The organism is Pirellulales bacterium (genome assembly GCA_036490175.1).
Taxonomy (GTDB): Bacteria; Planctomycetota; Planctomycetia; order Pirellulales; family JACPPG01; genus JACPPG01.
On the sequence record DASXEJ010000283.1, the window covers coordinates 1 to 55,795 of the forward strand.

40 protein-coding genes and 1 pseudogene are annotated in these 55,795 nt (G+C 61.7%); 19 read left to right on the forward strand and 22 right to left on the reverse strand.

Annotated features, from left to right (window positions below; translation table 11 throughout):
- Positions 1-389 (reverse strand): PLDc N-terminal domain-containing protein (locus VGG64_21305; GenBank protein ID HEY1602154.1); only part of this gene is annotated, 389 nt, incomplete at its 3' end.
- A gap of 204 nt (positions 390-593) precedes the next feature.
- Between VGG64_21305 and VGG64_21310 the strand changes: the two genes are divergently transcribed.
- Complete coding sequence (locus VGG64_21310) at positions 594-818, forward strand: DUF1992 domain-containing protein (protein ID HEY1602155.1); 225 nt, start codon at positions 594-596, stop codon at positions 816-818.
- A 69-nt stretch (positions 819-887) separates the two neighbouring features.
- Here the strand turns inward: VGG64_21310 and VGG64_21315 are convergent, their stop codons facing one another.
- The 7 genes from VGG64_21315 to VGG64_21345 form a co-directional block, all read right to left on the reverse strand.
- Positions 888-2,216, reverse strand: coding sequence for an aminotransferase class III-fold pyridoxal phosphate-dependent enzyme (locus VGG64_21315; protein ID HEY1602156.1), 1,329 nt, complete (start codon positions 2,214-2,216; stop codon positions 888-890).
- Between the two features lie 589 nt (positions 2,217-2,805).
- The gene (locus VGG64_21320) at positions 2,806-3,372 is read right to left on the reverse strand and encodes a hypothetical protein (GenBank protein ID HEY1602157.1); all 567 of its coding nucleotides are present in this window, start codon (positions 3,370-3,372) and stop codon (positions 2,806-2,808) included.
- 165 nt (positions 3,373-3,537) lie between these two features.
- Positions 3,538-4,665, reverse strand: coding sequence for an SMP-30/gluconolactonase/LRE family protein (locus VGG64_21325; GenBank protein HEY1602158.1), 1,128 nt, complete (start codon positions 4,663-4,665; stop codon positions 3,538-3,540).
- 269 nt (positions 4,666-4,934) lie between these two features.
- Positions 4,935-5,738: a methyltransferase domain-containing protein gene (locus VGG64_21330; GenBank protein ID HEY1602159.1), complete on the reverse strand. Its 804-nt coding sequence runs from the start codon at positions 5,736-5,738 to the stop codon at positions 4,935-4,937.
- Positions 5,739-5,826: 88 nt separating this feature from the next.
- Entirely contained in the window at positions 5,827-6,975 is a 1,149-nt protein-coding gene (locus VGG64_21335) for a serine hydrolase domain-containing protein (protein ID HEY1602160.1), read from the reverse strand.
- 52 nt (positions 6,976-7,027) lie between these two features.
- Positions 7,028-7,396 carry a hypothetical protein gene (locus tag VGG64_21340; protein ID HEY1602161.1) on the reverse strand — a complete coding sequence of 123 codons (369 nt, stop codon included), beginning with the start codon at positions 7,394-7,396 and terminating at the stop codon, positions 7,028-7,030.
- Positions 7,397-7,512: 116 nt separating this feature from the next.
- The gene (locus VGG64_21345; GenBank protein ID HEY1602162.1) at positions 7,513-8,502 is read right to left on the reverse strand and encodes an NADPH:quinone oxidoreductase family protein; all 990 of its coding nucleotides are present in this window, start codon (positions 8,500-8,502) and stop codon (positions 7,513-7,515) included.
- 338 nt (positions 8,503-8,840) lie between these two features.
- Between VGG64_21345 and VGG64_21350 the strand changes: the two are divergent.
- From VGG64_21350 to VGG64_21360, 3 genes and pseudogenes are all read left to right on the forward strand, one after another.
- A pseudogene (locus tag VGG64_21350) lies at positions 8,841-9,068 on the forward strand (type II secretion system protein).
- A gap of 529 nt (positions 9,069-9,597) precedes the next feature.
- Positions 9,598-10,287: a hypothetical protein gene (locus VGG64_21355; protein ID HEY1602163.1), complete on the forward strand. Its 690-nt coding sequence runs from the start codon at positions 9,598-9,600 to the stop codon at positions 10,285-10,287.
- A gap of 158 nt (positions 10,288-10,445) precedes the next feature.
- Entirely contained in the window at positions 10,446-15,032 is a 4,587-nt protein-coding gene (locus tag VGG64_21360) for a DEAD/DEAH box helicase (GenBank protein HEY1602164.1), read from the forward strand.
- 81 nt (positions 15,033-15,113) lie between these two features.
- Here VGG64_21360 and VGG64_21365 read toward each other — a convergent pair whose 3' ends face one another.
- The gene (locus VGG64_21365) at positions 15,114-16,139 is read right to left on the reverse strand and encodes a class I SAM-dependent methyltransferase (GenBank protein ID HEY1602165.1); all 1,026 of its coding nucleotides are present in this window, start codon (positions 16,137-16,139) and stop codon (positions 15,114-15,116) included.
- Positions 16,140-16,564: 425 nt separating this feature from the next.
- On the opposite strand from VGG64_21365, the gene VGG64_21370 reads away from it, so the two are divergent.
- From VGG64_21370 to VGG64_21380, 3 genes are read left to right on the forward strand one after another with little or no spacing between them, the layout of a single operon-like run.
- Positions 16,565-17,941, forward strand: a complete 1,377-nt coding sequence (locus VGG64_21370; GenBank protein HEY1602166.1) for a DUF1501 domain-containing protein — start codon at positions 16,565-16,567, stop codon at positions 17,939-17,941.
- Entirely contained in the window at positions 17,941-20,550 is a 2,610-nt protein-coding gene (locus tag VGG64_21375; protein HEY1602167.1) for a DUF1549 and DUF1553 domain-containing protein, read from the forward strand. The genes VGG64_21370 and VGG64_21375 overlap by 1 nt, the downstream gene beginning before the upstream one ends.
- A gap of 3 nt (positions 20,551-20,553) precedes the next feature.
- Positions 20,554-24,216 (forward strand): c-type cytochrome domain-containing protein, encoded by a 3,663-nt coding sequence (locus tag VGG64_21380; protein HEY1602168.1) that lies wholly within the window; start codon positions 20,554-20,556, stop codon positions 24,214-24,216.
- A gap of 146 nt (positions 24,217-24,362) precedes the next feature.
- Here VGG64_21380 and VGG64_21385 read toward each other — a convergent pair whose 3' ends face one another.
- Positions 24,363-25,127, reverse strand: coding sequence for a glucose 1-dehydrogenase (locus tag VGG64_21385; protein HEY1602169.1), 765 nt, complete (start codon positions 25,125-25,127; stop codon positions 24,363-24,365).
- Between the two features lie 130 nt (positions 25,128-25,257).
- Positions 25,258-26,205, reverse strand: a complete 948-nt coding sequence (locus VGG64_21390) for a cation diffusion facilitator family transporter (protein ID HEY1602170.1) — start codon at positions 26,203-26,205, stop codon at positions 25,258-25,260.
- A 355-nt stretch (positions 26,206-26,560) separates the two neighbouring features.
- On the opposite strand from VGG64_21390, the gene VGG64_21395 reads away from it, so the two are divergent.
- The gene (locus VGG64_21395) at positions 26,561-28,084 is read left to right on the forward strand and encodes a chloride channel protein (GenBank protein HEY1602171.1); all 1,524 of its coding nucleotides are present in this window, start codon (positions 26,561-26,563) and stop codon (positions 28,082-28,084) included.
- Between the two features lie 136 nt (positions 28,085-28,220).
- On the opposite strand, the gene VGG64_21400 is transcribed toward VGG64_21395, so the two are convergent.
- The 9 genes from VGG64_21400 to VGG64_21440 all read right to left on the reverse strand — a co-directional run bounded on the left by VGG64_21400 (position 28,221) and on the right by VGG64_21440 (position 37,107).
- A complete protein-coding gene (locus VGG64_21400) occupies positions 28,221-29,234 on the reverse strand; it encodes a hydantoinase/oxoprolinase family protein (protein HEY1602172.1) in 1,014 nt (337 codons plus the stop codon).
- Between the two features lie 122 nt (positions 29,235-29,356).
- Positions 29,357-30,535: an ATP-grasp domain-containing protein gene (locus tag VGG64_21405; GenBank protein ID HEY1602173.1), complete on the reverse strand. Its 1,179-nt coding sequence runs from the start codon at positions 30,533-30,535 to the stop codon at positions 29,357-29,359.
- A 120-nt stretch (positions 30,536-30,655) separates the two neighbouring features.
- Positions 30,656-30,973, reverse strand: a complete 318-nt coding sequence (locus VGG64_21410) for a metal-sulfur cluster assembly factor (protein HEY1602174.1) — start codon at positions 30,971-30,973, stop codon at positions 30,656-30,658.
- 135 nt (positions 30,974-31,108) lie between these two features.
- Entirely contained in the window at positions 31,109-31,426 is a 318-nt protein-coding gene (locus VGG64_21415) for a non-heme iron oxygenase ferredoxin subunit (protein ID HEY1602175.1), read from the reverse strand.
- Positions 31,427-31,550: 124 nt separating this feature from the next.
- On the reverse strand, positions 31,551-32,861 hold the full coding sequence (gene sufD / locus VGG64_21420) for a Fe-S cluster assembly protein SufD (GenBank protein ID HEY1602176.1): 1,311 nt from the start codon (positions 32,859-32,861) through the stop codon (positions 31,551-31,553).
- Between the two features lie 203 nt (positions 32,862-33,064).
- Entirely contained in the window at positions 33,065-34,480 is a 1,416-nt protein-coding gene (gene sufB, locus VGG64_21425) for a Fe-S cluster assembly protein SufB (GenBank protein HEY1602177.1), read from the reverse strand.
- A gap of 240 nt (positions 34,481-34,720) precedes the next feature.
- Positions 34,721-35,575, reverse strand: coding sequence for a Fe-S cluster assembly ATPase SufC (sufC, locus tag VGG64_21430; GenBank protein HEY1602178.1), 855 nt, complete (start codon positions 35,573-35,575; stop codon positions 34,721-34,723).
- A 53-nt stretch (positions 35,576-35,628) separates the two neighbouring features.
- Entirely contained in the window at positions 35,629-36,249 is a 621-nt protein-coding gene (locus VGG64_21435) for an NADH-quinone oxidoreductase subunit B family protein (protein HEY1602179.1), read from the reverse strand.
- Positions 36,250-36,366: 117 nt separating this feature from the next.
- The gene (locus VGG64_21440; protein ID HEY1602180.1) at positions 36,367-37,107 is read right to left on the reverse strand and encodes a MarR family transcriptional regulator; all 741 of its coding nucleotides are present in this window, start codon (positions 37,105-37,107) and stop codon (positions 36,367-36,369) included.
- A gap of 386 nt (positions 37,108-37,493) precedes the next feature.
- On the opposite strand from VGG64_21440, the gene VGG64_21445 reads away from it, so the two are divergent.
- The 4 genes from VGG64_21445 to VGG64_21460 all read left to right on the forward strand — a co-directional run bounded on the left by VGG64_21445 (position 37,494) and on the right by VGG64_21460 (position 41,646).
- Positions 37,494-37,922 carry a universal stress protein gene (locus tag VGG64_21445; protein HEY1602181.1) on the forward strand — a complete coding sequence of 143 codons (429 nt, stop codon included), beginning with the start codon at positions 37,494-37,496 and terminating at the stop codon, positions 37,920-37,922.
- Between the two features lie 57 nt (positions 37,923-37,979).
- Positions 37,980-39,155 carry a TlpA disulfide reductase family protein gene (locus VGG64_21450; GenBank protein HEY1602182.1) on the forward strand — a complete coding sequence of 392 codons (1,176 nt, stop codon included), beginning with the start codon at positions 37,980-37,982 and terminating at the stop codon, positions 39,153-39,155.
- A gap of 171 nt (positions 39,156-39,326) precedes the next feature.
- Complete coding sequence (locus tag VGG64_21455) at positions 39,327-40,973, forward strand: M81 family metallopeptidase (GenBank protein HEY1602183.1); 1,647 nt, start codon at positions 39,327-39,329, stop codon at positions 40,971-40,973.
- A gap of 304 nt (positions 40,974-41,277) precedes the next feature.
- A complete protein-coding gene (locus VGG64_21460; protein HEY1602184.1) occupies positions 41,278-41,646 on the forward strand; it encodes a hypothetical protein in 369 nt (122 codons plus the stop codon).
- Positions 41,647-41,802: 156 nt separating this feature from the next.
- Here VGG64_21460 and VGG64_21465 read toward each other — a convergent pair whose 3' ends face one another.
- Positions 41,803-43,674 (reverse strand): redoxin domain-containing protein, encoded by a 1,872-nt coding sequence (locus VGG64_21465; GenBank protein HEY1602185.1) that lies wholly within the window; start codon positions 43,672-43,674, stop codon positions 41,803-41,805.
- Between the two features lie 279 nt (positions 43,675-43,953).
- Between VGG64_21465 and VGG64_21470 the strand changes: the two genes are divergently transcribed.
- From VGG64_21470 to VGG64_21490, 5 genes are all read left to right on the forward strand, one after another.
- Positions 43,954-45,837, forward strand: coding sequence for a CocE/NonD family hydrolase (locus VGG64_21470; GenBank protein ID HEY1602186.1), 1,884 nt, complete (start codon positions 43,954-43,956; stop codon positions 45,835-45,837).
- Positions 45,838-46,005: 168 nt separating this feature from the next.
- Entirely contained in the window at positions 46,006-46,224 is a 219-nt protein-coding gene (locus tag VGG64_21475) for an SEC-C metal-binding domain-containing protein (GenBank protein ID HEY1602187.1), read from the forward strand.
- 238 nt (positions 46,225-46,462) lie between these two features.
- The gene (locus VGG64_21480) at positions 46,463-46,987 is read left to right on the forward strand and encodes a TlpA disulfide reductase family protein (GenBank protein ID HEY1602188.1); all 525 of its coding nucleotides are present in this window, start codon (positions 46,463-46,465) and stop codon (positions 46,985-46,987) included.
- Positions 46,988-47,237: 250 nt separating this feature from the next.
- Positions 47,238-49,505 (forward strand): DUF1549 and DUF1553 domain-containing protein, encoded by a 2,268-nt coding sequence (locus VGG64_21485; GenBank protein ID HEY1602189.1) that lies wholly within the window; start codon positions 47,238-47,240, stop codon positions 49,503-49,505.
- A 92-nt stretch (positions 49,506-49,597) separates the two neighbouring features.
- The gene (locus tag VGG64_21490) at positions 49,598-51,037 is read left to right on the forward strand and encodes a DUF1501 domain-containing protein (GenBank protein HEY1602190.1); all 1,440 of its coding nucleotides are present in this window, start codon (positions 49,598-49,600) and stop codon (positions 51,035-51,037) included.
- A 78-nt stretch (positions 51,038-51,115) separates the two neighbouring features.
- On the opposite strand, the gene VGG64_21495 is transcribed toward VGG64_21490, so the two are convergent.
- Positions 51,116-51,784, reverse strand: coding sequence for a PspA/IM30 family protein (locus VGG64_21495; protein HEY1602191.1), 669 nt, complete (start codon positions 51,782-51,784; stop codon positions 51,116-51,118).
- Positions 51,785-52,152: 368 nt separating this feature from the next.
- Between VGG64_21495 and VGG64_21500 the strand changes: the two genes are divergently transcribed.
- Together VGG64_21500 and VGG64_21505 are read left to right on the forward strand one after the other, a co-directional pair.
- Positions 52,153-52,968 carry a sigma-70 family RNA polymerase sigma factor gene (locus tag VGG64_21500; protein HEY1602192.1) on the forward strand — a complete coding sequence of 272 codons (816 nt, stop codon included), beginning with the start codon at positions 52,153-52,155 and terminating at the stop codon, positions 52,966-52,968.
- Positions 52,969-53,211: 243 nt separating this feature from the next.
- On the forward strand, positions 53,212-55,795 hold a 2,584-nt coding region (locus VGG64_21505), incomplete at its 3' end, for a protein kinase (GenBank protein ID HEY1602193.1).

Sequence of the window (55,795 nt, forward strand, 5' to 3'; positions counted from 1 at the left end):
GCATTGTCGAGCAGGTGCATTTCGTTGCCAGGCAAGGCCGGTATGCCGACGGCGGCCTCGCATAATCGCGACAAGGACTGTGCTTCCTCACCCAGCGAACGCCAATCGACCGCAGCGCGATTGTGTAGATCGGCCAGCCACTGGCGATACGGGCCGTGGATGCGGGCCGCATAGTCGGCGCGGCGGCGCCCCAAACGCAGTTCGCCGAACATCAAATATGCCCCGGCTCCGACCAGTGGAACGCTGAGGACCACGGCGAGCCAGGCCAACGTGAAACCAACCGGCCGCCCCCGCATGATGACGCGCACGGACAAACCCAGGCGGATGACCCAGTCGGCCACTAACAGCGAAGTGGTCCACCAACCAGGGGAGTCGATGTGGATAAACATGCAAGGCGGTTCTCGACAGGGCAAGTCGTGCCAGGACTATAGGCGGGAAGACGGCGGCCGCCAACTAAGAGTAGCTCCCAGCCAGGGCGCAATGCCGTTGCCGCAATAGCCGGCCGGCCTAAAATCCTATCGGCTAGCCATGGGTGCTGCGGAGATTCCTGGCAGCCAATTCTCGCCAAGTTTGCACAACGAAATGGAACCGTTATGGCAAACCTTTCCATCGGCATGACCGGACGGGCGCTCGAGATCGTAGCCGAAGACAAACTGCGTGCGGCCATCGATCAAGGCGACTTCGACAATCTGCCCGGCTTCGGCCAGCCGCACCCAATTTTCGACGAAGAGTACGACCCGCACTGGTGGATTCGCCGTAAGCTGGCTCGCGAAGGATTGAGCGGCGCGGCCAGCCCATTTCCCCGTCTCGGCGGATAGCTTTGCCAGTGGGCTCAAATGTTGGCCGGTTGAATAGGACCGTGCAGCTAAGATCGTGAACCGATATCGCTAGCGATCTTGCTTATTGTCGCTGGCGACCTTGCCCAGGGCACGGTCCAATCGTGCCAGCGCCTCGTCGACGTCGGCCGTCGTCATGGCAGCACAAAAGCCGTGATGGCAGGCGGCGCCGCCGTAATCGTGAAAATACACGCCCTCTTCATTCGCGGCAGCCACGAACCGCAACATCTTCTGCCGATCGTGCGACAGCGTGTCGCGGTAATCGCGAACTTCCTGCGTGGGTCCGAAATAGATGCCAAACCGCGCGCCGAGCCCTTGCACCCGACCGGCGATGCCGTGCCGCGCCAGCAGCGAGACCAGCCCCGTATACAGGCGACCAGCCAAGGCATGAATGTGATCGTAGAATCCCGGCGCTCGATAGGCACGCACCGCGGCCAGGCCGGCTGCGACGGGTACCACGTGGCCGTTATAGGTGCCGCTGTGCTGGCAATCTCCCTCGGGCATCAGGCGGCGCATGATATCGTGACGGCCGCCAAACGCGCTCAGCGGGAAGCCGCCGCCGACGGCCTTGCCGATCGTGCATAGGTCGGGCGTCACGCCCAAATATTCCTGCGCCCCGCCCGGTCCCATGCGAAAGGCGCTCAGCACTTCGTCGAAAACCAATAGCGCTCCGTGCTTGCTCGTCAGGCGGCGCAGAGCTTCCAAGAACTCGGGCGTGGGCAGGATGCAGCCGGCGTTGTAGTAGATCGGCTCACAGATCGCGGCGGCCAACCGGTCGCCATGCTGCGAAAATGCTCTCTCCAATAAGTCCGGCCGATTGTACGGCACCACAACCAGCTGCTCGGCCAAGGCGCTCACCATGCCGGTCGATGCTGGTTCGACCGCGGGATTGGTCTCGGGGCCGGGTCCCGTGGCCGGCGCCGCCAGCGCAAACATCACCTGGTCGTGATAGCCGTGAAAGTTCCCCTCAAGCTTCAACAGCTTCGTCCGGCCCGTGAACGCACGGGCCAGTCGCAGGCAGTGCATCGTGGCTTCGCTCCCCGAACCGGTGAAGCGAACCAGGTCGCAACAAGGAATGGCTTCGCATAATTCACGCGCCAACAGGGCGTGCCACTCGTTTTCGTACGAGCACGCCGCGCCACGTGCGAGTGCCGTCTGTACGGCGGCGAGCACTTGCGGGTCGCCGTGCCCCAGCAGCGTGGCCCCGTGACTGGTACACAGGTCGATGTACTCACGGCCGTCGAGATCCCACACACGGCAGCCCTCGGCCCGCTCGAAATACATCGGCCGTCCCAGCGCGCGATTTACGCGCGTCGAAGCCGATACACCGCCGGCGAGATACTGTCGGGCTACGTCGAACTGATCAGTTGTGCGAGACATAAGATGCGTGTTTTCTTCAAATGTTGGCGGTCGCGTGGGGATCGTTGCACGGCGAAAGCGGACGGTGCGGACCACCATATCACGAAATCTTGCTACGTGCAGCGAGCAGATTTTTGCGCCCGACCGCGGTTGGCCTCGTCCGCATTCTGTCCGCGCTTGGTCAATGCCGTAGGCGGCCGAAAATCGGGCAAAATTAGACGCAAGATATTTCCCCTGACCAGGATCCGCGCCGGGAATTATTCAATTAATGGAATTATTCAACGCTGAAATAATTAACGACTTGACGACAAACCACGACCTGTAAACGCGCGCCTTAGGCCCTCGCGGACAGTGCGACATGCGATGAACGATCGCGCCGAGTCACTCGTGGTGCAAAGCTGATCTGCAAAAGAAACGTAGCGTCCAGGCAAGCCATACAAACGCTCGTGCTCTAATGGAAACAGACGCGCTTTTAAGAACTCTTGAATGCTCTTGTGACGTGCATTCTACAGGCCGCGTTGGCACGATTGCTGGCTGCGATTCCCTTTTTCCCCAGGGCACCTTTCGCCGTTCACCGCGTGAGCAGATCGAAAGCGGCTCGCATCCGTTGTTATGTGCTTTTAGCAGTCGACGACAAATCTGAAGAGGGCAGATTTGCGGACGCGTTATTCTTCGACTGCGCATCGACGGGCTTGGCAACTGACCGCACCGTGAGGCGAAAGCGCCATGCGCTGAATGCCGCCACGAGCATGGCAACAAGGCCCGGTATCAGCATTGTCACACGCACCTGCCACACAAACACCGGGCCTGTGTTAAGAGGGACGCCGCTGTGCCGGTAAGCGAATCCCGGGATGGCTATCGCTAGCGCGTTGGCGGAACTGCCGCGGTCCAGCAATCTCGCGTATTGCAGGGCTGAGTTCCGAATCTCCCTCACGACGAACGGATTTTTAAAGTACGAGACCGGGTTCAAGAGAACGTCGGTCAGTGGGAAATTGCTGCACAATTCCAACGTACCATCGACGAGCGAGACCGTCGGCCGGAAGTTGCCCCCCTTGAAAGTGACGTCCATAACGTCGTCCGGAAAACTCACGAACCATGACGCGCCCCAGTAGCCAAGGCAGGTAATTCCAACCATCGCCGAAAGGATCGCCGTCCACTCGTACAAGGACCGCTTCATTCGTCACCGACCGTTGTAAAAAAATCGGGCAGTTCCGCAGATGGCACAGATTCGATAGAAGGCATCGAAAGGGGACGCTTCTTTGTTTTAATGCGCCTGCGGCGTGAATGCCATCGACGATCGATCGTGGGCCATGTACGCCCGACGTAGGAGCGGTCTCTTTTTTTACGGTAACTTGTATTTGCCGATCCGATCGTTGTGCAGGCTGCCCAGGTAGAGGTGGCCGTTGCGCTCGAATGCCGAAGTAATTTCGCGAAGGTTCTTGCCCGTCGGGTCTTGGATGCTGTCGAGGATTTGCCCCTGCTCGTCGAGCTTGACGACAAAGGCATAGGGCTGCGCCTTGGGCCACAGGAAGGCCGGCATTTTGGCCAGGACTCCTTTCAGGTACGGACGCGGGGCCAGCCAGTCGGCGTCGTCGTTGCGCACCGTGAACAAAGCCAGCCAAAATATCCCCTGTCCGTTAGACGTGATATTGTCAGGATAGCCCGGCAAGTTGTCGACAAACACTTCCGACTGTCCGGCTCGATCACCGCTAAGCCAGTAGCGCATGATACGAAAGCGGTACGTTTCATTGACGAGCACGAAGTCTTCGTTTTGCGAAAGCGCGACGCCATTGGCAAAGTACAAGCCGCGGAGCAGGGTCGTTGTATCGCGCGTTGCCGGATCGTAACTCACCAGCCGCCCGTGCGGGCGCCCTTCGAGCATGTCGTACAGATATTCATCGGGGCCAAATTTGGCGCTGGCGTCGGAGAAATAGATCGTGCCATTGCGGGCGATCGCCACGTCGTCGGCAAAGCCGAGCCGCTCGTTATCGGCGCCGTTCACGAGTACGGTGATATTGCCCGCCGGGTCGATCGATAACACACCGCGGGCCGAATCGGCCACAATCAGATTGCCGTCGGGCGCCATGCAGAGCCCCACGGGCCGGCCGCCGGTTTCGGCCAGGGTGTTGACCGTGCCATCGGGATCGATGCGCAGCACCTTGCCATCGGCGGTGCCGGTAAAAACGCGGCCGGCCGTGTCGACCTCGACGTCCTCAGGGCCATTAACCAGACCGACGGCGATCTGCTCGGCCGAGGCCAGACGATCGTTCGGCGCCAGCACGCCCGTAAGCGGCGGCTTGAGAGGTGGCTCGTATGCCACGGGATCGATCGGCGAGGGCCACGCGAAGACATATATCGCCAATCCGATGACTATGACCGCCGCTAGGACCAGAAAACGCTTCAGCTCGCGGCGCCGCGCCGGTGGCGCGACCGCGCTGTCCGTCGGCTGTTCGGCATGGGCGTCCGTCATGATGAAACTCCTCACAAATTATCTAGCGCCACCGGATTCGCGCGCCTGCATCCATTTTTACAGGAACAATACAACCCGCCGATTCACCATCTGCGTAATTTGCGTCATCTGTGGACATTCTTGATCTTTCAGAAAACGAATTTATCTGCAGAGAACGCAGATTACGCAGAAAAAAATACCGCTTGCCTGCCTATCGGACAGGCTGGGGCGACGGGTCGCACTTGCTCGGGCCATGACGCTCGGACTGAGTTCTGATGGCTGCGATCTCGCTAGCGCGACACGGCCACTATCGCGTAGACGCGGTGCGGAATCGTTAATGGGTCTTGCGGGAATTGTTCGGCCAATAGTTGCGCCAGTTCTTGGTCGAAGCGAATGACGTCGATTTCTGAGAGTGTGGCCGCGACTCCGGCACTGGCCCGAATGCGGCCCCGCCAACCTTCGTGACTATAGGGGACCATATGGTCGAAGGAAAATGTTTCGATCTCGGTGAAGCCAGCCGCAGACACGCCGGGTAGCCACTGCGGATAGCATCCATGGCTGCCTCCAAAGTGCCAATCGGGATTGCAGCGCTCGATAAGCTTTTCGGTCGCTTCCACGGGGCTGCCGGCCAGGGGTAGCCAGTCGAAGTGGGCAATCACCAGGAGACCATCGGCTGTGAGCACGCGGCGGGCTTCGGCGGCGGCCGTCGTGCGATCGAACCAATGCCAGCATTGTCCGGCCGTGATCACATCCTGTGTCGCTGATTCGAGTGGCAAGGCTTCGGACTTGGCAATGACGTAGTCCAGGGCCAAGTGCGTCTCCTCGGCAAGTCGACACCCCTCGCGCAGCATCGGCGCGGCCGGATCGAGAGCCGTCACACGGCAGCCGGCCGCGGCCAATCCACGCGCGAGCGTGCCGGTGCCGGAACCCAGGTCAAGCACGCGCTGGCCGGGTAGGCCAACGTGGAACGTCCGCAATCGTGCGAAGAACTCGTCCGGGAACCCGGCGCGATGCCGGCCGTAGTCATTGGCCGTACGTCCGAAGTCGACGCGACGGTTGAACTCTTCGGTTCTGTCTTGTGCGGGGCGGCTCACGATAACTGGAAATCGCGCGGTGTGCGTTGGTGTTGGCTTGGAGCGTGTCTTCAAAAGCGCATGATTCGCCTAAAGACATGCGCCAGCGTCACTGAAAGACGGTGTCTTTGATGCCATCCAGACAGGCACCCGAAGCATCTTCCGAGCGATTGCTGGCGGCAATGTATACGATGTCTTCATCGACGTATCGGATGAATTCCGCATAGAACACGCCATTGCTGCCGTTATGCGAAGTGACCCTTGTACGGCGTGGCGAGTCGGTCAGTACCCATCCGTAGCTGTACCAAGAGTCTGCATCTGGCCCCATCTCGACCTTCCGCGAAAACATTTTTGCCTTTGCTTCCTTCGAGAGCACCTGGTCGCCCAGCAGCGCCTTGTGCCAGCGATACAGGTCCCCGACGGTCGAAAGTACGCCGCCATTTCCGCGTAGGTTCCAGTAGGGACCGTCCTCAGCCCAGTTCTTATCGAGTGGTGTGCCCCAATCCGTGCTTCTCTTGTAGCCATGAGCAACGGTGTCGGGGTCCCATTTCGGCAGCAGATAGCCCGTATTCTTCATTGCAGCTGGCAACCACAGTTGCTCGCGCAAGTAGGCTTCGTACGTTTGTCCGGTCACCTGCTCGATCACGGCTGCCAACAGGCTGAACCCAGAATTGGCGTAGCGATGCCCCCGACCGGGGGAGAACAGCAGCTTTGACCGTAGCGCCATTTCGACGATCCACTCGCGCGTGGCGGGTTCGTAGTCGCCGCCGAAATCTCCCTCCAAGCCCGCGCTGTGCGTGAGTAGGTGGAAGAGCGTAATTTGCGATTTGTCCTCGGGGACATTCCTGAAATACTTGCCGAGCTTGTCTTCCGCGCTGAGCTTCCCCTGTGATTCCAGTTTGGCGATCGCGGCACCGGTAAATTGCTTGGTGAGGGAGCCGATATCAAAAACCGTCCGAGACGTGAACGGTATCTGCTTCTCTCGATTTGCCAGTCCATAACCCTTGGCAATTACGACATTGCCACCCTTGGCGACTAATAGAGCACCGCTGAATCCTGACTCCGCTCGCTTCTTCATATCCTCGTCAAGCTTCCGTCCGAGCGGCCCTTCAACCTTATCCAAGTCGGCCGGCGCCGTCGCACCTGCAATTCTGCAAAGTCCTAGTACGAAGGCGACAAAAACAGGCAATAACAGCCCGCGGTACAATCTCTCGCTCGGGATCATGATTTGCTCGGAGAGCGCAGGTTCAATTTGCATGATTCGATAAAAACCACGACGACTTCCGCCCGCGTTGTCTCTAAGGCGCAGGTCAGCCCACGGCATCGCGATGGACCGTATCGGGCGAGAATGCTGGCAGACAAACGGCGATGTATTCGGCCCCCTCGCTTTCGGGCGTGCTATAGGCGACCCATTCTCCCCGCGGGATGACAATGGCCTGGCCGGCGCAGGCGTCGATGGTTTCCGTGCGCGTGGTGGCGCGGAGCATGCCGCGCAGCACGACCGAGTATTCGTCGAACTCCGGCGTCTGGCCAGGTTCGACCCAGCCGGCGGGACTTTTCATCCGCGCGATACTGACCGGCGTGGTGTGCGAGTTGACACGGCCGATGAACTCTTCGATCACTTTGGGCTTATTGCCTGCCGCTTGTACCACGGCCGGTCGAGAGATAAGCGTTGCCATGCAATACGGACTCCTGGATAATGCAACTTGATGAATGCAAAACCGACGAAAACGTCACTGTGCGCGGCGCAGATTGAGGCGGTCGTCCGGCGCACGCGCGCCTCGTTCATCGTCCGTCATCCCATGTTTACATCAAGGATGATCTTGCCCACGGCACGTCGCGACGTGAGATGGTCCATGGCGTCGGCCACGCGCGCCAGCGGGTAGCGTGCGGCGATGACTGGTTTGAGATGGCCCGTCTTGTAAAGGTTCATCAAGTCTTGCCAGCCTTGCTCGATCTTGGCCGGGTCCATCTGTCGGTAGTAGCCCCAATGCAGCCCGACCACGCTGTAATTCTTGACCAGCAAGTGGTTTCCCTTGAAGTTGGGAAATTTGCCGCTGGTAAAGCCGATGATCACCAGCCGCCCCTCGAAGGCAATGCAACGCGTGCTCTGTTCAGAGAGGTCGCCGCCGACCGGATCGTAAATCACGTCCGCGCCGTGACCGGCGGTGGCCGCCTTGACAGCCTCGACAAAGTTCTCGGTCTGATAATTCACCACCACGTCTGCTCCGGCTGCGAGCACGGCGGCGCGCTTATCGTCCGAGCCGACGGTGCCGATGATCTTGCCGGCCCCCAGGGCGCGGGCGATTTGCACGGCGGCTAGCCCGACACCTCCGGCCGCCGAGTGGACCAGCACGTTTTCGCCCCGAGCCAGTTGGCCACGATAGACCAGGCCGAAATAGGACGTCTGATAGACCAACGAAAAGGCGGCCGCCTCGGCATCGTCGAGCCCTGGCGGCAAAGATCGAACCGAGTGAACAGGGGCGATGGCGTACTCGGCGAACGCTCCCAGATCGCACTGCGCCAGCACGCGGGTGCCGGGGGGAAATTTCGCGGCGGCCTCGGCCCCTGCCTGTTCGACGGTGCCGGCCAATTCAAAGCCGGGTGTAAAGGGGAGCGGCGGCTTGACCTGATACAGCCCCTGGATGATGAGGACGTCGGGAAAGTTTAGCGAGGCGGCCGCTACGCGGACCAGCACCTCGGCGGGACCAGGCTGCGGTCGGGGCAGATCTTCGATGGTCAGCCCGGACGGCTGGCACCAATTCGTACAGCGAACAGCCTTCATTCTGGCAGCTCCGGGGTGGGATACCGTGGGACACGCCCCTTGGCGACGGGCAGTTTATGATGGAATTGGGATGGACACAAATCGCTGGTGTCGGAAGACTTGCGTGAGCAAGCGCGACACAGCGCAGGCGCGGGATGGCCGGTTCCTGCTCCGCGTGTGTCGGGCCGGGGGCTGACCAAAATTGCAGGGCAATTGTCATGCACGTGGCGATACCCGGCGGTCGCGGCGGTGTTTATCATGTGGGGACCGTAATATTTCCGGCTTCATCCCACTCGTTACGGGGAATTGCCAGTATGAAGCTGCGACAGAACAATCCACGATGGCTGTGTCGTCAGGGGATGCCAGAGGCTGACGCTGCGCCGCGGTGGGTTTTTGCGGCCACGCCACGGTCGGGCTTTACGCTCGTCGAGTTGCTGGTCGTAATTGCCATCATTGGCATATTAATTGGCATGCTGTTGCCGGCGGTGCAATATGCGCGGGCCGCGGCCCGGAGGACCCAGTGCCGCAGCAATCTGCACAACATTGGCCTGGCGCTCGATATGTATGTCGACGCGAACGGCTCCTTTGGCCGGTATCCGGATGCGGCGCAGATGAAATCCGCGCTAACGAAGTATGGGCTGCCGCAATCGCTCAGGCCAACGTTGCGGGCAACGCTCAATCCCTTTATCGAAACGAACACCAACGTATTTCAATGCCCGGACGACGTCTTTCCAGAGTCGAACTGGAATGACGAAACGGTGGCTTTGCAAACCCAAACGAACGACGACCAAACGCAGACGTTCAACGACACGTACAACAACGCTGTGAATCCATCGGATTCGACGTTTTTCGAAGCGGAGGATCTGAGCTACGAGTACAATTCGCCCATCGTCTGGGACCCCAGGCAAAACCTGCCGAAACGCCGTGTCGAGATCGTCAAGACTCGCGATTCCGGCACGATCTGGATCGTGTTCGACTTTGCACCGTTTCATGCCGCGCCCGGGACCGTGGGATCGCGAAACTTTCTGTATATGGACAGCCACGTAGGAAACTAACTATTCACGCGTTTGCTCGCGCATGGTACTGGGGCGTGGGCTTGCACAGGGGAAGGGAATTATGAACAGCAAGAAATGGGGAATGGCCCTGTTGATTTTGCTACTTCTGACCGGCGGCGCCGGAGCGTACTACGCGTTCCGAACCGATCCGGCCCTGGCTGCGGCCCTGGATTTGCAAAAACAGATGCGCAACGAGGACCTGCCTCGTGAGGATCGCCGCAAGTTGTTCGGGCAAATGCGCGAAGCCATGGACAACCTGACCCCCGAGCAACGCCATCAAGTATTTCAGCAAATGGGACGTGGTCCCGAGGGCTGGATGGCACGCGAGAAGAAAAGAATGGACGATTTCCTGGCCCTGTCGAAGAAGGACCAGGTGAAAGCACTCGATAAAGACATCGACGAGATGGTCAAGCGCCGCAAGGATTGGGAAAAACGCCAAAAAGAACGCGAGAAAGAGCGCGCCGCACAGGCAGCGCAAGGGGGCGGCGCGAATGGCGGCAGTGGCAGCGGTGGCGCCAACGGCGGCAATAACAATAACAACAACAATTCTGGCCAAGGCGGCCAGGGCGGCGGACGCGGCGGCAACGGTGGTGGCGGCGGCGATCGTGGGCAACAACGTCGCCTGGCCCTGGACAATTCGTCTGCCCGACAGCAGGCGCAGGGTTCGGAATACCGTCGCATGCTAGGGAACCGCATGCAGCAGCGCGGGATTCCCAATACCGGCGGCGGCGGACGTCGCGGCGGTTTCTAGTCACGCCAGAGTGTCTGGTATTTCATGCGGCGACTAGGCCCGGGCCAATACCCCGCGCCGGGAGCCACACATTTCTCGGCTTGGGACCAGCCCGCTATGATGGAAGGGTGGTGCATTTGTTCACCTACCCCATTGTTTGCTGGTGAGGCGCCCAGAACGTGGCCACGAGCGAGCTTCTTACTGCCGAGCCGCTGGAAGCAGGCATTCCGTTTCATCCGGTCATCGCCGGATGGTTTCGCTCGCGCTTCGGCGCCCCGACCGATCCGCAGCGGCTGGGCTGGCGTTCGATCGCGGCCGGCCAGCACACTCTGATCGCGGCGCCGACAGGCTCCGGTAAAACTCTGGCCGCATTCCTGTGGTGCCTGGACCGCCTGTTCCGCCAAGGAATGTCAGGCGAGTTGCCCAGTGGCACGCAGGTGGTATACGTCTCGCCGCTCAAGGCGCTCTCGAACGACATTCACCGCAATCTGGAAGTGCCGCTGGCCGAGATTCGTGCCGCGGCGATCGAAGCCGGCTTTCGGGCCCCGCCGATTCGCGCCGCAGTGCGGACGGGAGACACGCCCACTGCCGAACGGCAAGCCATGCTGCGCCGTCCGCCACACATTCTAGTGACCACGCCCGAGTCGTTGTATTTGCTGCTCACGAGTGCCAAGAGCCGCGAGATGCTGCGCGGCGTGCACACGGTGATCGTGGACGAAATCCACGCCCTAGCGCGCGACAAGCGCGGCAGCCATTTGGCGCTGTCACTCGAACGGCTGGCCCATCTGACCGACGTTGCGCCGACGCGGATCGGGCTATCGGCCACGCAACGGCCGATCGACCAGATTGCGCAATTCCTGGTTGGCCGGCCGGCAGTCGATGCGCAACAATCCAACTGCGCGATTGTCGACGTCGGGCACCAGCGCGAATTGGACCTGGCCGTGGAAGTTCCGCCCGGAGAGTTGGCGGCCGTCTGCTCGCACGAATGCTGGGCCGAAGTCTACGAGCGTCTGAAGCAACTGATCGCCGCACACCGCAGCACGCTGATTTTCGTCAACACACGGCGCTTGGCAGAGCGCGTCTCGCATCATTTGATCGAACTGTTGGGAGAGTCCGCCGTAGCCGGCCACCACGGCAGCCTATCGCGCTCGTTGCGATTGAATGCCGAAGAACGGCTGAAGAATGGCGAGCTGAAAGCGATCGTCGCTACCGCCTCGCTAGAAATGGGTATCGACGTCGGCTACCTCGACCTGGTCTGCCAGATTGGCTCGCCGCGCTCGATCGCCACGTTTCTGCAACGCGTCGGCCGGTCGGGACACTCGCTGGGGCTGGTGCCCAAGGGGCGGCTGTTTCCACTGTCGCGCGACGAGCTGATGGAATGCCTGGCGGTGGTACGAAGCGTGCGCAGCGGTCGACTGGATGCGATTGAAATCCCCGCGGCGCCGCTCGACATTTTGGCACAGCAAATCGTGGCCGCCGTGGCCGCCGAGGAATGGGACGAGACCGAGCTCTACGAGTTGTGCCGCGGGGCGTGGCCGTATCGCACGCTCAGCCGCGCCGATTTCGACGCCGCCGTAGCGCTCGTCACCCAAGGCGCCGATCCCAAGACAGGCCGCGGCGCGCACTTGCACCGCGACCGCATCAATGGCCGGCTGCGGGCACGGCGTGGAGCGCGGATCGCCGCGATCACCTCGGGCGGAGCGATACCCGAGCTGGCCGACTACCGCGTGGTGACCGAAGAGGAAGGAACATTCGTCGGCACGCTGAACGAAGATTTTGCCATCGAAAGCCAGGCTGGCGACGTGTTTCAGCTGGGAAACATGTCGTGGCGCGTGCGCTACGTCCGCGGGGGCGAGGTAGTGGTGCAAGATGCCCAAGGCGCGCCGGCCACGGTGCCGTTCTGGCTGGGCGAAGCGCCGGGCCGCACCCGCGAGCTATCGGCCGAGGTGGCGACGCTGCGCACCGAATTGGCAACGCGCATTACGATTCCGTCCGGCCGGCCCTACGAGTCAGGCCAGCTGATCGACATCGGGCCGAAGATTACGCAACAAAGCTGGCTGCCTGGCGTCGGCGGTGATCCCACTCCGCCGAAGGCGTCCAAAGAGGAGATACCTGATTCGCTCGAAGCGCAGCCTCCGCAGCGTGAGCGAAACTTCGACTTGCCCGCGCCGCGCGACGACGTCGATTTGACCAGCGCTACGGCGTGGCTGGCGCGCGAGACGGGGGCCGATTATTGGACCGCCGTGCAGGCCGCCCGTTATGTGGCGGCCCAAAAGGCGGCAATTCCCACCGTTCCCACGCAAAAGCAGATCGTCTTCGAGCGTTTCTTCGACGAGTCGGGCGGAAGCCAGTTGGTGATTCACGCACCGCTGGGGGCGCGGATCAATCGCGCCTGGGGCCTCGCCATGCGCAAGCGCTTTTGCCGCAGCTTCGATTTCGAATTGCAGGCCAGCGCCACCGACGACGGTGTGCTGTTGTCGCTCGGGCCGCAGCACAGCTTTCCGATTGACGCGTTGTTCAAAATGCTCAACCCCGGCAATGGCCAGACGCTGTTGGTCCAAGCCTTGTTGGCGGCGCCCATGTTTCAAACCCGCTGGCGCTGGAACGTCACGCGGGCGCTGGCCGTGTTGCGATATCGGGGCGGCAAAAAAGTGCCCCCCTACTTGCAGCGTTATCGATCCGACGATTTGCTGGCCGCGGTGTTTCCGCAAACGGCCGGCTGTCTGGAGAACCACGCTGGCGATATCGAGGTACCCGACCATCCGCTGGTTCAGCAGACCGTATATGACTGCCTGCACGAGGCGATGGATATCGAAGGTTGGACCGACGTCCTCCGAGAGATCGTCAGTGGCGACATCGAGCTGGTTCCTTGCGACACCCGCGAACCTTCGCCGTTCTCGCACCAGATCATCAACGCCAATCCGTACGCCTTTTTGGACGGCGCCCCGCTCGAGGAACGACGCACGCGGGCTGTCTCTGTGCGTCGCACGCTCGACATCGGGGCCGTTCGCGATCTGGGCTGGCTCGATCCAGCGGCCATTGCGCAGGTGCGTGACGAAGCGCAGCCGGTCGTCCGCGATGCCGACGAACTGCACGATGCCCTGATCACTCAAGGGGTGATGCTCGAGCACGAGGGAATCGCCTGGACCGGATGGTTCAATGATCTCGTTTCCACAGGCCGGGCCACGCGGGCGCGGGCGCCGGACCGCGCGCCGTTCTGGATCGCCACCGAGAATTGGCCGTTGGTCGCCGCGGCCTTGCCGGCCGCCACGATCGAGCGTCGCTCCTCCCTGCCGGACAGCGTGCGGCAGAACTGGGAGTCGACCGAGGCACTTGTGCATCTCTTGCGTGGGCGGCTGCAAATCGCCGGACCGGTTACGGCTTCGCAAATGGCCCAAGAGCTGGCATTAAATGCCGGGCTGGTCGAAGCCACGCTTACGGCGCTCGAGGCCGAAGGAACCGCCATGCGCGGTCGCTATACGCCCCCGGGTGCGCGGCACGCAGCCAACGGCGCCGCGCACGGTGCCGGCAACGCTGCGACAAACGGCGCGGCCACGGATTCCCACGAAGTCGAATGGTGTGATCGGCGCTTGCTCGCTCGAATCCACCGCTTGACGCTCGATCGACTGCGTCGTCAGATCGAGCCAGTCGAGCCGACCTCGTTCCTGCGATTCCTCACCGAACATCAGCGCGTAGCGCCCGAACGACGACTGACGGGCGTGGGAGGCGTACGCGAGATCCTGGCGCAATTGCAGGGATTCGAAATGGCCGCTGGCGCCTGGGAGCGGCGCATCCTGCCGGCGCGAGTGAACGAATACGATCCGGTTTGGCTCGATCAACTGGCCTTCTCCGGCGAGCTCACCTGGGGAAGGCTGCGGCCACAGAAACCAGACGACGCCGGGCGCGCCAGCGTCGGCCGTTTGACGCGCGCCGTTCCGTTGGCGCTTATGCTGCGGGCCGATCTTCCCTGGCTATTGCCCATGGAACGCAATGGCAAGCCGATCCCGCTGCGCGGCAATGCGCAAACCGTGTTGGCTGCGATCGAAAGTCGCGGGGCACTGTTCTATCACGACCTGACCACGGCTACAGGCTTGCTGCCTACGCACCTGGACGAGGCACTTTTGGAACTAGCACAGCAAGGCTTGGTGACGTCGGATGGATTCGCACCGCTGCGAGGACTAACGAGCCGCCCCCGCGCAGGACGGCGCCGCACGCGCGAAATGCGATCCAACCCGGCCCATCGGGCGACCGGGCAAATGGCCAGTTCGGGGCGTTGGTCGCTGTTTCCCGGTCTGGTCTCGGCCGCGGACGAGCAAGAATCTCTCAAGCGCTGGGCGCAGCAGCTTCTGCGTCGCTGGGGCATTGTCTTCCGCGATTTGCTAGTGCGCGAATCGGCGGCGCCAAGCTGGGGACAGTTGGTGCCGATCTTTCGCCGTCTCGAGGCGCAGGGAGAGATCCGAGGCGGCCGCTTTGTGTCGGGCGTCGGGGGAGAACAATACGCCACCGGTAGCGCGGTCGAACAAGTGCGCGAAGTGCGCGATCGAGAGCCGACGGGGCAATGCCTGGTCGTCGCCGGCTCCGATCCGGTCAATCTGGCCGGCATCATCACGCGAGGTGATCGCGTGGGGGCCAAGCCCACGAATTCGCTGGCTTTGCGCGACGGCCAGGTCGTAGCGACTTTCGAGTCAGGGGTCGTCCAATACAGCGAAGATTTCCCTCCTGCCGAAGCCGCCGAAGTCAGCCGCCGCCTGCGCCGTACCGGCTAATCGTTCGACCTGCAACTCAAGATGCCGACGACATTAATTTGGAAGTACGGCTTGCACAGAGCGCGTGCGACGGGCGTCCGACTAGGCGGCCAGGCGGCGTGATGGCGTCTCGATGGTGCGCTGCCAGTTGTCGGCGCTCCCATGCTGTTCGCACTGGGCGGTCACGCGGCGGACGTACGCCGGGGCCAGCAGGGCCTCGGTGATCGCGCGGGCCACCATGCCGAGTCGCATTCTTAGATAGCTGCGGCGCAGGTGATACGTCACCATGTTGTAACGTGCTAGCGCCGCGATGGTCTGGTCGTAACTGTCCGAGTCGAGAGTCTCGTCGCGCTCGTCCATCTTCACCAACAGCAGCCGTAGGTTCGGATCTTCGGGCGTGGCGAATTGCGTCACCACTTCGAATCCGCTGCGGCGGGCCAGCATGCGGAGCGTGGCCGGCGTGAAATTGTGCACGTGGCCGAAATGGAACAGCTTGTCCCCCAATGCGAAAGGCGCGCCCAGGTTCGGGCATTCGACGTACAGTCGTCCGCCGGGCCGCAGCATGCGACGGATGCGCTCGAACGCCCGCCGCGGAGTGCCCAGGTGCTCGATCACATGGACCAGCAGCACCACGTCGTACAATGGTTCGGCCGGAATATCCAAAAGGCCGCCAGGGCGCACGCGAGCATGAAAGGTGTTGACGCCATACTCCCGGAATCCATCGTTGGGCTCGATGCCCTGGGCATCATATCCGGCTAGCTGGAACCGCCGCACGGTACAGCCGATGCCAGAGCCAATTTCCAGCACGCGATCCGAGCGCCGCATGAATGGGCTCAGCCGGCGCAAGATGAGCTCTCCTTTTTGCCAGGCCCGCATAACGCGTCTGGCCGACGGGGCGACCTCGCCGTGATACGCGCGACGATATTCGCGCGCGTAGAAGTTCGTTAACTCGTCCTCGGTTGGAATCAACGCGTGCGATACGAGCCCGCAGCGCGTACAGACTACGGTTTCCAAGGGATCGCCCCGACGGTCGCTGTGCGCCACCGCAGCGAAGTCCGCACCGCCACACAGATCGCAATCGTGCGGCGCCGGGGCGCGCAGTTCGATAGTGCTAGCGGTTGTCTCCATAGTCAGAGACCCCTCGAAAGCCAGGTATTACGTTGGGGGGAAAGAGGGGCGGAAGATAGGGAGCCTCGCTAGCCCGGTCAAGGTCAACCGGCCTCGCGTTGTGACGCTAGCACCGAGGATTCACGGACGACCCACGCCGCGGACTAACGAATGCAGGACGGGACCCGGTCGCCGACCGTGACGGATTCATCCGCAGAGGGCGCCGATTTCGCAGAGAACCAGAGAATAAGAACACGGACGTAACCTGCGATGAATTGCCTGCGGGGCGCGCGCGGCGCGGTCATTGCGGGATTATCTCCCGCACGCGGCAGCCCGCCAGCGGGGGTCAACCTCGCGCAACCTCTGCCGATGGTTGATCTTAGATATCGTGCATGATACGATCCAGGGGTTGATTTTGCCCGGCTCGAGAGAGAGAAGGACCTGCCATGCTCGATCTTGTCAGTAGGGGTACCGCGCATACGTGCGACGGGGTGACGCGGCGCGAGTTCTTGCAGGCCGGCACGCTGTCGGCCATCGGGCTGGCCCTGCCCGACCTGCTGGCGGCCAAAGCCCGCGGCAATGTGACCGACGGGCACGACGAGCGGTCGGTGATCATGATTTTCAACCTGGGCGCCCCCAGCCAGATGGACTGCTGGGACATGAAACCTGACGCCCCCAGCGAAATCCGCGGCCCCTTCAAGCCAATCGCAACCAACGCCTCGGGTGTCGAAATCTCAGAGATTTTCCCCCGCATGGCCCAGCACGCCGACAAGTATTCGCTGGTTCGCAGCTGCTATCACACAGCCGCGGCCGTGCACGACACCGGGCATCAGATGATGCAGACCGGCCGGCTGTTCACTGGCGGAATCAATACACCTCATGCCGGTTGTGCGCTAGCCTATTTGCGCGGCCGAAAGACCGACCTGCCGGCCCATGTCGTACTCCCCGAGCCGATGGGGCGCACCGGCGGCAACATGCCGCACGGCCAGGACGCCGGCTTCCTGGGCAAGGCCTACGATCCGTTTGCCCTGATGGCTGATCCCTCGCAGCCGAATTTCCAGGTGCCTGACTTGCTGCCTCCGGCGCAAATTGGCCAGGCCCGGCTTGATCGCCGCCGCCGTATGCGGGCCGTGGTGGACGAGACGGTCAGCAAGTTCGAGGCCAGCGGCAACGAGCAGTTGCTGGATAGCAATTTCGAAGCGGCGTTTCGCCTGATGACCAGCGCCCAAGCCCGCGAGGCGTTTGACCTGTCGAAGGAGCCGACGGCCGTCCGCGAGCGGTATGGCATGACGCGCTTCGGGCAATGCTGCCTGCTGTCGCGCCGCCTGGTCGAAGCCGGCGTGCGATTCGTAACGGTTAACACTTTCCTGACCGTGTTCGACGAAATCACTTGGGACATCCACGGGTCGAAGCCCTTTACTTCGATCGAAGGGATGCGCGACATCGTGGCGCCGATGTACGACCAGGCGTACAGCGCGCTCTTGGAAGACCTATCGCAGCGTGGGCTGCTGGGCAACACGATGGTCTGCAATCTACAAGAATTCGGCCGTACGCCGCGCGTTAATCCTGCCGGCGGTCGCGATCATTGGCCGCAATGCTGGACCGTTCACTACGCAGGGGGTGGCGTGCAAGGGGGCCGGGTCGTGGGGCGCAGCGACGCCATCGGGGGCGTGCCGGCCGAACGCCCCGTGGAACCGGCCGAGATCGTCGCTACGGTTTATCGCAGTTTGGGCCTCGATTTGGAAACGAAGTTGCCGGGCCCGCAGGGAAGACCGTTCCCGCTGGTGGACTTCGGCAAGCACGAGATCAAGGAATTGTTTTAATGATTCCTTTTCGAAATGTTCGCGACCTTCTGATGGCAACGCGGGTGCCATGCTCAGGCTGGCGTGAGCATGCCCGTCAACAAGTTGCTCAAGTCTTTGCCAGCATGCCCACGTCGGCGTACGTCCGTGGGCATGGCACCCGGCCGAACGGCGTCGTTGGCGGTAATTGGGCAGCCTGCTTTGCGGCAGCTTGGCTGGTTGTCGTCGGGCTGGCGTGCGAGCAGGCTCGCGCGGCCGACGGACTAGTGATGTTGCCGACCGAAATATCGCTGTCGGGGCCCGAAGCTCGTCAGCGTGTCATTGTCGAGCGCGGTGGTGAGGGCCTCCTGCACGGACAGGTCACCGATGGTCTTGTGATCACTTCCAGCGATCCGCAGATTGTTGCTGTCGAGGATTTTGTCGCTCGACCGGTTGCCAATGGCGAAGCGACACTCACCGTAACGCAGGGAGATCAGACCGGCACGGCGCGGGTGCGCGTGGCCGACATGGAGAAGCCGTTCGATTGGAGTTTTCGCAATCACGTCGAGTCGGTCTTTTCCAAAACCGGTTGCAACTCGGGTGCCTGCCACGGGGCGCTTGCTGGCAAGAATGGCTTTAAGCTCTCGCTACGCGGCTATGACACGGATGGCGATTTCGTGACGCTCACGCGGCAGGCGCGAGGGCGGCGGATGGTCCCCAGCGATCCAGGCCGTAGCTTGTTGTTAACCAAGCCGTCGGGCGCGGTGCCGCACAAGGGAGGGCTTCGTTTTACGCCCGACTCTTTGGAGTATCGGGTGATCGCCCAGTGGATAGCGGCAGGCGCGCCGGGCCCCCAGGCTACGGATCCGCGTGTGGAGCGGATCGAGATTCTGCCGCCAGGCGTCGTGCTGCGGCCGAGCGAGAAGCAACAGTTTCTGGTTCGCGCCCATTTTACCGACGGCCATCAAGAGGATGTCACGCGGTGGGTGAAATACACCTCGGCCAACGAATCGGTTGTGCAGATCGACGAAGCCGGATTGGCCAGCGTCGTCGGGCATGGCGAAGGCGTTCTCTCAGCCTGGTACGCTAGCCGGGTAGCCGTGGCGGCGGTCAGCGCACCGTTTGAAAAACCGATCGCTCCCGAAGTCTTTGCCGCCGCGCCGCGCCGCAACTTTATCGACGAATTAGTGCTGACCAAGCTGGCCAGCCTGAATATCCCCCCCTCCCCTGCCGCGGGCGATGCGGAATTCTTGCGCCGTGCGTATCTCGACACGATCGGTGTGCTGCCCACGGCCGACGAGACGCGGGCCTTTCTGGCCGATAGTACCACCAACGGCAACGCTGCCAAGCGCGACAAGGTCATCGACCAGTTGCTCGCCCGGCCAGAGTTTGTCGACTACTGGTCGTACAAATGGTCGGATCTGTTATTGGTCAATGGCGACAAGCTGCGCACACCGGCGGTCTGGGCTTATTACTCGTGGATTCGCAATCAGGTCGAAGCCAACACCCCTTGGGATGTCTTCGCTCGCCAGGTGGTAACCGCGCGCGGCAGCACGTTGGAAGATGGCGCGACGAACTATTACGTCCTGCACCAGGACCCGCTCGATCTGGCCGAGACCACCAGCGTGGCCTTTCTGGGAATGTCGATCAATTGCGCCCGCTGCCACAATCATCCGCTGGAAAAATGGACCAACGGACAATATTTCGGTTACGCCAACTTGTTCGCGCGGGTGCGCACTAAGAGCATGCCGGGCGAAGGGAATCTGATCGTCTACAGCGACACGACAGGCGAACTGATTCAACCTTTGACAGGCAAGGCGCAGCCGCCGACACCACTGGATGGGATGCCGATCGCGAACGACGCCACCGAAGATCGCCGTTTGCACTTGGCCGCGTGGCTGACCGCGCCTGAAAATCCTTACTTCAGCCGTTCGATCACGAATCGCGTGTGGGCGAACTTCTTTGGCGCCGGCCTGGTCGAAAAAGTCGACGATATGCGACTGACCAACCCGGCCAGTAACGAGCAGTTGCTCAACGCGGCGGCCCGTTACCTGGTGGCCGAGGGATATGATCTGAAGACTTTGATGCGCGCAATACTGCAATCCAACACCTATCAGCGTGCCAGCCGACCGCTGGCTGAAAACGCGGCCGACGATCGCTTCTATTCGCATTACTATCCCAAGCGACTGATGGCCGAAGTGCTGCTGGATGCCATGTCGCAAGTAACCGGCGCAGCGACGGACTTTGGCGGCTATCCGGCCGGCTGGCGAGCGATGCAACTACCGGATTCGAACGTGGCTTCGTACTTTTTGAAGGCCTTTGGCCGGCCCGAACGAATCATTACCTGCGATTGCGAACGCAACGCCGAGCCGAGCGTGGTGCAAGTGCTGCACATTACCAACGGCACATCCTTGAACGACAAGCTGCAAGCGGGGACGAATCGCATCGGGCGATCAATCTCGGAAAACATGGCCGACGACAAGCTGCTGGAGGAGCTCTACCTGGCGGCGCTCGCGCGCTATCCGACCGACGCAGAGAAAGCAAAAATCCTGCCCGAGCTGGCCGCCAGTGGCGCAGCGGAAAAGCGGCAGGTGCTAGAGGATCTGTACTGGAGTGTGTTGAGCAGCACTGAGTTTTTGTTTAACCACTAAATCGTGACGGTCCTGCGCCAGGAACATGACTGCTACTCGCAACGCCCTGACCCACTGACGGCGCACACGCGTCGACCGACATTGATGAATCATCACCGGCTCGTACTCGTCGCGGCGATTATTTGCATAGCCTTCATGGGTCTGGGGTCGACGCGCGCCGACGAGCCAACAGCGGCGGCTACCACGTCGCAGGCGGCGCCGGAATTCAACGCGCAGATCGCTCCGCTGTTAAAGAAGTACTGCCAAGGGTGCCACAACGCCAACGATGCCGAACATGGCCTGGTGCTAGACAGTTATGAAAGCCTGCTAAAAGGGGGCGATGGCGGCGCCGTGCTCGTCGCCGGCAAGAGCGACGTCAGCCGCCTGGTGCTGATGCTCGACGGGCGTGCCAAGCCGGCGATGCCTCCTGAGGGGAACGAAGGGCCCACGAAGGATGAAATCGCGACCATCTCTAAATGGATTGACGCGGGCGCGAAAGGGCCCACCGGGGCAGCGCCCGATCCCACGCTGCTGATCACGCCTAAAGTGCCGCTACGTGGCAGACCGCGGCGGCCGATCAATGCCGTAACGATTTCGCCCGACGGCAAACTGGCGGCGCTGGCCGGCTATAGCGAAGTGCGACTGATAGCCACCGACAGCCGGGCCACGGTCCGCAAGCTGGCGGGCCATCGCGGCAATGTGACCGACGTCGAGTTCTCCAAAGATGGCGCGCGGCTAGTGACTGCCGCGGGCGAGCCAGGCGTCTTCGGCGAGGTCATCGTTTGGAACGTGGCCGATGGCGCACCACTGCGCAAGATCATAGGTCATCGCGATAGTTTATACGCCGCCGCACTCAGTCCCGACGGCAAACTGCTCGCGACCGGCAGCTACGACCAGCAAATTAAGCTGTGGGATGCCGAGACCGGCGCCGAGGTGCGCACCATCGCCGGCCACAACGGCGCGGTTTTCGATCTGGCGTTCAGTCCCAGCGGGCGATTGCTGGCCAGCGCCAGTGCCGATCGTTCCGTCAAGCTGTGGGAGGTCACTACCGGCGAGCGGCTCGATACGTTCGGCCAACCCCTGAAAGAAGTCTACAGCGTGGCCTTTACGCCCGACGGGCGCTTCGTCGCAGCCGGTGGAGTCGACAATCGGATCCGCGTGTGGCGGATTAGCGAGTCAGCCAAGGAAGGAACCAATCCGCTGGTCTATACGCGTTTCGCCCATGAGGGGGCGGTCGTCAAGCTGGCGTTCTCGCCCGACGGCAATTGGCTGGCGAGCGCCGCCGAAGATCGCACGCTGAAGGTGTGGGACGGCAGGACGTTTGTCGAAAAGCGCGTGCTCGAAGCGCAGCCCGATTGGGCCGGGGCGCTCGCCATCGGTCCGGACAACAAATCGCTGCTCGCTGGCCGGCTGGATGGCAGCCTGGCCTTCTACGACGTAACGACCGGCGAGCATCTGCCCGTGCCGAAGCCCGAGCTGACCGGTGTCTACGAGCGCGGTCTGCAGCGCGGCGTCTTGAACAAAGTGCGCATCACGGGCAAGAACTTGCTCGAAACAAGCGCGATCAAGTTCGATCGTGGAGAATTCACCAGCCGCATCCTGCCGGCCGATGAACCTCGCGCCGACGAGTTGTGGGCCGAAGTCACGCCGGCAGCGAACTTGCCACGCGGCCGCTACAAAATGTCCGTCGTAACGCCAGGCGGCGCGAGCGACGAGTTGCCAATCGAGCTAGACGATCTGGCGCAGCTGGCCGAAGCCGAACCCAACGCCTCGCCTGCCGCGGCCGCGCCGGTGATGCTGCCGAGCTGCGTGTGGGGCACGCTGGCCGCTATGGGGGACATCGACCACATAACGTTCGACGGTCAGGCCGGACAGACGATCGTCTGCGATCTGGCCGCCAAAAGCCTAGGCTCGAAGTTGAACGCCGTGCTGACACTGCTCGGTCCGCAAGGACAGATCGTGGCAACGAGCAACGATTTCAACGACGATGCCGATCCGCTTGTCGCTTACCGCGTGCCGGCCGACGGTCGCTATGCCGTGCGGGTCCGCGACCTGGCGATGGCCGGTTCGGACAAACATTTTTACAAGCTCACGCTGGGGGCCGTGCCATTTGTCACCACGGCCTTTCCGCTGAGCGTGGCCGTAGGGCGCGACAACCAGGTGCAACTGGTCGGCTACAACCTGCCGGCCGAGGCACGCGTGAGAATTCCATCCGACAAGCCGGGCGAAGTCCCCCTGCCGCTCGACGAAGCCAGCTACCGCAGCCGCGGTGGGCTAAAGGTGCTGGTGACCGACGCGGCCGAGATCGTCGAAGTCGAGCCCAATGATCGGCCCGAGCAAGCCACGCCGCTGAGGGTGCCAGGCGTAGCCGGCGGACGGATTGCACCCGCGATCGACGCGGCGACAGATGCCGATCTGTATCGCTTCGAGGCACGCAAGGGAGAAACGTGGACCGTCGAAGTCGAGGCCGCGCGACGCCGCTCACCGCTCGATTCCAAGGTCGAGGTGCTAGATTCCCAGGGCCGTCCCATCGAGCGGGTGCTGCTGCAAGCCGTGCGCGATTCATATGTTGAGTTCCGCCCCATCGATTCGATCCAGCCGGGCGTGCGCCCCAAAAACTGGGAAGAGATGGAACTGAACGAGTATTTGTACCTGCAGGGCGAAGTCTGCAAAACTTTTCGCATGCCGCAGGGACCCGACTCGGAATTGTTGATGTACACCTCGGCCGGCAAGCGGCGCGGCTACTTCGACACCAGTGCCCGGGCTCACCCGCTGGATGAGAACATCTACACGGTCGTGCCGCACCCACCGGGAGCGACGCTCGTATCGACGGGGCTGCCCGTGTTCCCGATCTACTACGACAACGATGACGATGGCGAACGCAAGCTGGGCCGCGATTCGCGTTTGACCTTCACGGCTCCGGCCGACGGTACGTACCTGGTACGCGTCAGCGACGTGCGCGCAATCGGCGGCGATATGTTTGCCTATCGGCTGATCGTGCGGCAGCCACGCCCCGATTTTAAAGTGCGAATCACCGGCGACGCCACGGTGCCGGCAGGCAGCGGCCAGCGAATGGTGCTCACGGCCGAGCGTATCGACGGTTTCGATGGCGACATCTCGGTTGAAGCTACCGGCCTGCCCGCGGGGTTCAGCCTGTCGACGCCCACGGTGATCCAAGCGGGGCATAACGAAGCGCGGGCCGTAGTCAGCGCCACGGCCGACGCCGCCAAACCAGCAGCCGACGCCAAGGCAAGTATCAAAGTCGTCGCCCGCGCCATGATCGACGGCGCACAAGTCGAGCGAGAAGTCTCGGCACCGTCGCTCAGCCTGGCCGAACGACCCAAGTTGATCGTGCATCTGGAGCCGGCCGAGCTAACGATCGGGCCCGGTACGACAATCACGGCGCTCTTGAAGGTCGAACGCAACGGCTTCGATGAGCTGATCAACTTTGACGTCGATAACTTGCCACACGGCGTGATCGTCGACAACATTGGGCTCAATGGAGTCCTGATCCGCGCGGGCGAAACCGAGCGGCAGATATTTCTGACGTCGGCCAAATGGGTGCCCGATACCAGCCGCCGCATCCATGCCGTGGCCAATGCCGCCGGCACGCAAGCCTCACAGCCCATCACGCTGCACGTTCGCCGCCCAGCCGCCGTAGCCGACGCCGCCGCAGGCAAAGACTAGCCGGCAGCAGCATCTTTGAGCTTAACGCTGACCAACGCGAACGAAGGCGAACCGCAGCCTGCGCGCATAACACAAAGGGACTGTGTATCGACCGGCGGGCAGCCGTTCGTCTCAGTCACAGTGGGCGGTACTAGTTCTTGCAGCGATTATCCGTTCACGGAATAGCCGCCGTCGACGGGGATGGCTGTGCCGGTGACGAATTGCGAGGCGGCGCTGGCCAGAAAGATCGTCACGCCGGCAAAGTCGGCCGGATCTCCCCAGCGGGCCGCCGGGGTGCGGGCCTCCACGCGTTCGTGCAAACCGGGCACTTGCTTGCGGCCGCCACGCGTCAGGTCGGTATCGATCCATCCAGGCAGAATCGAGTTGACCTGAATGTTGTCCTTGGCCCAGGCGATGGCCAGCGACTTGGTCAGCTGCACGATGCCCCCTTTGCTAGCCGTGTAGGCCGGGGCATAAGGGATGCCGAAGATCGAGACCATCGACCCGATGTTGATGATCTTGCCGCCGCCGGCACGGCACATCTCCGGGTAGGCGGCCTGCGAGCAGATGAACGCGCCGGTGAGATTGATCGTCATGACCGTGTTCCACTCGTCGAGAGTGTAATCCTGCGGCGGCTTGCGGATGTTGATGCCGGCATTGTTGACCAGAATGTCCATTCGGCCGAACTGTGCAACGGCGCTGCGGACCATGGCGTGGCACGAGTCCTCGCGCGCCACGTCGACTTCGACGGCCGCGGCGCGCGCTCCGGTGGCCTGCAGTTCTGCGACGGCCGCGGCGCTCTTCGCTTGATCGCGTCCGGCCACGACGATCGTCGCACCGGCCGCTGCCAATCCCTGGGCCATGCCCAGGCCGATACCGCCGTTTCCGCCGGTGACCACGGCGACCCGCCCGCTCAGGTCAAACAACTTCATTGATGCAGCTCCCCGGTGATATGTCTGCGGTTCCACGGTAATGGCGCCTTCGCGTTGCCGGATTGAGCCTGACATTGTAGCGTGCCCGATTGCCTGGGGCAGTCGGGGCGGCGTGCGCTATGGAACTCGATCAACAGCGGGTGCGGCAGTCGTCGAAGTTGGGAGGCTCGATTTGGATCGTGATGTGATCGATGCCGAACTTGTCGTGCAGTAACTTGCGAAGCTCGGCCAGTAGCTGTGGGGCTGGCTGACCGTCGCTGGTTACGACATGACCCGAGAGAGCTTCCATGCCGCTGGTTATGGTCCAGATGTGCAGATCGTGAACGTCCTCGATGCCGGGCACCGTGGCGATCGCTTCACGCACCTGGTCGAGATCGACGTGGCTGGGCGTCCCTTCCATGAGCACGCCAATAGCCTCTTTAAGCAGGCCCCACGACGAGTAGATGATCAATAGCGAAATTGCGGCCGAAGCCAGCGGATCTGCCCAATTCCAGCCATACGCCCAGATCAGCGCGGCGCCCGCGATGGCCGCCAGGCTCCCCAGCAAATCGGACAGCACGTGCAGCCACGCGCCGCGTATGTTGATGCTTGCCCCTTGGCCGGGATGCAAAAGCCACAGTCCGATGCAGTTCACCACGAGCCCGCCGACGGCTATTCCCATCATCAGTGGGCCTTGCACGGCGGACTCATCCCACAGCCGGTGATAAGCTTCGACGATCACCCACAAGGAAATGGCGGCCAGCAGCGCACCGTTGGCCAAGGCCGCCAGGATCTCGGCCCGGTAGTAGCCGTAGGAATGCTGCGCCGTGGGCGGGCGGCGGGCGATCGAGGCCGCGAACAGGCTAAGCCCGAGCGCGGCGGCGTCGGATAGCATGTGCCCGGCATCGGCCAACAGTGTAAGCGAATTCGCCAGCCATCCGCCGATCAGCTCGGCCACCATGTACAAGAGCACGAGCGCCAAAGTGGCAGACAGCCGTCCGGTCGAGGCGTCACGGTGAATGTGATGCGCATGCCCGGCATGGCTATGTCCCGCGTGATCGTGTGCGTGCTCGCGCGAATGGCGGTGTTCGGTCGTCACGATGGGCAGAACTCTGAGGGGGGCGACGGTAGTTTCTGGCAGCGCGTCGGTGCTGGAACACGCTGAAGGGTAGGACATTAAACAGCGCCTGGAAGACGGCGCGAAGTTGCCGGCGACCAACCGCGCTACGGTCGCCAGTCTCGCGCCAATCGTCACGGGAGGACAAGCCAACCGTGGCACCAGCGATGGTTGAGCCGGATTAGCGACAGCGCGTGCGCCCGGGTCATGACGAAAATTTTATCAAGATCGCTTTGCCAATGCTCGCCGCCAGATGCCATCAGACGCTCATCCTGTTTCTGCCGGGAGTTGCGATATCCTCTCGACGATTTACAGCGTTTCGCCTACAACCAGAGCCATGCCCGAACCGCTGGTCCCCAGTTCTCCGTTGCGTTGGTTTCCCGAGTTTTTGGCCGCGTCCGGTCGTCGATTACGGCCCCAATCGCGGGTGCTGGCACTGTCGCTTCTCGTGGGCGTGATTGCTGGTTTGGGCGCGGTCGGGTTCTATGCGGCCGGCCAGGCTGTGCTGCACTACACGCTGACCGATTTGGCGGGCTACCGACCCGCCGAGGCCGGGGGCGAGACGCGGCTCTTTCCTGATCGTTCGCCGGCAATTTCCAAAGATGGCTCGGCGCCACAGCAGAGCACTTTGCGCCCCTGGCTGCTGGTGCTGATTCCCGCGCTCGGCGGCCTGGCGTGCGGATGGATCGTGTACACCTGGGCACCCGAAGCCGAAGGGCACGGCACGGATGCCGCTATCAACGCCTTTCATCATCATCAGGGAGAAATCCGGCCGCGCGTGCCGATCGTTAAAATGGTGGCAAGCGCGATCACGCTCGGCACCGGAGGTTCCGGCGGACGCGAGGGGCCTATCGCGCAGATCGGCGCGGGCTTTGGCTCCTACATCGGTGGCGTACTGCGGCTACGGGCCGACGAGCGCCGCCTGCTAATGGCCGCCGGCATGGGCGCGGGCATCGGCGCAATTTTTCACGCGCCGCTGGCGGGCACGCTGTTTGCCGCCGAAGTCCTCTATAGTTCGGCCGACATCGAGTCCGATGTGCTGATGCCCGCCGCACTAGGAAGCGTAACGGCCTATTGCACCTTCGGTGCCGTGTTCGGTTGGCAATCACTATTTGTGATCCCACCGCGTGTAGCGGACATGTTGGTGTTCAATCAGCCACTGGAATTGGCCGCTTACACGCTGTTAGCCGTGGCCATGTCCGTGCTGGCGATGCTTTACACGCGCACGTTCTATGGGCTGACGTATTCCTTGCACCAATTGCCGATCAATCGCAAGCTGCGACCGATGATCGGCGCCGGCCTGTCGGGCGCGCTTGCCGTAGCGTTGTACTACGTATTCGGCCGCGACGAGCGCGTGCTTTCGGTCTTGTCGTTCGGGTATGGCATCCTGCAAGAGGCGCTCGACTATGTGCCTGGGAGCGGCCACGGCGTGCGGCTGGCGGTGATTCTGCTGGTGGTGGCGCTCGGCAAGATACTGACCACGAGCCTGACGATTGGCAGCGGCGGCTCAGCAGGCGTATTTGGCGCTTCGATGGTCATCGGCGGCTGCGCGGGGGGCGCACTGGGATTGGCGCTGCACCACTATGTGCCCCTGCTGGTGCCGCATCCGGCCAGCTTTGTGATCGTGGGGATGGCCGGCTTCTTTGCGGCCGCCGCCAAGACGCCCCTCTCGACGTTGGTGATGGTCAGCGAGATGACCGGCAACTACAACTTGCTGCTGCCGGCACTATGGGTTTGCACGCTGTCGTTCCTGCTGTCTGATCGGCAGTCGCTGTACCGCGAACAAGTCGTCGACCGGTTGGCCTCGCCGGCACATGGAGCGATTGAAAATGACGGCACCACGGAGTCACAGAGGCACTGAGACAGGCAGAATCATCTATGTTTAACCCTGCGTTCACCGTTAATCGACGCGCGCGTTCTCGCACATGTCACTCTTCTTCTCCGTGACTCCGCGCCCCCGTGGTGAATCCCCGCGCGGCAGCGGCGAAAACCACGATTCATTTCAAACTCAGTTCCTGCGCCAGCACAGCCACCGCGTGGGCCGGGGCGCATTGCGAGACCGCGGGCCCGAGTTGGACGGCCAACGATACTAGCTCGACATCCGGCTGAATTTGTTCCATCACGCGGCGGATAAGAAATTCTCCCTGTCCCGAGATGACGACCGTCTGCGGCTTAGCATTTGCCCGCGACATCACGTTTTGCACCGCGATCGCGATCCGCTCGGACTGAGCGTCGCGAATCGTGGCAGCGGCAGCCTGTGCATCGTCGTCGCTGAACATATCGCGATCGGCACAGATGGCGCGGGCCAGCCGGTCGCGGCAGGCAAAGCGTGTTCCCGGGCGACCATCGGCCGTGGCGCGCGAATGCGGATCCTCTGGCAAGTCCCCGAGCAGAACGTAGGCGTCGAGCGTCGTGGCGAACAACTCATGTGCGGTGGCGCACTGTAGTCCTCGCCAGGGCAAGCTGGCCGTCACGGCACAAACCGGGCTGCGCACCACGCCCGTATAGAGCAATTCGTTGGCAACCAATCGATCGGGATCGGTAAAGCCAAGCGTGGCGGGCAGGCGGGCCACGAGCGGAATGATGTCGCAAGTCGTGCTGCCCAGGTCAATCAAAAACCCATTGCCGTCGGGAAGAAACCTAGCGGCGAAGCGGGCCAAGGCGTGCCAATTCGATGCAGCGGTTGCCAGGGGACGAGACATTGCCACTTCCGGCTTAACGAACGAGCCGTCGGTGAGATAAATCCTCAACTCACGACCGGCAGTGGCTACAGCTAAGGCTTCGACAATCGCGGCCACCCCTTGTGCCTTGGTCTCGTAGCAGTCGGCCAACTCGCCGGTCATTGTGGCGACAAAACTGTCGGCTGCCGGAGAGGCGGCGATCAGTTCCGCGAGCGCGCCCGGCAGTCTTTCGGACGTGCGCCATAAAGCAAACTCGTGACTAACGGCAAAGCCCTGGCCGTCGGCGGCCTTCAGGTTCGCACCGCCGACATCAAGGGCGAGCGTTTTCATGGCGGGATCGTTCGCACAAAGGGAGAGGGCGTGCTAAATGCTCTTTAATGCATGACTAACGGCAGAGTTGATGGCCCAGGCTCGGATACCTTTTTCATTCATCATTTTGCCGATTGCGCGCCTCATACTTTCACGTTGCCGTCGCTAGTGAATTCTATGGGATCGTCGCTGAACGACAACGCGGCCGCCTCGCCCGCCGCGACGGCGAGCAACGCGCCGGCCAGATTGTCGTGCGTGGCGACGCGCAGCCCAATGTACGAAGTGGTAAGGCGTGGATTGATTTCGATGACGGTATCCCCACGGCCATCAGGTTCATTGCCCAGTACAAGATCGACGCCCAGATAGCCGAGCGGCTTGTTCAACGTGTTGACGGCGCGCAGTGCCAATCGCGTGGCACGCTCGGCCAACGTCGGCGCTAACGGCAAGCGTCCGCCCAGGTAGTTAAACCGGCCGTCGTCGCTCAGCAACTGTTTGCATGGTGCCAGCGGCACGCAGCCAGCCGGACCGCACAGTAGGGCCACGCTGATGGGGAGGCCGGGACAGAATTCTTCGACGCGCCACGGCGATTGCCCGCGCAAGAAGTCGCTGGGCACCTGATCAGTGGCGAACGACGCGTCGAGGCGGCGGAGGCCCAATGATCCGGCGCCGTCGCACGGTTTGAGCACCAGCGGAAGGCGCAAGCCCGCGGGAATTTCCCATTGATCGCTCAGCACGCTCCCTTGCGGTGCAGGGATACCGGAGTTGCGCAGATGTTCAGCCGTGGCGTGCTTGTCGCCCGCCAGCCCAATGATTTCCGGCGAAGAGCCGAGCAACCGGCCGCCGCATTTTACTACGCGTTGGCAGCGATCTAGCAAAATGCCGTCGCATTCCGGCGCGATCACGATTGTCCAATCGGCTTGTGCCGATTCCTGTTCGAATGCCACACGATAGTCATTCGCGTTGGTGACTTGGCGCACCTGAACGTTGGGAAGGGGCGGGCGCGGATAGCGCTGGTCGGACAAGAGGATGGCCTGCGTGTTCGCGAGCGCCGCAAAATCGGTTGCCAGGGCCGTGACCATGGCGGCCCCTTCTGAGGTGAGGGACATTAGCGAGGTTTGAGTGAGTGAGCCCTGTGTGTGCTGCCCGATGGCATGTGCATGTTCGGCGCGAGGATGCAACTCCGCGGTGCCCTGATTAGCTTGTGCTTTCGGCATGACCACGCTTGCATGGGCATGGTCCCCCGGGATTGGATCGAACGTGGGTGGTGGCGAACTGTTAAACAATCCGCCACCGGTGGTGAATTCAAATAGGAAGATGCGCATCGTCGATGGCTCAACTGCGGCGACGCATGTTACGCAATCGCATCCTCATCACCGTGCCCAATTTCGCCGCGGAGAGAGAGGGTCCCCGCACCGCCCGTCCCTCGGCAGCAAGTGCTCTTGTTAGAAGATCCCCAATTGATCGCGGGCGTCTTCGGTCATGCGATCGGGGGTCCAGGGTGGGACCATCACGAGCTTGATCTCGACTTCGCTGACCCCTTCCAGTCGCCCCAGCACGTCCTTCGATTGCTGGATCAATTGCGGGCCAGCCGGGCAGGCCGGGCTGGTCATTGTCATTTCGACCGAGACTTTTTGCTTGCTCTCTTCCAGGTCAGCCACGTTGACTACGTAGATCAGACCCAGATCGACGATGTTGACGAACAATTCGGGATCGATGACCTGCTTCAGCGCCTCGCGGGCTGTTTCTTCGGTGACCGACATGGGAAATCCTCCTGTCGACGCGATGGAATTCTTGATCGTAACACCGCCCGGTAAACCAGGCGAATTAGAGATTGTTTGTAGTGGCCCCGTAACCAGACCTTCGCAGACGAGCGGCAACTGGCTGCTGAATGATAGTCACTCGTCGCTCAATCGTACCAGAATCTCGCCCGCTTCGACCTTTACTTCGTGGGCGGCCGTCGCCTGGGTGGCTGGCATGGTGAGGGCGCGGCCGTCGCGAATGTCGAACTTGGCGCCGTGGCGAGGGCAGGCGATGCAAAAGCCGTCTAGCTGACCTTCGCCCAGTGGGCCGCCGTCGTGCGTGCAGACGTCGTCCAGAGCATAAAACTTGCCATCGACGTGGAAGATAACCACCAGCCGGTCGTCGACCTCGACAATCTGCTTGCCGGGATCGGGGATGTCAGCGGCTTTGGCAACGCGAACGAATTCGGACATGCAATTAGGCGGCAGAGAAGGAACGGGGCAGCGAATGATCAATGTGAACTGATGAATGATGAATTGAAGTTGGGCGCGGGCAGCAGGTCCGTTCAACATTCATCATTTAGCATTCATCGTTTCTTCAGTCGTACTCTCGGATACGGCGACCGATGGCTTCGCCCAACGCGTCGCGGACGCTTTCGATCGTGATGCGGTCGAAAACCTGCTGAAAGAAGCCGGCGACGATCATGCGGATGGCTTCCTTGCGCGTCAGGCCGCGGCAGCGGGCATAAAAGATCTGCTCGTCGTCGACGCGACCGGCCGTCGAGCCATGCGTGCAGCGCACGTCGTCGGCCTCGATCTCGAGGCCGGGAATCGAATCGGCCCGGGCATGCTCCGAGAGCATTAAATTGTCGTTGCGCTGATAGCCGTCGGTCTTCTGGGCCCCCTTATCGACCTTGATCATGCCGCGCCACACCACGCGCGAGCGATCTTGCAGAGCCCCCTTGTACAACAGGTCGCTGCGGCAATGCTCGGCCTGATGATGCTGCAACGTGTTGTAGGTGAGCTGCTGTTTCCCCTCGGTAAACATGACACCGTTGACCTGCGCTTCGGCGCCGGTGCCGACGAGGGCCACATGCTGGTTGACTTGCGCTAGCCGGCTGCCAAGTGCGCCGATGGTCCACTGCAAACGGGCGTCGCGATCGACCAGTGCCTTTTGATGGGCAAAGTGCCACACGCCGGTGCCCCAGTTTTGCAGATTCACATAACGCAGCCGGGCGCCGGGGCCGACGAAGATCTCGTTTGCGCCGCAGTGCAGACCGGGGTTGTTGTCCAAGCCAGCGGTCTCGGCCAAAAGCGTAGCTTCCGCTCCCTCTTCGAGGATCACGAGCGTCTTGCCGAAATCGACGCCTCCTGCCGAGATTCCGTTAAGCACGTGTAGCGGTCGCTCGACCGTCACTCCGCGCGGCACATACAGCACCGATCCGCCCGACCAGCAGGCGGCATGCAACGCCGCAAAGCGATCAACCGCGGGACTGATGATCTCGCGGTCGAAATAGGGACGCAGAATGTCGGCGCGTTCGCTTAGCAGCCGGTCGAGACTGCCGAAGATCACGCCCCGTGCGGCCAAGGCAGGATCAAGCGCGCTCGCGACCGGGCGGCTATTCAGTGAGACTTCATGGCCGGCCAGGTCGACACCATGGCTCAGCAGTGCCGATGGTGGGAAGGCACCGGCGGGCAAGTCGTTTGGCAATCCGAAACGATCCAGGTGAAACATGCGCAAGTCGGTGCGCATCCATTCTTCTTGATTGCGCGCCGGCAAATCCAGCCGCTCGAACGATTCCCACGCCCGGCGACGGGCGTCAGCCAGCCAGGCCGGCTCGCCGCGCGCAGCCAGGAAAGCCTCGAATGAGTCTTGCGTAAACCCGGTATGTGCGATGGTCGATGTCATGCAATCAGAATACGGACGTTGAATTCCTCTTAAATACAAAGACCGCCCGGTCGACCAACGATGAGACAGAACCGATGGCGGGTTGAGTGGTCGACAAATCGCTTCCGGATCCCCCCGCATCCTACCCGCTCCCGCGAGGAGAGACGGTTCTAAACGGTGGCAGGGCATTAACCCTGGCATGGGGTTGAACAGCGGCGCGGCGGCTACCCGACCGTTCCCTCCATCTGCAGTTCGATGAGACGGTTCATTTCGACGGCGTATTCCATCGGCAGCTCGCGCACCAGCGGCTCGATGAAGCCGCTGACGATCATCGTGCTGGCCTCGGCTTCGGACAGGCCGCGACTGGTGAGATAGAACAATTGCTCTTCGCCAATCTTCGAGACACTGGCCTCGTGGCCGATCGAAACATCCTGCTCGTCGACTTCGATATAAGGATAGGTATCGCTGCGACTCTTCGAATCGAGGATCAATGCGTCGCAGACGACGTTCGACTTCGCCTTGCGAGCGCCGGACTCGATCTTGACCAGTCCGCGATAGCTGGCGCGGCCGCCATTTTTTGAGATGCTCTTGGAGATGATGCGGCTTGACGTGTTCGGCGCACAATGCACGACCTTGGCGCCAGCATCCTGATGCTGGCCGGCCGAGGAAAAGGCGATCGACAGAATCTCGCCGCGGGCACCCGGCTCGAGCATGTACACGGCCGGATACTTCATCGTCAAACGGCTACCGAGATTGCCGTCGATCCACTCCATCAACGCATCTTCGTAGGCGACGGCGCGCTTGGTGACCAGGTTATAGATGTTATTGGCCCAGTTCTGAATTGTGGTGTAGCGGCAACGGGCGTGCTTCTTGACGACGATCTCGACCACGGCCGAATGGAGGCTCTCGGTCGTGTACATCGGCGCCGTGCAACCTTCGACGTAATGGATCTGGGCCCCCTCGTCGACGATGATCAGCGTCCGCTCGAACTGGCCCATGCTTTCGGCATTGATGCGGAAGTAGGCCTGCAGCGGGAACTCGATCTTCACGCCCTTGGGAACGTAGATGAACGAGCCGCCGGACCAGACCGCCGAATTAAGAGCGGCGAACTTGTTGTCGGTTGGCGGAATGATGGTGCTGAAGTATTGCCGTACTAAGTCGGGGTATTCGCGAATCGCCGAATCGGTATCGGTAAAGATCACGCCCTGGCGGCTGAGGTCCTCGCGCAGCGAGCCATAGACCACTTCGCTTTCGTATTGGGCCTTCACGCCGGCCAGGAATTTCTTCTCGGCCTCGGGGATGCCCAGCTTGTCGAAGGTGCGCTTGATGTCTTCAGGGACCTCGTCCCAACTACGCCCCTGCTGATCCGAGGGTTTGATGTAGTAGAAGATATCCTGGAAATCGATGTCGATACTGCCGCCCCAACGCGGCATCGGCTTCGAGTTGAAAATCTCCAGACTCTTCAGCCGGAAATCTCGCATCCACTGGGGCTCGTTCTTCATGTCCGAGATCTGATGCACGATCTCGGCATCGAGTCCCTTGCGGCTCTTGAAGACGTACTTCTCGGCGTTACGGAAGTCGTATTTGTTGATCTCGCCGAGACCGACGCCGTGCGTGTCAGCTTTGAGGTCGGTGGCCATGATCTTGTTTATCCTGACGTAAAGGAACGTTTTCTGCTCATCACCCCCTCCCTGTAAGGGAGGGGGCAGCGGAGGGTTGCGTGCCGCAGCACACATCCCCCTCACCCAATCCGCCTGCGGCGGACCACCCTCTGCCGCAAGGGAAGAGGAGTTTTTTACATCTATTTGCGTCTTTGTATTTTTGTATTTTGTCGGTCGCGTTTGCCGGTCATGTCTGCCGATTGCGGCAACGGCGCGGAGCTAGGCAACGGGCTCGGCTTGCTTGGCTTGCTTGGCTTGTTGCATGGCTGCTTCGTCGGCGGCGGCATCAGGGTATTGCGAGCGGATGCGATCGTAGCCCGAGCCGTGCAGCTCCTCGGCTAGTTCGGCGCCGCCTGTTTCGACGATGCGCCCTCCCAACATCACATGCGTGAAGTCGGGGCGATTGTGCTCTAAAAGCTTGTCATGGTGCGTGATGATCAGGATGCCCATGTCGGCACCACCAATCTCGGCAATGCTTTGGCTGGCCAATCGCACCGCGTCGACGTCCAAACCGCTATCGGTCTCGTCGAGGATGGCGAACTTGGGTCGCAGCATGGCCATTTGCAGGATCTCTGCCCGCTTCATCTCGCCACCGGAGAAACCATCGTTGACGTAGCGGCGGGCGAACTCGGGGTCCATCCGCAGTTGTTCCATTTTGGCTTTCAGCTCCTTGCGGAAATCGCGCATCGGCAGCAGCTCTTCGCCCTCCTTGCGATCCGGCCGGCGGACGTTGGTCGCCGCATGACGCAGGAAGTCGGCCATCTTCACGCCAGGAATCGACATTGGCCGCTGAAAGGCCAGAAAGATCCCATGGCGAGCGCGCTGGTTCGGTTCCAGGTCGAGCACGTCGAACTTATTACCCGACTCGTCAGTCAACTCGATCGATCCTTGCGTCACCTCGTATCCGGGATGACCCATGATTGCGTAGCCGAGTGTACTCTTGCCCGAGCCGTTGGGGCCCATCAAGGCATGGGTCTCGCCACGGCGAATCGACAGGTTGACGCCGCGCAAAATCTGTCGCTCGCCGACAGAGACGTGCAGGTCGCGAATCGTGAGCATTTCGGGATGTGGCATAGTAGCAGGTGTCGGTAAACAGTAGTCAGTTATCTGTTGTCAGTTGCCGGTGATTAGCCGGTAATTTTTTGGTGGTCGAAAACGGGGACCTTTTCTTCCACGTCGACATAACCCGAGTGATGCGGCAGCGGCAGCTCGTCGTCGATCTTCATGCTGTGGCCCCCTTCGCTTCGATTGGCGATGCGGTGACCTTTGATCTTGTCCTGAATGCGCATCAATCCTTCCAACAGTGCTTCCGGACGCGGCGGGCAGCCGGGCACGTAGACATCGACGGGCACGACCAGATCGACCCCCTTGACGACGTGGTAGCCGTACTTGAAGTACGGTCCGCCGCCAACGGTGCAGGCGCCCATGGCAATGACAAACTTGGGGTCGGGCATCAGGTTGTAGAGCCGACGGACGCGGCTGGCCATTTTGTACGTCACGGTGCCGGCCACGATCATCAGGTCTGCCTGCCGGGGCGTGGCGCGGAAGGCGCCGGCGCCAAAGCGGTCCATGTCGAAGCGGCTTGCTCCGGCGGCCATCATCTCGATGGCACAGCAGGCCAAGCCGAACGTCATCGGCCAAATGCTCGACTGGCGAGCCCAGTTAATGGCCTGCTCGACGGTGGTGATGGCGAAGTTCTCTTCGAATCGCCCTTCGATCCAAGGATCGGTCTTAGCTGGTGTGTGCATGGTTTCTCGCGGCCTTTGGCCCTCTTGCCCCGCCTCACTGAGAAGTCAGGGGGTTGTCGTCCTGCGTCTTCCCAAGGGGGCAGGGTGATTATCAAAGCCCCCCACTATACCCGAGCTTTAGTTGGTCTGAAACTGGCAGCAATCGTGCCCGTCGAGCCGGCATTGCGTGAGCCGGACCGGCTGTTCGAGCAGCTTGGCAAATAGCATTTTCTCGACGGCACATATGCCCCGGTCCTTAGCGGCAAGCTCGGGATAGGGGCATTCGTTCACGGTCAAAAGGGGTAGTTGAGACCTAGCGACCGATGTCTCGACCGCTGGGCCAGGCGATTCGTCATCCGAGCGGTCGTCCGAAAAATCGAGCGGTACGCGTCGCTCGCCGAAAAGCTCTTTGAGCGATTCCAGGCGGGCGGCCAATGTCGCCCCCGTCACACGATCGCGATACATCGCGGCCATAGCCGAGGCGATCCGTTCCAGCAGGCCGCGGCGGACTTCCTGATCTTTCACGGCCCGGATCTCGTCCCACAGCACGACGGCCAAATCGGTAAAGTTGTTACCGGACTGGCGGCGGGCCTTTTCGGTAAGGGAATAGCGGTGGCTAGGGCGCCCCCGCCCTGCCCTGGCCTCGGTGTCGCCGTCGAGTACTGCCGCCACGCGGCGTTCGATCAACTGCTGATCCATAAGCCGCGTCAGTCGTTGACGTACGGCCGTGGCGGTAACTCCCATTGCCTCGGCAACTTCGGAGACGCTCATCCCACCCCGACGGCGCAACAGGTCGAGCAACTGAGCGTCGGAAGTCGCGGGCGCGGTGGATTCCGTCGGAGCGCTTAAGACCGGAATCGTATCGGCGGGGTTTTGCATGTTCGAGACCTTAGGGCAGCGGTCGGCCGCCCGGCATCGCCTAAGTGGCTATCTCTATGAGCCATAATACCGGTTTGAGGATTTTTGGCAACTCGGTATGTCTAAATTAAGCCAGCAATGTAACTTCGGCCATAAATCCTTGACTTAACACTAGTTCAGGCGTTACAAACGCGCCTGTTCTGGATGATGACCAATGAGGGAAGGACGAATGTCCGTTGCAATGACGGAGGGGTCATTAAGGACCCAAACGCCGGATAGCGGAGACCTGCATTGTGAGCCGCGCATTACCGGAGTTGACCGCAGCAATCCCCTCCGTTTAGGTACTCCGTCCTGCGACAAGCCAGTCCTCCGTACCCCCACCCCACTTCTCTATCCTGGAGCCTGCCGTGCCCTGGCTGCCGAAGAAATGCGTGATTGTGCCCGTCGATTTTTCGGACGAGTCGTTTGGGGCGCTGGACACTGCCTTGGAAATGGTCGATGCCCCGACGGCCGTGCAGGTTTTGTATGTGCTGCCGGTATTGGACCCGGCCGAACCGGGCGTGATCTGGACCACGATCGACAATTCGATGCGCGAAAAACACGCCCTGGATGCACTGCGCGAGAAGCTGGCCGACGCGAAGTACCAGGGACTGCACTTGAACGTGCTCTTCGGCGACCCCGGCAGCGAGATCGCAGCCTTTGCCCAAAATGAAAAGGCGGACCTGATCGTTCTGCCATCGCATGGACGCACCGGCTTGCGGCGTTTTTTGATCGGCTCGGTTTCTGAGAAGGTCGTGCGGCACGCCCATTGCCCCGTGTTGGTGTTGCGGTGGTAGGCGCGGGCCACAAAGTCGGCAGGGATGCGCTGGCGTATCAAGTATCAAGGGGTTCTGATGGCTAGCAAATGCGGCGCAATCGCCCTGGTATGCGTCTTGTCAGGCACCGCAGTGGCCAGCGACGAGGACGACGTAGCGCCGATTCCGCGGACGATCAGAGTCGAACTCGTCGACAGTGCGGACAAGCCGGTTGCTGGGGCCGACATTGGCATTGCGGCAGGCGTGGGAGTGGTGTTTCGCGAGGCCGCTGCCAAAGACGGGACCGAATGGAAGTACTTCCGGCGCGCGCGATCAAACGCCGCGGGGGTCGCCGAGCTAGTCGACGATGATGAACGCCTGGAGCTTGCCTGTATTGTGGCTCGCCACGAGACGCGCAAAATCGTGGCGATCGCTAGCTTCGATCCGACGCTGCGCGAAACGTCGCTCAAACTTGTGCTGCAACCGGAACACGAAGTGGCATGTCGCGCCAACTGTCCGGAACTGGCCGCACACGGCCGCGACATCAGCGGAGTGGTCGTGCGTGTGCGGTTGGACGGTAAGAACGCGCTCGATTGCGGCTTTGAAACTAGGGATTTCTCTCTGCGTCTCCCTCCTGGCGAGTACGAAATCCAAGCGCGGGCCGATACAACGCATCAGGTCATAAAGACGATTCACGTCAGCGACGACGATGCGCCACGCGCCGTCTCGACGTTTGCGCTGCCCGCGACCAAGTTGGCCCTGCTGGAAGGTGACGATGCTCCGGGGCTGACGGGTATCGTGGCCTGGAAGAACGGCGATCCCGGCACGCTGGCTGCACTGCGCGGCAAGGTCGTAATACTCGACTTCTGGGGCTATTGGTGCAACCCGTGCGTGGGCCGGATGCCAGGGCTATTCGAGTTATATGACAAGTATCGTGATCAGGGATTGATGATCATCGGCGTTCACGTTGACCTGGGAGAGAACGAACAGGAGCCAGTGGACACTGCCGCGAGGCTCGATGCACGATTGGTCGAGACGCGCAAAGAATTATGGAAGGGACGTGACCTGCCCTTTCCAGTCGCGCTTGTGAAAGGGAAGCGAACGCTCATTCGCGACGGGGTCGAGCACAAAGCCCACAACTCAGCAGTCAGCGACTACGACATCGTCCTCTATCCCACACAGGTGCTGATCGATCGGCATGGCAAGGTCGTCGGAGGCTTCGAGCCGGACGAGGAGGGGACCAAGTTGCTGGAAAAACTGCTGTCTGAGAAATGATCGGCGAGACTGCTCGGATGGTGGCCGAAGGCCACCTTACCGTCACGTCCACATTAACTTGATGTGCGAGCTTTAGCGCGCTGGGTGGCATGTCTTCGGCGGCGCAGCCGTCGTAGCATGTCGTAATCGCCGAAAACGTGGAACATGCCTACCCACTAGCGTGGGAAGGGCATGCCACCCCGCACATTTTTGACTTGGACACCACCCTACTTTGGCGTACTCGTCAATTTCGCGGCCAGATCGCCGCAGCGCGAAGTACGTGCTCGTTGGCTAGCAATTTCGCCGGGCGGCTACGATGATATTCCCATGCGCATCGCCATTGGCCAGCTGTGGCAAGAGACGAACACCTTTAATCCGCTGCCGACAACGCGGCAGGATTTCGAGGATTTTGGCGTTGTTCGTGGGCCAGAGATTATCGAGCGGTTCCACGACACGAACGAACTGGGCGGGTTTATCCAATCGCTTGGCCGCTGGCCCGAGCGGCCCGAGATCGTGGGGTTGGTGCGGTTGCCGGCCTGGCCCAGCGGGCGCGCGACACCTGAGACGTTTCGCTGGCTGCGCGAGGAACTTGTCGCATCGCTCACTGCGGCACTGCCTGTCGACGGTGTGCTGCTGGCGCTACACGGCGCGATGGTGGCCATCGAAGCGCCTGACGTCGAAGGCGAAATCCTGGCAGCGCTACGCGACGTGCTGGGCTCGGACATTCCGCTAGTGGCGACTTTGGATTTGCACACAAACATCACCGCGCGCATGGTTCACGCGGCCGACGCGCTGGTGATGTTTCACACGGCGCCTCATATCGATGTTTTCGAGACGGGCCAGCGCGGCGCGGCCCTGTTACGCAAGATCCTGGTCGAAGGCGCTCGTCCAGTGACCGCGTTCCAAAAGATTCCGGCCGTGGTGCCAGCCGAGCGCGCCAATACTGAAGATCCGCAGAGCATCAGTCACCAGTTCAAGCAACAACTTGTGGCGCTCGAGGCTGCGCCCGGAATATTGGCTGCGGGCCTGGCAACCGTGCAGCCCTGGCTCGACATTCCCGAGTTGGGAACGGCCGTGGTCGTCGTCGCTGATAACGATCATGCGCGCGCCAGCGCCGCATGCGCGGGCCTGGCCGACGCATTCTGGCAGCGGCGTCGCGAATACCTGCCGTCGCTCGTTCCTGTGAACGAAGCGGTGCGACGCGCTCATGAGAATCACGCTGGTCTGACCGTGCTGTCGGATTCGTCCGACGCCACGACCAGCGGCGCACCGGGCGATAGCACCTGGCTGTTGGCCGAGCTATTGAAATACAACTGGCAGCGACTGGCGCTCGTAACGCTCGTCGCGCCCGAGGTTGTCACGGCCGCCGAGCGTTTGGACGCTGGCGGCGAGTTTCATGGGCCCGTAGGCGGCCTGCGCGACACGCTTAATTCGCAGCCGGTCACGATCAAGGCCCGCATTATTACCCTGTTCGAGGCGCGCTTTGTGCTGTCCGGGCACTTAGCCCGAAACTTGCCGATCGACATGGGGCGCTCGTGCGTACTCGAGTGTGGAAATGTCGCGATTGTGGTAACGAGTCGTAGCGGGCCCCACTTCGCCCCGCAATTGTTCCAGGCGGCCGGGCTCGACCCGTTCGCCGCCCAGGTATTGGTGGCGAAAAGCCCCTGTGGGTTTCGCGCGGCGTATGCGGAGCGTGCCCAGGAGATTATGGTTGTGGCGGCGCCCGGCTGCGCGCCGGCTGATTTCTGGCGATACGAATATCAAAATATCGATCGGCCGTTGTGGCCATGGGATGAGATCGAACATTGGCAGGCCGCGCCGCTGGTGATCGGCGGATAAAGGCTCCCCCGTGCCTGCACGATTCTCGGTTCACTGTGGGCGCTCCGATTGGGGTGCCGGGTGCCATGCCCACTCGGAAGCGCGGGCATGATTTTTCCACCAAGTCCATTCCGCATTCGCACGCGTGCGAGTGAACAAGGCACCCAATGCCTGGCACAGCAAACGTGGCGACCAAAGCGTGACAGCCCTAGCTTGCCATTCCAAGGGTCGAGATGAACGGCCCTACTAGGCCCGACATAGGTCTTGGAGTATCCTGCCGGTTAGTGACTTGCGCCATCCTTTTCCACTTCACGGAGGCTTACAAATGGACCGCGTTTTTTCGGCAATCTTCTTATCGATGGGCGTGTGCCTGGCACTGCAAGTGGCGGGCTGCTCCAAAACGTCGGCGCCTCCCAAGGTAGCCGCGCCGCCGCAAGCCACCACAGCCGCGCCAGCAGATGACGAAGCGGCCGAGATCGCAGCGTCGATGGCGCTATTGCCCGAGGCCGAGCGGGCCGTGGCCGAAGCACAGAAGAACTGCCCCGTCGGCGACGCCGCGTTAGGTTCGATGGGCATGCCCTTCAAGGTAAGCGTTAAGGGCCGGGACGTGTACCTGTGCTGCGAAGGGTGCAAGTCATCGATCGAGCAAGACCCGGACAAGTATCTCGCCAAGCTCGACGCTAAGGCTAAGTAACTCGCGCCAGCGGCGCGATGAAGATTAAGAAGTCAGATCACGAATGACACGAATGGCAAAATGACAAACCGTTTTGCCTTTATTCGTGTCATTCGTGGTTGAAATATCTTCGTTTCTGCAAAAGTCCGTCCAGCACTAGACTTCAAAGCCGATGGCTCAACCGCCGTCGCCTGTGTCCGCTGATGCCTCGTCTTTGCTGGCCGGTTCTTGCATGCTGGGCTTGCCGCCGGTAACGTCGTCGCTGATGGGGAGCGTCGAGAAGAAGCCGAGCATCATTTCTTCCCAAGTCTGGTCGCCCCATCGCACCGTATCGCGCGGATTCGGGTTGGCCAGATTACCCTCGGAGTTATCGAAGTGCGCAATGCATTCCAAACGGGTGCCCTTGGGCATCAGCTTTGGCTCGGCCAGTACATAACGTAACTGCCAGTTGAAATCGTAACGCGGCACGTCAAGCAGTATTTCCTGGCTGCCGTCTGGGTAGTGAGCCACATAGCGGAACGATTTACCGCGCAGGTGCATGTGCGGAAACAGCGTGGCTAGGAGCGCATCCTTGCCGAATTTGTGCTGCGATATGACTTCATGATTGTCCTCGCCCGGCGGAATCGTAAACCAGCGATTGCCGGCCGCTCCGCCGCGGGTCTGGCGCTTGACGGTGGCCGGATCGGCGTAGCGCAAGCCGATATAACTACGATCTTGCTGCGCCGTGCCGTTAGGCGTGTAGTGCATCTGAAAGACGATCTTCGAGCCAGCGGGCAAGAATGCCGCTACGCCGGGCGGATAAATGCGCGCCCGATCCCCCGGCGCGTAGCCGACCAATCCTCCGCCTCCGCGGACATCGCCACCGCGGCCACGGCCTCGCGCCGGCGCCTGCACAAAGGCGATGATGTGATGTACCACGGCGCGGTTGCCTGGCCGGGCCTCGACCGCCTGCACCCATTTGTCCTCGGTCAGGTGTGGGTCCACCGCGAAATACTGGTACGAGACGGTTCCCTCGGCCGGCACGTCAAATGGCTCGTCGCGCATGTACACAATCTGGTCGGGCTCGCCCATCTGCCAACCGGTGGCAAACTCGCGGGGCGGTGGCAAATCCTTGTCGTCCCCCTGCGGGCAACCGTTCTTCACCCAATCGTGAAAGAGCTTCTTTTCATCGTCGCTCAGGCGGGCGTCGTTAACAAAATGGCCGTGCTCGGGATTGGCGAACCAAGGAGGCATCCGCCCCTCGTCGATGACTTCGAGCATCGTATCGGCCCAGCCCTTCACCTCGTCGTAGTCCAACAGCGCGAACGGCGCGACCTCGCCGGGCCGGTGACACTCGACGCACCGGTTTTGCAACAGCCGCGAGATCTGGTTGGCATAGGTGACGTCGCCGTGCGGTTCGACCTTGGCGACGCGTCCGATCATGCAGCCCTGGGCCGTGCTGACGCTCTGACTGAGCGCCTTGCCGGATAGCAGTTCGTCTATCGCGACGGCCAGGTCACGGCTTTTGACCCTTGGCTTGGCGTAACCAGAACCTGTACCTAACCCAAATTGATCGTCGATGCGGCCGCGGTAGCGGATCACGTGATTCTTATCGAGCAGAAACACCTCGGGCGTGCGCATTGCGGCGAATTGATCTGCCACAGTGTTGCCCGGGTCTTTCAGCAGCGGAAACGTGATCTCTCCCACTCGCGCGAAAGCGGCCATTTCGGTGGGTGTGTCTTGCTGGTTCGCGTTGATGCCAACGAAGGCCACGCCGCGATCGGCGAATTCTTTTTGCAGCTCTTCGAGCCGCGGTGCGTATTGCTTGCACAATGGGCATTCGTTGCCGAGAAACGCAACGACGACCGCCTTTCCTGCGAAGTCGTCGAGCGAGTATTTCTTGCCACGGAAATCGGCCAGCGTAAAGTATTTGATCTGGCGACCGATGGCATCTGCCGCGTGATCTGCCGACGAACTGCGCCGCTCGGCATCAGCGCCCCGGGCCCAGGTCCCGCCGAGCAGGGGGAAGCAAAAGGCCACGATCGCAAGCAAATAGGCGGATTTCCGCATGGGATTATCGCAAAGAGAGGGAAGAAGTAGCCCAGACGCCCGCGGCAAGCTCCGCTTAGTTTAACCCCGCCTGGCCGCACAGGGTATCGCCCGATAAATCAGCCCCGCTAGTTGCCTTACGGCTGCTACTACCGCCCGGTCCGGGCAATTACGATACACGCACCCGCTCTCCTTCCTTCCATCCGGCCGGTCAGGTGGCTTATGTGGATTCTGTCGATGCCGCAACGATCAAGCCCGAGCCAATCGCAGTTGCGGCGAAGTCGCCCCAAACATTCGATCGTGCGGTCCCTGCTGTCGGTGCGACATTTCGGCCTGCCCTTGCTGCTCGTCGGACTGCCACCGGCCGTGGCCGTGTCGCGCGAACCAGACAACGACGTCGTGGCCACGACGGGCGTGATGGTTTCCATGCGCGACGGCGTGCGATTGGCCACCGATGTCTACCGTCCGGCTCGGTCCGGAGAGCCGCTAGGCGAAAAATATCCCACGATCCTCACCCGCACCCCGTACGGCAAGAACTGCTCCGACGCGTTGGGCAAGTATTACGCCGCACGCGGCTACACGGTGGTGGTGCAAGACACGCGTGGCCGCTACGACTCGGAGGGGGTCTGGCACATGCTCACCGACGATGGGCGCGACGGCGTCGATACGGCCAATTGGATCGTCGCCCAGCCCTGGTCCGACGGACAGATTGGCATGTTCGGCACGTCGTACGTGGGCGGCACACAGCACGCCCTGGCCATGGAGAACTCTCCGCACCTGAAGACCGTGATCCCGGTCGATGCCATGTCGAACTTGGGATACGCCAGCATGCGCAACGGCGGAGCGTTCGAGTTGCGATTCTGGAATTGGATCTTTTCGATCGGTGGGCCCAGCGGCAGCAGGCAAGCGCGCGATCCGGCCACAGCCCAAGTGCTGAAGCAGATGATGGAACATCGCCGCGACTACTTGTTGAACCTGCCGCTACGCCGCGGCACGACGCCGCTGAAGTTGATTCCCGAGTACGAAGAGTGGCTCGTCGAGGCGATACGGCACGGCGCCAATGATGAGTTCTGGGAACAGAACAACATCACAGACCATGCCGAAAAATACCGTGACTTGCCCATTTACCTGGTCGGCGGCTGGTACGACTCTTGGGGCGGCAATACCACCGCGAACTTCCAAACGCTGTCGAAACGCATCAAGGGGCCTGTCTATTTGATCATGGGGCCCTGGACGCACGGCGGGCAGGGATCGAGCGCGCACGGCCAGGCAAGTTTCGGCGCGGATGCTGCGATCGCTGATCCATTGGCCTGGAGGCTCGAGTGGTACGATCATTGGCTCAAGGGGCGCGAAAACTCGGTCGGCCACGCAGCGCCGTTTGCCACACCGGTGCGGGTCTTCGTGATGGGCACAGGCGATGGCCGCAAGCTGGCCGACGGACGCGTGAATCATGGCGGCCGCTGGCGCGACGAGCAGGAGTGGCCACTCGCGCGCTCGCAATCGACAAATTATTACCTGCAGGCCGACGGCATTCTGGCACAGCAGCGGCCGGCAGTGACTCGTTCGTCGACCAGCTTCGAGTTCGACCCACGTCATCCGGTGCCCACGATCGGTGGGAACATTTCCTCTGGCGATGGAATACTACTGGCCGGCGCCTGGGACCAGCGCGGGGGCGACCACGTTTGGAACGCACCGCAGCCGATTCCGCTGTCGGCCCGCAACGACGTAGTGGTCTTTCAAACGGCGCCGCTCGAGGCCGACATGGAAGTCACGGGCGAGCTAGCAGTAAAGCTGTGGGTCTCGTCCTCGACAGTCGATACCGATTTCACGGCCAAGCTGATCGACGTCTATCCGCCGTCGGCAGATTTTCCGGCAGGCATCGACTTGCTGATGGGTGACGGGATCATGCGCACTCGCTTTCGCAATTCACTGCGCAGCGAAGAACTGATGGAGCCGGGAGCCATCTACCCGATCACGGTGCGGCTGTATCCCACATCGAATGTGTTTCGCCGTGGGCACCGCATCAGGGTCGACGTTTCGAGCAGCAATTTTCCGCGATTCGACGTCAACCCGAACACGGGCGAGCCGCTGGGAGACCAGCGGCGACAAGTGACAGCCACCAATACGATCCACCACGACGCGGATCATCCCTCGCACATCGTGCTGCCGGTTGTGACGGACTAGAAACCGCCGATTGGCGCAATGTCTGAGTGCTAAGATTGGTAGGATGAACGCCTTGATTCCGGACAGGCGAGCTTCGTCCCCACTAGGGGTCCAAACGGCGGCCGTTCGGTGAAGGGCGTTTGTTTCGTGGCTGTCGATTTTCATGAAAAGGCGCCAGGAGGAACTGTCGTGGCAGGCTCCGCTGACAACCCGCCGAAGAAAGATCGTCCTCCGTTGCCGCTGGGGGACGAATGGGATGAAGAGCCACTGCTGGATGAGGATCACGCGTGGGCGCCCGGCGATCCGGTTGTCTCTCGCGCGCCGCACGTGGGCCGCAACGATCCGTGTCTCTGTGGTAGCGGCAAGAAGTTCAAGAAGTGCTGCGGCCGACCGAAAGGAGCCCGATAACGTGTCCGCGGGTTGTTGACGGGGCACGTCGGCACCTTGTACGTGCCCGCGGCGCAGAGAGGCGGACTCGCCTCGCGCGCGAGGCATGCCCACGCCGGCGTGGGCATGGCACCCGATAGATCGGTATCGGAAAGTTCAGACCTGGCTCGAAGATTGCTCTGCTAGACTTATCCATATACTTACTGTGTTTATTGATACTGCGTGCGGCTGACTCACCATTGCAAGCGACGACAAAGACATGAAATTTCAGACGGTCAGATACCGCGACATTCTGGCTCTGCTCTCGCTCGCTCTCGTTATCGGGTGCGGGGGTTCGTCGGCGGACCTGCATGGCAATCTTTTGCCGCCGGGCACTCCACTGCCGCCACTCGCGGCCGAGGGTTGGCTGAACGGCCCTGGGCCAACCGTGGAGGAACTGCGCGGCCAGGTAGTGGTGATCGATGTCTGGGCCTTTTGGTGCCCGCCGTGTCGGGCCGCCATGCCCGAGATGGTCGCCGCCTACGAGAAATATCACGACCGGGGCGTGACATTTCTGGGGCTGACTTCGGAGGGGACCGATACGTTGAGTGAGACCAGGGGCGTGGTCGACAGCGCGACGCTGTCCTGGCCCAACGGCTATGGGGCCGGCGCGACAATTCAATCGCTGGGGGTGCAAGCCATACCCAGCGTATTTGTCATCGGGCGCGATGGCCGCGTCGTCTGGAATATCGACCGGCCGGGCAGCATGCAGGACGCCATTGAGTCGGCTTTGGACAAGAGCTAGGCGCAATGAGGGTCCAGCCGCCGGTATTGGGTTCGCGCTGATTTTTCGGTGCTCTGTCCACGACATGCGCGGGCATACAACGCTACGAAGCTGCCAGGAGATGCTCACGCTGCGCGTGAAAATGGCACCCGATACGGCACTAGATATGGCTGCCGGCACCGGCAAAAGCGTGGCACCTGGCAAAAGCCGGGTATAATGCAGGCCTTGCTTGCAGCCCTGCCGACCGCACATGCACTGGCTCGCCTTGCCGATGGCACGACCCGAATCCACAGTCGAGCGAATGCGTATCTCGGTAGTGGCGTTGTTCCTGCCATGTGCGCTATTCGTCGGCCTGTTTTACGGCCAGGTCGGCATCGTCGCGGCCGAAGATGTCTCGTTTCGCCGCGACGTGATGGCGGTTCTCTCCAAAGCGGGCTGCAATCAAGGGGTCTGCCACGGAAACCAGAATGGCAAAGGCGGATTCAAGCTCTCGCTGCGCGGGCAGGATCCCCAGTTCGATTTGACCGCGATCACGCGCGACCAAGAGGGCCGACGGATCGACGGCCTCGAGCCCGACCAGAGCCTGCTGTTGCTCAAGCCCACTATGCGAGTGGCCCACGAAGGAGGGGGACGTTTCGCCATCGACTCGCCCGAGTATGCGCTGCTGCGCTCCTGGCTGGCCGAAGGGGCCCGCGACGATGCGACCACGGCTCCGTCGCTTGTGCGTCTGGAAGTTGCGCCGGCCGAGGTGGTGTTGATCGAACCGCGCGACGAAGTTCAAGTGCGCGTAACGGCACACTTTGCCGACGGCACCTCGCGCGATGTGACGAGCCTGGCTGTGTACGATCCGGTCGAGCGCATGGCAACCGTAGATCACAACGGGCGGGTCAGCCGCCAGGCCTTTGGCGAGACGACTTTGCTGGTGCGCTATCTCGAACGACAAGTCGCGGTGCCGCTGGCCTTCGTGCCGGAACGAGCCAACTTCGCCGCTCACGAGCTGCCGGCGACTAACTTTGTCGATACGCTGGTGTGGGCCAACCTGCGGCGCCTGCACATGGCACCGTCGAACGTGTGCGACGATAGCACGTTTCTGCGCCGCGTTTACCTTGACCTGCTGAACGTGCTCCCCGCCGCGGACGAAGCCCGCGCGTTTGTTGCCAACGCGAGCGCCGGCAAACGGGCCGAGCTCGTCGATCGGCTACTGGCGCGCCCCGAGTTCGCGAGGGCCTGGGCGTTGAAGTGGTCTGACCTGTTGCGCAACGAGGAAAAGACGCTCGATCGCAAGGGGGTGCAAGCGTTCCATCATTGGATCGAGCGGAGTATCGCCGAAGGTAAGCCGCTGGATCAATTCGCCCGCGAGTTGATCGCGGCCCGCGGCAGCACCTACCAGAATCCGCCGGCCAATTTTTATCGAGCGCTGCGCGACCCGCACAGCCGGGGCGAGGCGGCAGCCCAGGTTTTTCTGGGTGTCCGCTTGCAGTGTGCGAAATGTCACAATCATCCGTTCGAGCATTGGACGCAGGACGATTACTACGACTGGGCCAGCCTGTTCGCGCGTGTGCAATATAAGGTGCTGTCGAATCAGCGCTTGGACCAGAACGACTCGCACGAGTTCGACGGCGAGCAGCTGGTGTGGATAGACCGCGTGAGCGAGGTCACGAACCCACGCATTGACGCGCCGGCAACACCGCGAGTGCTGGGGGACACCGTCGGGTTACCCGCCACCGAGGATCAGGATCGGCTGCAATCGCTGGCCGAGTGGATCGCAGGACCGGTGAACAAATTCTTTGCCCGGGCGCAGGTTAACCGCATCTGGTTTCACCTGTTGGGCCGGGGCATCGTCGAGCCGATCGATGATTTTCGCGACACGAATCCGCCGACGAACCCTCCGCTGCTCGAAGCGCTGGCCGCCGACTTTGTCGAGCATGGTTGCGACCTGCGACATTCGATCCGCACGGTCGTGAACTCGCGCGTTTATCAGCTGGCCAGCACGCCCAACGAATCGAACGTGGATGACGATCGCAACTTCTCGCACGCCGCGGTGCGTCGGCTGTCAGCAGAGCAATTGCTGGACGCGGTACACCAGGTGGCCGGCTTGCCGCCGAAGTTCAACGGATATCCGGCCGGAGTCCGCGCGGGCGAGGTCCCCGGCGTGCTGGCCGTGCGGCCGCGCGACGAACCGCCGAGCATGGACGATCATTTTCTGACGGTGTTCGGCAAGCCTCCCCGACTTTTGAGCTGCGAATGCGAACGATCGACCGGCACAACGCTGGGCCAAGCCTTTCAGATGATCAGCGGCCCGCTGGTCAACGACCTGTTTGCGCGCGACGAGGGACGCGTGTCCCAGCTGGCGGGCAGCGGGAGACCAGCCGGCGAGCAAGTCGAAGAACTTTACTGGACCGCGTTGTCGCGCCCCCCAACGGCCGAGGAACTGGTCACGACGGTACACTACGTCGAGCATGCGACGGATCATCGCCAGGCGCTCGAAGATATCGCCTGGGGTTTAGTGAACGCGAAAGAATTCGTACTGCGGAAGTGAGAGCAAACAGCAAGCGACATCTGTGGTTTGTGAACGAGTGATACACGTGCCGTAGCCTTAGAAAAGCGAGTCCTTATGGCGAACCACGCGAGATGAACGAGCGAGCTGAATCCACCGGTTTTGCCTGCCGCGATTTTCGCGCTGCGCAACACTCGCGCCGACATCTGCTGCAAATCGGCGGTCTCGGCCTGTTGGGCCTGAACATGAACCGCGTGCTGCGGGCGGAAGATGTCAAGGGCGTCGCGGCATCAAGCGTGCTTGCGACCAAGAAACCGCCTGCCCGCGCCAAGTCGGTCATCTTCCTTTACCAGTTCGGCGGGCCAAGCCATCTCGATATGTTCGACATGAAGCCTGATGCCCCTGACGGGATTCGCGGGCCGCTGGAACGGATCTCGACCAAGGTGCCAGGGCTCGAGATCTGCGAGCAACTGCCGCGCGTCGCCCAGGTGATGGACAAGGTGACGCTGGTGCGCAGCGTTCACCACACGATGAAAAATCATAATCCGGCTGCATACTACGCGCTGACAGGGCATGCCCCGCCGACGGACGATATCCGCCTGCGCGACTCGCTGGAGTTGTTTCCGGCCTACGGATCGGTTGTCGATCGGCTATTGCCCGGTGCGGACGAGATGCCGTCTTTCGTGGCGTACCCCTATGTGATGCGCGATGGCGAGATTACACCCGGCCAGCACGCCAGCTTTCTGGGCAAGGTACACGACCCACTCCTGGTGACCGAGGATCCGAACCGCGACAAGTTCCGCCTGCCCGAGTTGAGCTTGCCGGCGAGACTTTCGCCGGACCGGTTGGAAAGTCGGCGGCAGATTCAACGGCTCATCGATCGGCAATCGCGGCTGCTGGATTATTCGGCCGAAGCGCGCGGGCTGGACTCTTATTACGAGCGGGCCTTGGCCATGCTCAATTCGTCGCGTGTCCGCCAGGCGTTCGATCTGTCGAGCGAACCTGAGACGCTGCGCGATCAATACGGCCGCCATACGTACGGTCAGAGTTGCCTGCTGGCGCGGCGGCTGGTCGAGTCGGGCGTGAAGTTCGTGAACGTCTACTTCTCGAACTCGATCGGCGGCCAAAGCACAAAAGCAGGCGGATGGGACACGCACGGCTTCGGCAACACGCGGATGTTTCCCATCATCGAGAAGTACCACTTGCCGCTGACGGATCAAACGCTGCCAACATTGCTAACGGATCTCGACGGACGCGGCCTGCTGGATACAACGCTAGTAGTGTGGATGGGTGAATTTGGCCGCACCCCCAAGATCAATCAGAACGTCAGCCGCGATCACTGGCCTGGCTGCTACACCGTACTTTTGGCCGGTGGCGGAGTGAAGCGTGGATTCGTCTACGGCGCCAGCGACAAAAACGGCGCGCGTCCCGACCGCGACGGAGTACGGCCCGACGATCTGGCCGCCACGATGTTCCACCTGCTGGGCATCGATCCACAGACCGAAGTGCATGACACCAACAATCGCCCGCTGGTGATTGCCGCCGGCCGGCCGATTTCCGAGATTTTGGCGTAAGTGAATTTTACCTGCGCCCGATGGAACTCCCTACGGAACCACCGGTCGGCAATGCCCCTCCGGCGCGGAAGCATGTCATTACTTTTTAAATTTCTTCTGCAGCTCGCGCAGCTCAGAGTCGATTTCCAGGTTGGAGCTCTCTTGTTCGAGGGAGATTTCCTCCTGCACGGACTCGCTGGCGAGCTCTCGTAGTGCGTCGGCCTCGGCTTCGGCCATCTCGACCTTCTCGCGCATGCGATCGAACTTGGCAAAGGCGTCGTGATTGAGTTCGGGCGAGGCGGTGCCCAGGCTCAGTTTGGCGCGCACGTCGGCGGCTTTCTTGCGGGCGGAAAGCGTACCCAATTGGCGTTTGGCGTCGGCCAACTTCGCCTGCATTCCTTCGAGTTGGCGGCGCAACGTGGCACTCGATTCGACGGCCGCCGAGTGTTGATCGCGCAGGGCAGCCGCCAACTTTTCGTATTCTTGCTTGCGGCCCAGGGCCTGGCGGGCTAGCTTTTCATCGCCAGCCTCGACGGCCGACTCGGCTCGCTGCTGCCATTGACTGGCCTTGTGTTCGTTATCGGCCAGTTCCTTGGCCACGATCTTGTCGCTGGCCAACGCCTTGGCGACATCGCGCCGGGAGGTCTCGATCGAGGTCTCCATCTCGCGCACGGCTTGCTTCAGCATCTTCTCGGGATCTTCGTACTTCTCGACCATATCATTCAAATTGGCTGAGAGGATGTCGCTCACGCGTTTGAACAGTCCCATGTGTTGCTCCTTGGTTTCTCGACCGGCAGGCCGCCCGCGCTGCCCAAATTACATTTCTGACTTGTTCATGTAACGGCGCAGCCAATCCGGCAGCCGAACCAATGAATTTTCTTATCCAGCGTAGTAAACCGTCGGCGGGCCGGCTTCGTATTGGGTTGGTCCCTAACGAAATTGTACATTGCGCCAACAGAGACGGCCTGCGGAATCTACGAGGTTTGCCGCCATGGGTGGCAGGGGCACTCTGACACGGCGAAACGCTTGACCCGCGCACAGGGCCGCCCCAGAATGTGGAGGTAGCATCTCCAGCCGGCGCGACTCTTTTTTTGGCAGTCTCTTTCGCCGTCGCTTTCTTCCGATACCGGATGGTCATGGCTTTTCCCGAGACTCGGCCGACTCTCATTCAACGGATTGTTTCTACCGGCGATAATGCCGATTGGCGGCAGTTTCTCGACGATTATTGGGGACCGGTCTGCCGTTTTGCGGCCTACCGAAGCTCGCTTGGGGTGGCAGACGTCGAAGACATCGCCTCGCAAACCTTCGAGGCGTTGATTTCCAACAAACTGTTGGCACGTTGGATCGTTAATCGTTCCGCAAAGCTCCGCACGCTGATTTGCACCGTGACGCGCAACGTCATGTCGAACCGTGCCCGCGTCGACCAGGGACGTGCTCGGCTGATGCGCGAGCACTTGGACCAGGGAGGCGAGCTTGTCGGGCTGGACGCACCGGTCGAGCAAGTCGACAGATTCTATGCCGCCTGGGTCGAGGACCTGATCGAACAGGCGGTCGAAAGCCTGCTCAGCGAATACCACCAGGCGGGAAAAGGAGACTATTTTCGCGTCCTGCACGGCCGGCTGTGCGAACAGATGGCCATGGGTGAGGTCGCAGAACTGCTGGACCTCAAGATCACGTCCGCCGAGAACTATTTCAAGGCAGCCCGCAAACGGCTTACGACGATCTTGCAAGACTTGGTGCGCCAGCACGTCGAGCGCTATGCGGCCAACGCCGATCAGGATGAATTTGCCGCCGAGTGGCATGCCCTGGGCGAATATCTGACCGAGCACGGCGGCTTAGAAGACGCCGTCCGTCGAACGTACGAAGGTGCCAATGTAACGTCCCTGCGGCAGCGCAAAACGGCCCAAATCAACCTGACCCTCTCTCGGATTTCCTCGTTCGAGGCGGAATAGCGCCAGACAATCCGCGGAATAACTGCAACAGGGTTACCGGCCGACGGGCATCATTACATTCAATGAACGACGAGCAATCCCAAAAGGTGCGCCACCAGCGCTTGCCTTTTCCATCACGGTGAGATCCTAGGGGAGTAGCGTGATGAGCCGTTGGACGAGTTTTGTCGTGCGAGACTCGCAGCAGCCGAACCGAGTAGGTGTAGGCAAGGGCGCTCGCGCCTTACGAAGGAGGGGGAGCTGGCTGTGACCGAACAGAGCTTGAATGTGCCTGCCGGACGGTCGTTGGCCGAACTGTCCCCTTTGCCTTCGCCGCAGGTAATTTCCTGGTTTCCGGCACTATTGGCTCAGGTCATCGCCCTGCACCGCGAGGGTCGGTTGCACAGAGCCATTGCCGCGGGCACGATCTCGCTCGGCAGCGACCGGCGACCGCTGCTCTCGAATCCGCCCGAGAAGGTCGTTTTGGGCGGCGCCGCCGAGTCCGACAATTGTCCGCCCGAGTTGCCAACGGGCCTTCCGTGGGACATGCCGACGGAATTGGAGCCCGCGCGAGCGATTTTGGCGACCGCCGGCGTGGACATGGATCCGCGCAGAATCGATGTATATCAACTCGGCGTCCTGCTCTGTTTTATGGTGACGGGTCAATCGAGCGGTGCTTACTTGCGCAGCCCGAAAACGCGAGGACTGGTGCCCGCCGTGCTACGGCCGCTCATTGATAGCGCTCTTGGTCACGATGTGGATGCCCGGCTGGAGAATTGCGAGCAGTTCTCGACGATGCTGGCCGAGGCGACGGATGCGAGTCACGCCACGCATGCCCTAGGTTCTGACACGCCGGCAATGATTGTGGCGCACACTCCGCTGCCCGAGGCGCGTTCGCCGCTCGTTGAGGATTTCGCGGCCGCGCAGCCGGCCACGGCCGTCGATCCGGCCGGTCGATTGGGTGCCTATCAGCTTTTGAAGCGGATTGGCGGCGGGGGGATGGGGGATGTTTACAAGGCCCATGATGCCGCGCTCGATCGCGTCGTGGCCATCAAAGTTTTGCCGCCGGAGCTGGCGCGACATCCGGCCTTCGTGGCACGCTTTCGCAGCGAAGCAATGGCGATCGCCAAATTCACTCATCCCAACATCGTCCAAGTCTATGCCTTTGCCGACGATGCCGGCCGGCACTTTTTCGCCATGCAGTTTGTCGAAGGCGAGTCGCTGGCCGAGCGCTTGCACCGGCAAGGTCGCTTGCCGCTTGACGAGGCCCTGCCGATCTTCGAGCAATGCTTGGCCGGGTTGGCGGCGGCTCACGCGCGGGGGCTAATTCATCGCGACATCAAGCCGGGAAATGTGTTGATCGATAGCGAGCATAATCGGGCGCTGCTAGCCGACTTCGGGCTGGTCAAGGCCATCGACCACGCCGATGGTCACACGGCGACCGGTGTAATCATGGGCACGGTCGGGTACCTTTCACCCGAGCAGGCGCGGGGCCAGCCGGTCGACGGTCGTTCGGATTTGTACTCACTCGGCGCGTTGATTTATCAACTGCTCTGCGGCCAACTGCCGTTTGTCTCTGAATCGGCGAGCGGACTGATCTTTCAGCACGCCTTCGACGCGCCCAAGTCGCTTGCAGACCTGGCCCCCGAGGTGCCGAAGCGCATTGTGTCGATCGTCATGCGGCTGCTGGCCAAGGATCCGGCGCAACGTTACGCGACGGCCGCGGACGTGCTGGAAGAGATACATGCTTTTCGCGCTGGCACGCCCCCGGTGGCACCTCCCCGCAATGACGCGAAATCGAGGGTCATCGTCGCACCCCACCTGACGGCTCCGGCGGAGCCGATCGATACGTCGCGCATCGCCCCCGTTCGCGCCTGGCGAGACCGCTTCTGGAACCTTTTGTACTCTCACGCGCCGCAAGTGGCCCAGAAGCTGGCCGATACAGAGCATCAGGTTGATGGGGCCGTCTTGCAATATGAGAAACGGCGCGACGAATTGGCCGATCTTGCCCGCGCTGCCGCGAGCGTGGCCGCCGAATTCGCGGCCCAAGAGGCCAGTCATCGCGAAGCTGCCAAGGCTGCCGCGGCACGCGCCGAAAAATGCACGACTCCCGAAGCGGCTATCGCCGCACAAGAGGATCAGGACCGTTGCGAACGAACGGCCGCAGAGTTCGCAAGCCAATTAGCCGAGCAGGAAAGGCAATCGGAAGAAATCCAACTGCGATTGTCCAAGGTGAACGCCACCTTGCAGCAGCTCCGCAGTCAGCGCGACGCCTTGCAAGCGCGAATGCGTGCGGCACAACAACAGATGGGAGAGAAACCTGGTGGCCCGCCAAGACGACGAATATGGTGGCTCCTCGCAGGGGTCGGCGCGGTGGTTGCTATCCTGGCGATATGGTTGCCGAAAGGCGACCGACATGAACCGGTGATAACGAGTTCTCCACCGCCGAGGATCATGCGTCCTGCGCCCGTGGTCGAGCCCCCTTCTCCGCCGGCGAGCGCTGCCCCAATGGTCGACGTGCCCGAGATCGTGGACGGCGTGTTGGTGCATCATGGCCTGCTGATCTCGGAGTATCCGCAACAACCGAAGCAAGACGCCAAAGGGGGCGCCTTTATACCGCGGGAGGAACTGGGGGCTCCGGTCGGAGAGGTCTCGACGACCCCCACTTTGACCAAATGGAAATACAATCGGTGGCGCAACGTGATGGCCGAAGGCGTGCTCAAGGTCGACTTGGCGGGCGAGTACCGCTTTCTATCGAACAACTTCTACGATCGCAACGCACTGTATGTAGATGGCACACTGGTCTGCAAATACCGAGACGGCGAGAAAACCGTCTCGAAAATAGAACTAC

Bases quoted from the DNA above. Each gene is read 5' to 3' on its own strand.
- VGG64_21310 (HEY1602155.1), top strand. From the start codon at position 594: ATGGCAAACCTTTCCATCGGCATGACCGGACGGGCGCTCGAGATCGTA.
- VGG64_21315 (HEY1602156.1), bottom strand. From the start codon at position 2,216: ATGTCTCGCACAACTGATCAGTTCGACGTAGCCCGACAGTATCTCGCC.
- VGG64_21320 (HEY1602157.1), bottom strand. From the start codon at position 3,372: ATGAAGCGGTCCTTGTACGAGTGGACGGCGATCCTTTCGGCGATGGTT.
- VGG64_21325 (HEY1602158.1), bottom strand. From the start codon at position 4,665: ATGACGGACGCCCATGCCGAACAGCCGACGGACAGCGCGGTCGCGCCA.
- VGG64_21335 (HEY1602160.1), bottom strand. From the start codon at position 6,975: ATGCAAATTGAACCTGCGCTCTCCGAGCAAATCATGATCCCGAGCGAG.
- VGG64_21340 (HEY1602161.1), bottom strand. From the start codon at position 7,396: ATGGCAACGCTTATCTCTCGACCGGCCGTGGTACAAGCGGCAGGCAAT.
- VGG64_21345 (HEY1602162.1), bottom strand. From the start codon at position 8,502: ATGAAGGCTGTTCGCTGTACGAATTGGTGCCAGCCGTCCGGGCTGACC.
- VGG64_21355 (HEY1602163.1), top strand. From the start codon at position 9,598: ATGAACAGCAAGAAATGGGGAATGGCCCTGTTGATTTTGCTACTTCTG.
- VGG64_21365 (HEY1602165.1), bottom strand. From the start codon at position 16,139: ATGGAGACAACCGCTAGCACTATCGAACTGCGCGCCCCGGCGCCGCAC.
- VGG64_21370 (HEY1602166.1), top strand. From the start codon at position 16,565: ATGCTCGATCTTGTCAGTAGGGGTACCGCGCATACGTGCGACGGGGTG.
- VGG64_21375 (HEY1602167.1), top strand. From the start codon at position 17,941: ATGATTCCTTTTCGAAATGTTCGCGACCTTCTGATGGCAACGCGGGTG.
- VGG64_21385 (HEY1602169.1), bottom strand. From the start codon at position 25,127: ATGAAGTTGTTTGACCTGAGCGGGCGGGTCGCCGTGGTCACCGGCGGA.
- VGG64_21395 (HEY1602171.1), top strand. From the start codon at position 26,561: ATGCCCGAACCGCTGGTCCCCAGTTCTCCGTTGCGTTGGTTTCCCGAG.
- VGG64_21400 (HEY1602172.1), bottom strand. From the start codon at position 29,234: ATGAAAACGCTCGCCCTTGATGTCGGCGGTGCGAACCTGAAGGCCGCC.
- VGG64_21405 (HEY1602173.1), bottom strand. From the start codon at position 30,535: ATGCGCATCTTCCTATTTGAATTCACCACCGGTGGCGGATTGTTTAAC.
- VGG64_21410 (HEY1602174.1), bottom strand. From the start codon at position 30,973: ATGTCGGTCACCGAAGAAACAGCCCGCGAGGCGCTGAAGCAGGTCATC.
- VGG64_21415 (HEY1602175.1), bottom strand. From the start codon at position 31,426: ATGTCCGAATTCGTTCGCGTTGCCAAAGCCGCTGACATCCCCGATCCC.
- sufD (HEY1602176.1), bottom strand. From the start codon at position 32,861: ATGACATCGACCATCGCACATACCGGGTTTACGCAAGACTCATTCGAG.
- sufB (HEY1602177.1), bottom strand. From the start codon at position 34,480: ATGGCCACCGACCTCAAAGCTGACACGCACGGCGTCGGTCTCGGCGAG.
- sufC (HEY1602178.1), bottom strand. From the start codon at position 35,575: ATGCCACATCCCGAAATGCTCACGATTCGCGACCTGCACGTCTCTGTC.
- VGG64_21435 (HEY1602179.1), bottom strand. From the start codon at position 36,249: ATGCACACACCAGCTAAGACCGATCCTTGGATCGAAGGGCGATTCGAA.
- VGG64_21440 (HEY1602180.1), bottom strand. From the start codon at position 37,107: ATGCAAAACCCCGCCGATACGATTCCGGTCTTAAGCGCTCCGACGGAA.
- VGG64_21450 (HEY1602182.1), top strand. From the start codon at position 37,980: ATGGCTAGCAAATGCGGCGCAATCGCCCTGGTATGCGTCTTGTCAGGC.
- VGG64_21455 (HEY1602183.1), top strand. From the start codon at position 39,327: ATGCCACCCCGCACATTTTTGACTTGGACACCACCCTACTTTGGCGTA.
- VGG64_21460 (HEY1602184.1), top strand. From the start codon at position 41,278: ATGGACCGCGTTTTTTCGGCAATCTTCTTATCGATGGGCGTGTGCCTG.
- VGG64_21465 (HEY1602185.1), bottom strand. From the start codon at position 43,674: ATGCGGAAATCCGCCTATTTGCTTGCGATCGTGGCCTTTTGCTTCCCC.
- VGG64_21480 (HEY1602188.1), top strand. From the start codon at position 46,463: ATGAAATTTCAGACGGTCAGATACCGCGACATTCTGGCTCTGCTCTCG.
- VGG64_21485 (HEY1602189.1), top strand. From the start codon at position 47,238: ATGGCACGACCCGAATCCACAGTCGAGCGAATGCGTATCTCGGTAGTG.
- VGG64_21490 (HEY1602190.1), top strand. From the start codon at position 49,598: ATGAACGAGCGAGCTGAATCCACCGGTTTTGCCTGCCGCGATTTTCGC.
- VGG64_21495 (HEY1602191.1), bottom strand. From the start codon at position 51,784: ATGGGACTGTTCAAACGCGTGAGCGACATCCTCTCAGCCAATTTGAAT.
- VGG64_21500 (HEY1602192.1), top strand. From the start codon at position 52,153: ATGGCTTTTCCCGAGACTCGGCCGACTCTCATTCAACGGATTGTTTCT.